At 71.9% G+C, this 56857-nt stretch carries 49 protein-coding genes (1 of these 49 cut by a window edge); 34 read left to right on the top strand and 15 right to left on the bottom strand.

The window, feature by feature from the left end:
- Window positions 1-29 precede the first annotated feature (29 nt).
- Complete coding sequence (locus AQI94_RS36725) at window positions 30-1010, top strand: ATP-binding cassette domain-containing protein (RefSeq protein ID WP_062230158.1); 981 nt, start codon at window positions 30-32, stop codon at window positions 1008-1010.
- On the top strand, window positions 1007-1792 hold the full coding sequence (locus AQI94_RS36730; RefSeq protein ID WP_031055360.1) for an ABC transporter permease: 786 nt from the start codon (window positions 1007-1009) through the stop codon (window positions 1790-1792). The genes AQI94_RS36725 and AQI94_RS36730 overlap by 4 nt, the downstream gene beginning before the upstream one ends.
- A gap of 65 nt (window positions 1793-1857) precedes the next feature.
- On the opposite strand, the gene AQI94_RS36735 is transcribed toward AQI94_RS36730, so the two are convergent.
- Entirely contained in the window at window positions 1858-2535 is a 678-nt protein-coding gene (locus AQI94_RS36735) for a GDSL-type esterase/lipase family protein (protein WP_031055357.1), read from the bottom strand.
- Between the two features lie 170 nt (window positions 2536-2705).
- On the opposite strand from AQI94_RS36735, the gene AQI94_RS36740 reads away from it, so the two are divergent.
- The 3 genes from AQI94_RS36740 to AQI94_RS36750 all read left to right on the top strand — a co-directional run bounded on the left by AQI94_RS36740 (window position 2706) and on the right by AQI94_RS36750 (window position 7154).
- Complete coding sequence (locus AQI94_RS36740) at window positions 2706-3698, top strand: WD40 repeat domain-containing protein (protein WP_031055354.1); 993 nt, start codon at window positions 2706-2708, stop codon at window positions 3696-3698.
- A gap of 160 nt (window positions 3699-3858) precedes the next feature.
- Window positions 3859-5373, top strand: coding sequence for a cellulase family glycosylhydrolase (locus AQI94_RS36745; RefSeq protein WP_031055352.1), 1515 nt, complete (start codon window positions 3859-3861; stop codon window positions 5371-5373).
- Window positions 5374-5540: 167 nt separating this feature from the next.
- Entirely contained in the window at window positions 5541-7154 is a 1614-nt protein-coding gene (locus AQI94_RS36750) for an alpha/beta hydrolase (RefSeq protein WP_031055350.1), read from the top strand.
- Window positions 7155-7224: 70 nt separating this feature from the next.
- Here AQI94_RS36750 and serC read toward each other — a convergent pair whose 3' ends face one another.
- On the bottom strand, window positions 7225-8343 hold the full coding sequence (gene serC, locus AQI94_RS36755) for a phosphoserine transaminase (protein ID WP_031055348.1): 1119 nt from the start codon (window positions 8341-8343) through the stop codon (window positions 7225-7227).
- 91 nt (window positions 8344-8434) lie between these two features.
- On the opposite strand from serC, the gene AQI94_RS36760 reads away from it, so the two are divergent.
- From AQI94_RS36760 to AQI94_RS36770, 3 genes are all read left to right on the top strand, one after another.
- Window positions 8435-11305 (top strand): FAD-binding and (Fe-S)-binding domain-containing protein, encoded by a 2871-nt coding sequence (locus AQI94_RS36760; RefSeq protein WP_031055346.1) that lies wholly within the window; start codon window positions 8435-8437, stop codon window positions 11303-11305.
- Window positions 11306-11389: 84 nt separating this feature from the next.
- Window positions 11390-11830, top strand: coding sequence for a GNAT family N-acetyltransferase (locus AQI94_RS36765; protein WP_031055344.1), 441 nt, complete (start codon window positions 11390-11392; stop codon window positions 11828-11830).
- Window positions 11831-11966: 136 nt separating this feature from the next.
- Window positions 11967-12896 carry an EamA family transporter gene (locus AQI94_RS36770; RefSeq protein ID WP_031055341.1) on the top strand — a complete coding sequence of 310 codons (930 nt, stop codon included), beginning with the start codon at window positions 11967-11969 and terminating at the stop codon, window positions 12894-12896.
- Between the two features lie 27 nt (window positions 12897-12923).
- On the opposite strand, the gene AQI94_RS36775 is transcribed toward AQI94_RS36770, so the two are convergent.
- Window positions 12924-13667 (bottom strand): class I SAM-dependent DNA methyltransferase, encoded by a 744-nt coding sequence (locus AQI94_RS36775; protein WP_031055337.1) that lies wholly within the window; start codon window positions 13665-13667, stop codon window positions 12924-12926.
- Between the two features lie 141 nt (window positions 13668-13808).
- Between AQI94_RS36775 and AQI94_RS36780 the strand changes: the two genes are divergently transcribed.
- From AQI94_RS36780 to AQI94_RS36815, 8 genes are all read left to right on the top strand, one after another.
- Window positions 13809-14603 (top strand): TIGR03084 family metal-binding protein, encoded by a 795-nt coding sequence (locus AQI94_RS36780; protein ID WP_031055335.1) that lies wholly within the window; start codon window positions 13809-13811, stop codon window positions 14601-14603.
- A 472-nt stretch (window positions 14604-15075) separates the two neighbouring features.
- Complete coding sequence (locus tag AQI94_RS36785; protein WP_031055332.1) at window positions 15076-16749, top strand: acyclic terpene utilization AtuA family protein; 1674 nt, start codon at window positions 15076-15078, stop codon at window positions 16747-16749.
- Window positions 16704-18344 carry an acyl-CoA carboxylase subunit beta gene (locus AQI94_RS36790; RefSeq protein WP_391272708.1) on the top strand — a complete coding sequence of 547 codons (1641 nt, stop codon included), beginning with the start codon at window positions 16704-16706 and terminating at the stop codon, window positions 18342-18344. The genes AQI94_RS36785 and AQI94_RS36790 overlap by 46 nt, the downstream gene beginning before the upstream one ends.
- Before the next feature lie 11 nt (window positions 18345-18355).
- Complete coding sequence (locus tag AQI94_RS36795) at window positions 18356-20197, top strand: acetyl/propionyl/methylcrotonyl-CoA carboxylase subunit alpha (RefSeq protein WP_031055326.1); 1842 nt, start codon at window positions 18356-18358, stop codon at window positions 20195-20197.
- A 68-nt stretch (window positions 20198-20265) separates the two neighbouring features.
- The gene (locus AQI94_RS36800; RefSeq protein WP_031055324.1) at window positions 20266-21402 is read left to right on the top strand and encodes an acyl-CoA dehydrogenase family protein; all 1137 of its coding nucleotides are present in this window, start codon (window positions 20266-20268) and stop codon (window positions 21400-21402) included.
- Window positions 21403-21435: 33 nt separating this feature from the next.
- Window positions 21436-23004 (top strand): 4-coumarate--CoA ligase family protein, encoded by a 1569-nt coding sequence (locus tag AQI94_RS36805; RefSeq protein ID WP_031055322.1) that lies wholly within the window; start codon window positions 21436-21438, stop codon window positions 23002-23004.
- Complete coding sequence (locus AQI94_RS36810; protein WP_031055319.1) at window positions 23001-23735, top strand: enoyl-CoA hydratase family protein; 735 nt, start codon at window positions 23001-23003, stop codon at window positions 23733-23735. Before AQI94_RS36805 ends, AQI94_RS36810 begins: the two co-directional genes overlap by 4 nt.
- A complete protein-coding gene (locus AQI94_RS36815; RefSeq protein WP_031055317.1) occupies window positions 23723-24337 on the top strand; it encodes a TetR/AcrR family transcriptional regulator in 615 nt (204 codons plus the stop codon). The genes AQI94_RS36810 and AQI94_RS36815 overlap by 13 nt, the downstream gene beginning before the upstream one ends.
- Window positions 24338-24414: 77 nt before the next feature.
- On the opposite strand, the gene AQI94_RS36820 is transcribed toward AQI94_RS36815, so the two are convergent.
- The gene (locus tag AQI94_RS36820; protein WP_031055312.1) at window positions 24415-25539 is read right to left on the bottom strand and encodes a citrate synthase 2; all 1125 of its coding nucleotides are present in this window, start codon (window positions 25537-25539) and stop codon (window positions 24415-24417) included.
- Window positions 25540-25708: 169 nt separating this feature from the next.
- Here AQI94_RS36820 and pdxH point away from each other — a divergent pair, with 169 nt between their 5' ends.
- From pdxH to AQI94_RS36835, 3 genes are all read left to right on the top strand, one after another.
- A complete protein-coding gene (pdxH, locus tag AQI94_RS36825) occupies window positions 25709-26338 on the top strand; it encodes a pyridoxamine 5'-phosphate oxidase (RefSeq protein WP_051832673.1) in 630 nt (209 codons plus the stop codon).
- Between the two features lie 354 nt (window positions 26339-26692).
- The gene (locus tag AQI94_RS36830; protein ID WP_031055307.1) at window positions 26693-27151 is read left to right on the top strand and encodes a GNAT family N-acetyltransferase; all 459 of its coding nucleotides are present in this window, start codon (window positions 26693-26695) and stop codon (window positions 27149-27151) included.
- A 121-nt stretch (window positions 27152-27272) separates the two neighbouring features.
- Window positions 27273-28682, top strand: coding sequence for a PAS domain-containing protein (locus tag AQI94_RS36835; RefSeq protein WP_031055302.1), 1410 nt, complete (start codon window positions 27273-27275; stop codon window positions 28680-28682).
- 52 nt (window positions 28683-28734) lie between these two features.
- On the opposite strand, the gene AQI94_RS36840 is transcribed toward AQI94_RS36835, so the two are convergent.
- A complete protein-coding gene (locus tag AQI94_RS36840) occupies window positions 28735-29511 on the bottom strand; it encodes an SIS domain-containing protein (protein ID WP_031055300.1) in 777 nt (258 codons plus the stop codon).
- 206 nt (window positions 29512-29717) lie between these two features.
- On the opposite strand from AQI94_RS36840, the gene AQI94_RS36845 reads away from it, so the two are divergent.
- The gene (locus tag AQI94_RS36845) at window positions 29718-30410 is read left to right on the top strand and encodes a metal-dependent transcriptional regulator (RefSeq protein ID WP_031055297.1); all 693 of its coding nucleotides are present in this window, start codon (window positions 29718-29720) and stop codon (window positions 30408-30410) included.
- Window positions 30411-30965: 555 nt separating this feature from the next.
- A complete protein-coding gene (locus AQI94_RS36850) occupies window positions 30966-31874 on the top strand; it encodes an alpha/beta fold hydrolase (protein ID WP_031055295.1) in 909 nt (302 codons plus the stop codon).
- A gap of 21 nt (window positions 31875-31895) precedes the next feature.
- Here the strand turns inward: AQI94_RS36850 and AQI94_RS36855 are convergent, their stop codons facing one another.
- From AQI94_RS36855 to AQI94_RS36865, 3 genes are read right to left on the bottom strand one after another with little or no spacing between them, the layout of a single operon-like run.
- Window positions 31896-33485 (bottom strand): hypothetical protein, encoded by a 1590-nt coding sequence (locus AQI94_RS36855; RefSeq protein ID WP_031055292.1) that lies wholly within the window; start codon window positions 33483-33485, stop codon window positions 31896-31898.
- A complete protein-coding gene (locus AQI94_RS36860; RefSeq protein WP_031055290.1) occupies window positions 33482-34252 on the bottom strand; it encodes an ABC transporter ATP-binding protein in 771 nt (256 codons plus the stop codon). Before AQI94_RS36860 ends, AQI94_RS36855 begins: the two co-directional genes overlap by 4 nt.
- A 36-nt stretch (window positions 34253-34288) precedes the next feature.
- The gene (locus AQI94_RS36865; protein WP_107064313.1) at window positions 34289-34951 is read right to left on the bottom strand and encodes a bifunctional DNA primase/polymerase; all 663 of its coding nucleotides are present in this window, start codon (window positions 34949-34951) and stop codon (window positions 34289-34291) included.
- Between the two features lie 294 nt (window positions 34952-35245).
- On the opposite strand from AQI94_RS36865, the gene AQI94_RS36870 reads away from it, so the two are divergent.
- Complete coding sequence (locus AQI94_RS36870) at window positions 35246-36631, top strand: tetratricopeptide repeat protein (protein ID WP_031055284.1); 1386 nt, start codon at window positions 35246-35248, stop codon at window positions 36629-36631.
- 170 nt (window positions 36632-36801) lie between these two features.
- Window positions 36802-38598 (top strand): hypothetical protein, encoded by a 1797-nt coding sequence (locus tag AQI94_RS36875; RefSeq protein WP_062230160.1) that lies wholly within the window; start codon window positions 36802-36804, stop codon window positions 38596-38598.
- Window positions 38599-38651: 53 nt separating this feature from the next.
- Here the strand turns inward: AQI94_RS36875 and AQI94_RS36880 are convergent, their stop codons facing one another.
- Window positions 38652-39989 (bottom strand): ABC transporter substrate-binding protein, encoded by a 1338-nt coding sequence (locus AQI94_RS36880; protein WP_031052445.1) that lies wholly within the window; start codon window positions 39987-39989, stop codon window positions 38652-38654.
- A 118-nt stretch (window positions 39990-40107) separates the two neighbouring features.
- Between AQI94_RS36880 and AQI94_RS36885 the strand changes: the two genes are divergently transcribed.
- Both AQI94_RS36885 and purU read left to right on the top strand, forming a co-directional pair.
- A complete protein-coding gene (locus AQI94_RS36885; RefSeq protein WP_078902850.1) occupies window positions 40108-40608 on the top strand; it encodes an SCO4402 family protein in 501 nt (166 codons plus the stop codon).
- A gap of 46 nt (window positions 40609-40654) precedes the next feature.
- Complete coding sequence (gene purU, locus AQI94_RS36890; protein WP_031052450.1) at window positions 40655-41524, top strand: formyltetrahydrofolate deformylase; 870 nt, start codon at window positions 40655-40657, stop codon at window positions 41522-41524.
- 166 nt (window positions 41525-41690) lie between these two features.
- Here the strand turns inward: purU and AQI94_RS36895 are convergent, their stop codons facing one another.
- Entirely contained in the window at window positions 41691-43091 is a 1401-nt protein-coding gene (locus AQI94_RS36895; RefSeq protein ID WP_031057482.1) for a zf-HC2 domain-containing protein, read from the bottom strand.
- Window positions 43088-43669 (bottom strand): sigma-70 family RNA polymerase sigma factor, encoded by a 582-nt coding sequence (locus AQI94_RS36900; RefSeq protein WP_031057485.1) that lies wholly within the window; start codon window positions 43667-43669, stop codon window positions 43088-43090. The genes AQI94_RS36895 and AQI94_RS36900 overlap by 4 nt, the downstream gene beginning before the upstream one ends.
- Before the next feature lie 314 nt (window positions 43670-43983).
- Between AQI94_RS36900 and AQI94_RS36905 the strand changes: the two genes are divergently transcribed.
- Together AQI94_RS36905 and AQI94_RS36910 are read left to right on the top strand one after the other, a co-directional pair.
- Window positions 43984-44364 (top strand): STAS domain-containing protein, encoded by a 381-nt coding sequence (locus tag AQI94_RS36905; protein WP_031057488.1) that lies wholly within the window; start codon window positions 43984-43986, stop codon window positions 44362-44364.
- A gap of 184 nt (window positions 44365-44548) precedes the next feature.
- The gene (locus AQI94_RS36910) at window positions 44549-45061 is read left to right on the top strand and encodes an EF-hand domain-containing protein (RefSeq protein WP_031057490.1); all 513 of its coding nucleotides are present in this window, start codon (window positions 44549-44551) and stop codon (window positions 45059-45061) included.
- Here AQI94_RS36910 and AQI94_RS36915 read toward each other — a convergent pair.
- Window positions 45040-46548: a class I adenylate-forming enzyme family protein gene (locus tag AQI94_RS36915; RefSeq protein ID WP_031057493.1), complete on the bottom strand. Its 1509-nt coding sequence runs from the start codon at window positions 46546-46548 to the stop codon at window positions 45040-45042. The two genes, AQI94_RS36910 and AQI94_RS36915, sit on opposite strands and share 22 nt — an antisense overlap.
- A 149-nt stretch (window positions 46549-46697) precedes the next feature.
- Between AQI94_RS36915 and AQI94_RS36920 the strand changes: the two genes are divergently transcribed.
- The 3 genes from AQI94_RS36920 (at window position 46698) to AQI94_RS36930 (ending at window position 49772) form a co-directional block, all read left to right on the top strand.
- On the top strand, window positions 46698-47831 hold the full coding sequence (locus AQI94_RS36920) for an acyl-CoA dehydrogenase family protein (protein WP_031057496.1): 1134 nt from the start codon (window positions 46698-46700) through the stop codon (window positions 47829-47831).
- Window positions 47832-47928: 97 nt separating this feature from the next.
- Entirely contained in the window at window positions 47929-48801 is an 873-nt protein-coding gene (locus AQI94_RS36925) for an acyl-CoA dehydrogenase family protein (protein ID WP_031057499.1), read from the top strand.
- Between the two features lie 509 nt (window positions 48802-49310).
- Window positions 49311-49772, top strand: coding sequence for an ATP-binding protein (locus AQI94_RS36930; protein ID WP_031057501.1), 462 nt, complete (start codon window positions 49311-49313; stop codon window positions 49770-49772).
- A 318-nt stretch (window positions 49773-50090) separates the two neighbouring features.
- On the opposite strand, the gene AQI94_RS36935 is transcribed toward AQI94_RS36930, so the two are convergent.
- Window positions 50091-51017, bottom strand: coding sequence for a cyclase family protein (locus AQI94_RS36935; RefSeq protein ID WP_031057503.1), 927 nt, complete (start codon window positions 51015-51017; stop codon window positions 50091-50093).
- 85 nt (window positions 51018-51102) lie between these two features.
- Here AQI94_RS36935 and AQI94_RS36940 point away from each other — a divergent pair, with 85 nt between their 5' ends.
- From AQI94_RS36940 to AQI94_RS36950, 3 genes are all read left to right on the top strand, one after another.
- A complete protein-coding gene (locus AQI94_RS36940) occupies window positions 51103-51969 on the top strand; it encodes an SDR family oxidoreductase (protein WP_031057507.1) in 867 nt (288 codons plus the stop codon).
- 109 nt (window positions 51970-52078) lie between these two features.
- Window positions 52079-53230 (top strand): acyl-CoA dehydrogenase family protein, encoded by a 1152-nt coding sequence (locus tag AQI94_RS36945; RefSeq protein WP_031057510.1) that lies wholly within the window; start codon window positions 52079-52081, stop codon window positions 53228-53230.
- On the top strand, window positions 53230-54279 hold the full coding sequence (locus AQI94_RS36950; protein WP_031057513.1) for a Zn-dependent alcohol dehydrogenase: 1050 nt from the start codon (window positions 53230-53232) through the stop codon (window positions 54277-54279). The genes AQI94_RS36945 and AQI94_RS36950 overlap by 1 nt, the downstream gene beginning before the upstream one ends.
- Before the next feature lie 70 nt (window positions 54280-54349).
- On the opposite strand, the gene AQI94_RS36955 is transcribed toward AQI94_RS36950, so the two are convergent.
- Entirely contained in the window at window positions 54350-55399 is a 1050-nt protein-coding gene (locus AQI94_RS36955) for a GlxA family transcriptional regulator (protein WP_051832821.1), read from the bottom strand.
- Window positions 55400-55470: 71 nt separating this feature from the next.
- On the opposite strand from AQI94_RS36955, the gene AQI94_RS36960 reads away from it, so the two are divergent.
- Window positions 55471-56775 carry an MFS transporter gene (locus tag AQI94_RS36960; protein ID WP_031057519.1) on the top strand — a complete coding sequence of 435 codons (1305 nt, stop codon included), beginning with the start codon at window positions 55471-55473 and terminating at the stop codon, window positions 56773-56775.
- Window positions 56776-56779: 4 nt separating this feature from the next.
- On the opposite strand, the gene AQI94_RS36965 is transcribed toward AQI94_RS36960, so the two are convergent.
- Window positions 56780-56857, bottom strand: partial view of a flavin reductase family protein gene (locus AQI94_RS36965; protein WP_031057522.1) — the 3' end only. Its footprint extends 510 nt past the window's final position; 78 of the gene's 588 nt are visible here — the last part of the coding sequence; its start codon lies off the right edge, out of view; the stop codon is at window positions 56780-56782.

Here is a 56857-nt window from a genome sequence, read left to right on the forward strand (position 1 = left end):
CCCGCAAGCCCTCACAAGGAGCACCCACCATGACCGACCTGGCCATCGCGGCGAACGGACTGCGCAAGGCCTACGGGGACAAGACCGTCCTCGACGGCATCGACATCCAGGTGCCGGCCGGCACGATCTTCGCCCTCCTCGGGCCGAACGGCGCCGGCAAGACGACCGCCGTGAAGATCCTCTCCACTCTGGTCTCCGCCGACGCGGGCACCGGTGCCGTCCACATCGGCGGCCACGACCTGGCCGCCGACCCGCAGGGCGTGCGGGCCTCGATCGGGGTCACCGGGCAGTTCTCCGCCGTGGACGGGCTGATCACCGGTGAGGAGAACATGCTGCTCATGGCGGACCTGCACCACCTGTCCAAGGGCGAGGGGCGGCGGGTCGCCGCCGAACTGCTGGAGCGCTTCGACCTCACCGAGGCGGCCAAGAGGCCCGCCTCGACCTACTCCGGCGGCATGAAGCGCCGCCTCGACATCGCCATGACCCTGGTCGGCGACCCGCGGATCATCTTCCTCGACGAACCGACCACCGGCCTCGACCCCCGTTCCCGGCGCACCATGTGGCAGATCATCAGGGAACTGGTAGCCGGCGGTGTCACGGTCTTCCTCACCACGCAGTACCTGGAGGAGGCCGACGAACTCGCCGACCGCATAGCCGTCCTGCACAACGGCACGATCGCCGCCGAGGGCAGTGCCGAGGAACTCAAGCGCCTGGTCCCCGGCGGACACGTCAGGCTCCGCTTCACCGACCCGGACGCCTACCGCGGCGCCGCCCGCGACCTGCGCGAGGTCACCCGGGACGACGAGTCGCTCACCCTGCAACTCCCCAACGGCGGCAGCCAGTCCGAGCTGCGCGCCCTGCTCGACCGGCTCGACGCGGCCGGAATCGAGGCCGACGAGCTGACCGTGCACACCCCCGATCTCGACGACGTGTTCTTCGCCCTGACCGGCGGCGCCGACGTCACCGACCAGACCGACCTCACCGACCAGACCAAGGAGACCGTCCGATGAGCACCCTCTCCCTCGCCGTGCGCGACTCGTCCACGATGCTGCGCCGCAACCTCCTGCACGCCCGGCGCTACCCCTCGCTCACCCTGAACCTGCTGCTCACACCGATCATGCTGTTGCTGCTCTTCGTCTACATCTTCGGCGACACCATGAGCGCGGGCATCGGCGGCGGCGACCGCTCCGACTACATCGCGTACCTGGTCCCCGGCCTGCTGCTGATGACGATCGGCTCCACCACGATCGGCACCGCGGTCTCCGTCTCCAACGACATGACCGAGGGCATCATCGCCCGCTTCCGGACCATGGCGATCCACCGCGGCTCGGTGCTCGTCGGACACGTCGTCGGCAGTGTGCTGCAGTCGGTCGTCAGCGTGGTCCTGGTCGGCGCGGTCGGCGTGGCCATCGGCTTCCGCTCCACCGACGCCACCGCCCTGGAGTGGCTCGCGGCCTTCGGACTGCTCGTGCTCTTCGCCACGGCGCTCACCTGGATCGCCGTCGGCATGGGCCTGATCAGCCCCAACGCCGAGGCCGCGAGCAACAACGCCATGCCGCTGATCTTCCTGCCGCTCATCTCCAGCACCTTCGTGCCGGTCGACGCGATGCCGGGCTGGTTCCAGCCGATCGCGGAGTACCAGCCCTTCACCCCGGCCATCGAGACCCTGCGCGGCCTGCTCCTCGGCACCGGGATCGGCAACAACGGCTGGATCGCGGTCGCCTGGTGCCTCGGCCTCGCGGTACTCGGCTACCGCTGGTCGACCGCGAAGTTCAACACCGACCCGAAGTGACCGTCAGGGCAGTGGGGCGCGGGTCAACTCCCGCGCCCCATCGGCACATTGATCGGCGGACCCTGTCAGCCGGCCCGGTAGGGCTCGCCGAGATCCCATGCCTGGTGCATCGCCGCCGCGAAGGCCGCCGCGAGCTTGTGCTCGCCGCTCGCGTTCGGATGGGTGCCGTCGTAGGTGTCGAGGCCGATGTCGTACGACGCCGGGGGCGACGCCGGCAGCAGGGGGGAGCGGGGCTCGTCCAGGTCGGCGATCACCTTGGCCAGCAACTCGTTGAAGCGGGTGACCTGTGTCGCGAAGGGCGCGTCCGACTCCGCCCGGACGTTGGGGATCACCGGGAGGACGGCCATACGGATGCGAGGGTTCGCCCGGCGGGCCTCGGCGACGAAGGCGCGGACGTTCTCCGCGGTCTGTTCCGCGTTCGTGTAGAAGCCCAGGTCGATCAGGCCCAGCGAGACCAGGAGCACATCCGCCCGGTGTGCGCGCACGGCCTCACCGATCAGCGGGGCCATGTGCAGCCAGCCCTCGCCCCAGCCGGCCAGGTGGGCCCTCGGGAAGTCGGGATCGGCGTACGCGTACGACGTCGGGGCGTCCGCCGCCTTGTCGTACAGCGTCTCGCGCGGGCCCACGAGGGCGAAGGGGCCGGCGTAGGTGTCGCGCAGGTGCTGCCACATCCGGTACCGCCAGGTGTGCTCGCCGGCGCTTCCGATCGTCATCGAGTCACCGACCGGCATGAATCTGAGCATCCGCTCATGATGGATCACCAACGCCCCGGATGACATGTGAGCCCGGCCACGCCGACCACTGTCCGGCGGCCCGGGCAGGCTTGCGCCTGCGTCCGCCGTCCAGGGCGCGCCTGCGCCACCCCCTCCCGGCCACCCCCGTCAAACGTCCGGCGGGATGGCAGGCTTGGGGTATGCGTCGACCCTTTGCCCTGCTCGCCGGGATCCTGCTCGTGGGTGCCTTCGCGCTGCCCGCCGCCGTGCCCGCCTCCGCTGCCGACGGGGACGGCAAGGGGGACCAGGGCTTCACCATCAGCGATCCCCGGATCACGGAGTCCAGCGGACTCGCCGCCTCGCGGCAGCACCCGGGGATCTACTGGACCCACAACGACCAGGACACCGGCGCGTACCTGTACGCCGTCGACAGCGCCACCGGCAAGACCGTCGCCAGGATCACCATGACCGGCGTGGGCACGCCCCGGGACGTCGAGGCCATCGCGATCGGGCCCGACAACCAGATCTGGGTCGGCGACATCGGCGACAACGACGGGGTCACCTGGCCCTATGTGTGGATCTACAAGCTGCCCGAGCCGAAGGTCCTCAAGGACCAGTCCGTCAAGGCCGCCCAGTACGTCGTGAAGTACACCGACGGCTCGCGCGACGCCGAGTCGATGGTCGTCCACCCCCGCACCGGTCGCGTCTACATCATCGACAAGCAGGAGGACGGCGGCCATCTCTACGAGGGGCCCACCACCCTGTCCTCCTCCGGGACGAACGTCTTCAAGCCCGTCAAGGCCGTCGACCTGTGGGCCACCGACGCCGCCTTCTCTCCGGACGGCCGGCAGCTCGTCGTACGCGGGTACTTCGGCGGTATCTGGTACGACTGGAACGGCGGCGACATCAAGCGGAAGGGGCGGATCAGCGTGCCCCTCGGGCAGGGGGAGTCCGTCTCCTACTCCCCGGATGGGACCAAGCTCCTGCTGGGCATGGAGGGCGCCGACAGCAAGGTGGAGGCCCAGGACGCGCCCGCCGGCGGCGGGTCCAAGTCGCCTTCCGGGAGCGGGAGTTCCTCGGCCTCCGAAGACGGCGGCAGCGGGACCTCCAGTGGCACCGTCAAGATCGGCGTCCTGGCCCTGGGAGCCGTCGCCGCCCTCTTCGGGCTCCGGCGGCTGTTCCGGCGCTCCTGAGCCCCCGACGGGGGTTCCGGAAGCGGGGCCCGTGACCTCGGACACACAAGGTGACGTCCAACATCTTGACGTGTTCATGTGACCTGACTTCCATGGGAGGTGCAGGGTGGTGGGAGCGCTCCCACCTCGTTCCGGGCCCGCGCCTCCCGAGAGGAAGCACATGTTCCGCAGCTTGCGAAGAGCGCTGTGCGCGGTGGCGGCGGCTCTCCTGGTGCCGCTGGGGACCGCTGGTCTTCAGACGGCCGACGCCGCCGAAGCGGCCGGTGCCGGCTACTGGCACACCAGCGGCCGCCAGATCCTGGACGCCTCCGGGCAGCCGGTCCGGATCGCCGGGATCAACTGGTTCGGCTTCGAGACCAGCAACCAGGTCGTGCACGGCCTCTGGTCCCGCGACTACAAGTCCATGATCGACCAGATGAAGTCGCTGGGCTACAACACCCTCCGCATCCCCTACAGCGACGACATCTTCAAGTCGGGGGCCGTCCCCAACAGCATCGACTTCTCCAGCGGCAAGAACGCCGACCTCCAGGGGCGCGACTCCCTCGGCGTCCTGGACAGACTCGTGTCGTACGCCGGTCAGGACGGCCTCAAGGTCATCCTCGACCGGCACCGCCCGGACTCCGGCGGCCAGTCGGCGCTCTGGTACACCGCCGCGGTCCCGGAGTCGACGTGGATCGCCAACCTCAAGGCGCTGGCGACGCGTTACAAGGGCCAGGACACCGTCGTAGGCATCGATCTGCACAACGAACCGCACGATCCCGCCTGTTGGGGCTGCGGGGACACCGCCACGGACTGGCGGCTGGCGGCCCAGCGGGCCGGGAACGCGGTGCTGTCGGTCAACCCCGACCTGCTGATCTTCGTCGAGGGCGTGCAGACCGTCAACGGCGTCTCCGGCTGGTGGGGCGGCAACCTGATGGGGGTCGCCCAGTACCCGGTGCAGCTGAACGTCGCGAACCGGGTCGTGTACTCCGCCCACGACTACGCCACCAGCGTGGCCCAGCAGAGCTGGTTCAGCGACCCGTCCTTCCCCGCCAACATGCCGGGGATCTGGGACAAGTACTGGGGTTACATCTTCAAGCAGAACATCGCCCCGGTGTGGGTGGGCGAGTTCGGCACCACCCTCCAGTCGACCGTGGACCAGAAGTGGCTGGCGGCGCTGGTGAGTTATCTGCGGCCGACGTCGACGTACGGCGCCGACTCCTTCCACTGGACCTTCTGGTCCTGGAACCCCAACTCCGGTGACACCGGCGGGATCCTGAAGGACGACTGGCAGACCGTGGACACCGTCAAGGACGGGTATCTGGCGAGCGTGAAGGCGCCGGGCTTCCCTTCGAGCGGCGATCCCGGGGACCCGGGTGACCCCGGCGGCTCCACGGCGGCCTGCACCGCCGCCTACACCGTCAGCAGCGACTGGGGCGGCGGCTTCAACGCCGAGGTGAAGGTGACCAATTCGGGATCGACGGCCCTGTCCTCCTGGAAGGTGACCTGGACCTGGCCGGGCTCGCAGAAGGTCACCTCCATGTGGAACGCCTCGTACACCCAGACCGGCTCGACCGTGACCGCGACGAACGCCTCGCACAACGGGGCGATCGCGGTGGGTGGTTCGGCGAGCTTCGGGTTCGGTGGCGCGCCCGGGGGCGGGGGTGTGCCGAGTGTGACGTGCGCGGCGGCGTGAGGCACGGGTGACGGGAGGCGCTCGGCGGGTGTCGAGTGCCTCCCGATCAAAGGAGTTTCAAATCTTTCGTTGAGCTGATTCTCATCTTTGCTTTTCTTCGGCAGGATTCGGTCCGGATCGTGAACTTTTCGGTCCGGACCCAACCCCCCATCGTTTGAGAGAACTTGATGAGAAGAAGCGCAGTCGCGCTGTGCGGCACGACCGTCGTCCTGGCCGGGGCGCTCACGGCCGTCCCCGCCGAGGCCGGCACGTCGTCCGCCACGGTCACCGCCCAGTCGGTGGCGAAGGTCAGCTGGAAGAAGTGCGGCACCGACGACACTCCGACCCTCCAGTGCGGGTCGGTCAAGGTACCGCTCGACTACGCCAAGCCGCAGGGGCGGAAGATAACCCTGGCCCTGTCCCGGGTCCCGCACACCGCGAAGAAGTACCAGGGCCCGCTGCTGGTCAACCCCGGCGGCCCCGGCGGCAGCGGACTCGGCCTCGCCGGGTTCGTCGCCTCCAACCTGCCCAAGGCGGTCGCGGCCCAGTACGACGTCATCGGCTTCGACCCGCGCGGGGTGGGCAAGAGCTCGCCCGCCCTCGACTGCAAGCCGGGCCACTTCAACCCGGTCCGCCCCGCGAGCGTCCCGAGCACGCCCGCGATCGAGAAGGCCAACCTGGAGCGCGCCAAGTCCTTCGCCGCCGCCTGCGGCCGCAAGTACGCGGACGTGCTCCCGTACATCAACACGATCAACGCCGTGAAGGACATGGACTCGATCCGCAAGTCCCTCGGCGCCAAGAAGATCAACTACTTCGGCTACTCGTACGGCACCTACCTGGGCCAGGTCTACGCGAAGCTCTTCCCGGGCCACGTGCGCCGCCTGGTGCTGGACTCGATCGTCGACCCCGACGGGGTCTGGTACGACGCCAACATCTCGCAGGACTACGCCTTCGACGCCCGCCAGAAGGCGCTCATGGCGTGGATCGCCAAGTACGACTCGACGTACAAGCTCGGCACGAACCCGGCCAGGATCGAGGCCAAGTGGTACGCCATGCAGGCCCAGCTGGCGAAGACGCCGGCCGGCGGCAAGGTGGGCGCCGCCGAGCTGGAGGACACCTTCATCCCGGGCGGCTACTACAACGGCTACTGGCCCACCCTGGCCAAGGCGTTCGCCGCGTACGTGAACGACAAGAACACCGCCCCGCTGGTCGAGGCCTATGACAACCTCGCCGCGATCGACGCCTCCGGCGACAACGGCTACAGCGTCTACACGGCCGTGCAGTGCCGTGACGCCTCCTGGCCGCGCGACTGGAAGCAGTGGCAGAAGGACAACTGGGCCGTGTACAAGAAGGCCCCGTTCATGGCGTGGAGCAACGCCTGGTACAACGCGCCGTGCGCGTTCTGGCCCACGAAGACACTGAAGCCGGTGAACGTCGCCAACTCCAAGCTCCCGCCGGTGCTGCTGTTCCAGGCGACGAACGACGCGGCCACCCCGTACCAGGGCGGCGTCACCGTCCACCGTCTGCTCAAGCACTCCAGCCTGGTCGTCGAGCAGGGCGGCGGCAACCACGGCATCTCGCTGAGCGGCAACGCCTGCCTCGACAAGTACCTGGCCAAGTACCTGACCGACGGCACGGTGCCGCGCGGCCACGGCACCGCCGACGCGGTCTGCCAGAAGCTGCCCGACCCGAAGCCGCAGGCGGCCACGTCGGCCCACGCGGCCCTGAGCGGCACGTCCGCCCCGGCGGCCACGCTGTCCGGCGGTGCCGGTCTGCACGGGCTGATCGGCATCCGCGGCTGAGTCCGGACAGTCACACAGAAGAGGGGCGCCCGGTGAACACCGGGCGCCCCTCACTGTCGTACCGGGATGATCAGAGCTTCTCGATCACGTAATCGACGCACTTGGTGAGCGCCTCGACGTCCGCCGGGTCGATCGCCGGGAACATCGCCACGCGCAGCTGGTTGCGGCCGAGCTTGCGGTAGGGCTCGGTGTCCACGATGCCGTTGGCGCGCAGCACCTTGGCGACCGCGGCCGCGTCGATCTCGTCCGAGAAGTCGATCGTGCCGATGACCTGGGAGCGCTTGGCCGGGTCGGTGACGAACGGGGTCGCGTGCTTGGACTCCTCCGCCCAGCCGTACAGACGCGTCGAGGAGTCCTTCGTACGGGCCGTCGACCACGCCAGACCGCCCTGGCCGTTGATCCACTCCAGCTGCTGGTTCAGCAGGAAGAGGGTGGCGAGGGCCGGGGTGTTGTACGTCTGGTTCTTGCGGGAGTTGTCGATCGCCGTCGGCAGCGAGAAGAACTCCGGGACGTGGCGGCCGGACGCGTGGATCCGCTCGGCGCGCTCGATCGCGGCCGGGGAGAACACGCCGATCCACAGGCCGCCGTCGGAGGCGAAGGACTTCTGCGGGGCGAAGTAGTAGACGTCCGTCTCCGCGATGTCGACCGGCAGTCCGCCGGCGCCGGAGGTGGCGTCCACCAGGACCAGCGCGCCCTCGTCCGCGCCGGCCACCCGCTTGACCGGGGCGGCGACACCGGTGGAGGTCTCGTTGTGGGTGAACGCGTACACGTCGACGCCGGCCTCGGCCCGCGGCTCCGGGTGGGTGCCCGGATCGCTGGAGATCACCGTGGGCTCGGCCAGCCAGGGGGCCAGCTTCGAGGCCTTGGCGAACTTCGAGCTGAACTCGCCGAACGTCAGGTGCTGCGACTTGTTCTCGATCAGGCCGTGCGTCGCGACGTCCCAGAACGCGGTGGAGCCGCCGTTGCCGAGGACGACCTCGTAGCCCTCGGGGAGCGAGAACAGCTCACTGATGCCCTCGCGCACCTTGCCGACCAGGTTCTTGACCGGGGCCTGGCGGTGGGAGGTGCCGAGAAGAGAGGTACCGGTTGCGGCCAGCGCGTCCAGCGCTTCCGTCCGCACCTTGGAGGGGCCCGCGCCGAATCGACCGTCGGCGGGCTTGATGTCAGCGGGAATCTGGATCTCAGCCACGAGGGGAGCGTAGCCGTTGCGGGAAACCTGGTCGAAACGCAGTCCGTCGGGTGAGACGCGGCGGTGTTGACCGGGCTGGTTTGCTGGAGTCATGACGGATCTTGAGGCCGATCTGCGCGAGGCCGTCCGGGGCGAGGTCGGTTTCGACGTCACCTCCCGGGCCCTGACCACCATGGACGCGTCCAACTACCGGCGCGTCCCCCTCGGGGTGGTCGCCCCGAAGGACGCCGACGACGTGGCCGCCGTGCTGGAGGTCTGCCGCGCCCATGGCGTCCCCGTCGTCCCCCGCGGCGGCGGCACCTCCATCGCCGGACAGGCCACCGGGACCGGAGTCGTCCTGGACTTCACCCGGCACATGAACAAGCTCCTGTCCGTCGACCCCGGGAGCCGTACCGCCCTTGTCCAGCCCGGCCTCGTGCTCGACCGGCTCCAGGATGCCGCCGCGCCGCACGGGCTGCGGTTCGGGCCCGACCCCTCCACCCACAGCCGGTGCACGCTCGGCGGGATGATCGGCAACAACTCCTGCGGCTCGCACTCGGTGGCGTGGGGGACCACCGCCGACAGCGTGGCGGAGCTGGCCGTCGTCACCGCGCGCGGGCAGCGGCTGCGGCTCGGGCAGGACTGGGCCGGGGCACCCGCGGGCCTGCGGGAGCTGGTCGACGGCGAGCTCGCACGGCTGCGCACCGGCTTCCCCGAGCTGCCCCGGCGGATCTCCGGGTACGCCCTGGACGCCCTGCTGCCGGAACACCGGGCCGACGTCGCCCGGTCCTTCTGCGGCAGCGAGGGCACCCTCGGCGTGCTCACCGAGGCCGTCGTCCGGCTGGTGGAGGCGCCACGCGCGCGTGCCCTCGCCGTCCTCGGGTACGCGGACGAAGGCGCGGCCGCCGAGGCCGCCGCCGGGCTGCTCGTGCACCGCCCCCTGACGGTGGAGGGCATGGCGGCCGACCTGGTGCCCTCGGTGGCCGCGCTGCCGCGGGGCGGAGCCTGGCTGTTCGTGGAGACGGGCGGCGCCAGCGAGAGCGAGGCACGCTCGCGTGCGGAGCGGATCGTGCGCGCGGCGGACGTCCTCGACGCGCACGTGGTGACCGACCCGGCCGGGCAGCGGGCGCTGTGGCGCGTCCGCGAGGACGCCAGCGGTACGGCGACCCGGATGCCGGACGGTACAGAGGCCTGGCCCGGCTGGGAGGACTGCGCGGTGCCGCCGCGGCGGCTCGGGGCGTACCTGCGGGACTTCCGCGGGCTGCTGGGAGCCCATGGGCTGCGCGGCACCCCGTACGGACACTTCGGCGACGGCTGCATCCACGTCCGTATCGACTTCGACCTGCTGACACCGGCGGGGATCGGGAGGTTCCGCCGTTTCTCCGAGGAGCTCGCCGAGCTCGTGGCGGCCCACGGCGGGTCCCTGTCCGGCGAGCACGGGGACGGACAGGCGCGGGCCGAACTGCTGCCGACGATGTACGGCCACGAGATGGTCGCCCTGTTCGAGCGGGCCAAGGCGGTGTGGGACCCGGACGACCTGCTCAACCCGGGCATGCTGGTCCGCCCGGCCCCCCTCGACACCAACCTCCGCTTCTCCGTCCTGCCCCGCGAACCGGTCGACGTCGCCTTCGGCTACCCGGCCGACGGCGGTGACTTCTCCGCCGCCGTACGCCGCTGCGTCGGGGTCGCGAAATGCCGTACGACACCGTCGTCCGGGGCCGCCGTCATGTGCCCGTCCTTCCGGGCCACCGGCGAGGAGGAGCACTCCACGCGCGGGCGTGCCCGGCTGCTGCACGAGATGCTGGCCGGGGAACTGGTCACCGACGGCTGGCGTTCAACGGAGGTCCGTGACGCGCTGGACCTGTGCCTGTCCTGCAAGGGCTGCCGGTCCGACTGCCCGGTCGGGGTCGACATGGCCACGTACAAGGCGGAGTTCCTGCACCACCACTACGCGGGGCGGCGGCGCCCGGCGTCCCACCACAGCATGGGCCGGCTGCCGGAATGGCTGCGCCGGGTGGACCGTGTGCGGGCGGCCGCCGTGGTCAACGCCCTCGCCTCGGTACGGCCGTTGGCGGCCCTCGCCAAGCGGCTGGGCGGGATCGCGCCGGAGCGGCGGATCCCCCGGGTGGCCACCCGGACGTTCAGCCGGTGGTGGGAGGGCCGGAACACCCGCGGCACCGGTGACCTGGTCGTCCTGTGGCCGGACACCTTCACCGAGCACCTCTCGCCGTCCGTGGGGCGGGCGGCCGTACGGGTGCTGGAGGCGGCGGGGCTGCGGGTGGCGCTGCCGCCCACCGTGCACCTGGAGAAGCCGCCGGTGGGCGACGGCAGGACGGTCGCCCTCGACCCGGTCTCCCTCCTGCGGGGCCGGGGCCGGGTCTGCTGCGGCCTGACGTACGTGTCGACCGGACAACTCGACCACGCCCGTGCGGTGTTGCGCCGCACCCTCGACCTGATGACCCCGGTGCTGGAGACCCCGGCCCCGGTCGTCGTCCTGGAACCGAGCTGCGCCGCCGCCCTGCGAACCGACCTGCCGGAACTGCTGCACGACGACCCAAGGGCGGCCCGTCTCGCCTCCCGGGTGCTGACCTTCGCGGAGGCCCTGGAGCGGCTCGCCCCCGACTGGCGGCCACCGGCCCTGAACCGCCCCGTCGTCGGCCAGACCCACTGCCACCAGCACGCGGTGCTGGGCGACACGGCCGACCGCCGGCTGCGCGAGGCCGCGGGACTCACCGGCGACCTGAGCGGCGGCTGCTGCGGACTCGCGGGCAACTTCGGCTTCGAGAAAGGGCACTTCGAGGTGTCCCGGGCCTGCGCGGAGGAGCAGCTGCTGCCGTCCGTCCGGCAGGCTCCGCGGGAAGCGGTGGTGCTGGCCGACGGATACTCCTGCCGCACGCAGTTGGAGCAGCTGGCGGGCGCGCGGGGGAGGCATCTGGCGGAGGTGCTGGCGGAAGCGCTCGAACCGGAGAGCCCCGAGTCCTGAGCCCTGAGCCCCGAGCCCCGAGCCCCGAGCCGGCAGGGTGCGGCCGGCCGGGATACTCGGGCCGTGGAAACGAACACTCGTCTCATGGACTGGACCCTGCGTCCCGCGACGCAGGCAGACGTCGAGGTCATAGCCGAACTGCGGGCCGTGGTCATGCGCCCCGACCTGGAGCGGCTGGGCCGGTTCGACGAGCACCGGGTGCGGCAGCGGTTCCGGGACGCCTTCGTCGAGCGGCACCTGTCGATCATCGTGGCCGAGGGCCGGCTCGCGGGCTGCGTCGCCCTGCGCCCGGCCGCGGACGGCCTCTGGCTGGAGCACTTCTTCATCGACCCCGGACTCCAGGGCCGCGGCCTCGGTTCGGCCGTTCTGCGCGGCCTGCTCGCCCGGACCGACGCCGACGGCGCACTCGTCCGTCTGAACGTCCTCCAGGGCAGCGCGGCCCGCCGTCTGTACGAGCGCCACGGCTTCGGCGTGGAGTCCGAGGACCCGGTCGACGTCTTCATGGTGCGCGCACCGCGCCGGTAGCTGTTCTCCCACGGGGGCGGTCGCCGAGTCGGCCGGGACAGTCGTATAACGGGTTTACGCACATGACCGAGTCCACTATCGTGAACCTGGTAGTGCAGCATGATGGACGAGCCCCGAGTCGACCCCTGGAAGCCCCGTGACCACCTCCAGCAGTGCCCCGACGTCGTCGCCGACCTCGGCGGCCACCCCGCCCCCGCACGGGCCCGGCCGCTTCGGCTCCCTCGGCCCCGTCGGGCTGGTGCTCGCCGGAGGCGTCTCCGTGCAGTTCGGCGCCGCGCTGGCCGTGACCCTGATGCCCAGGGCCGGTGCCCTCGGGGTCGTGACCCTGCGACTGCTGGTGGCCGCGGTCGTCCTGCTGGTCGTCTGCCGGCCCCGGCTGCGCGGGCACTCCCGCACCGACTGGGGCACGGTCGTCGTCTTCGGCCTCACCCTCGCCGCCATGAACGGCCTCTTCTACCAGGCCGTCGACCGCATCTCGCTCGGCGCCGCCGTGACCCTGGAGTTCCTGGGCCCCCTCGCCCTCTCGGTGCTCGCCTCCCGCCGCGCGGTCAACACCGTCTGGGCCGCGCTCGCGCTCGCCGGTGTCTTCCTCCTCGGCGGCGGGGACTTCGGCGACCTGGACCCGGCCGGTGTCCTGTTCGCACTGGGCGCGGGCGCCATGTGGGCGTCGTACATCGTCTTCAGCGCGCGCACCGGCCGCCGCTTCCCGCAGGCCGACGGACTCGCCCTGGCGATGGCGGTCGGCGCGCTGGCGTTCCTGCCGCTCGGCATCGCGGAGTCGGGCACCAGGCTTCTCGACCCGGTGACCGTGGCCCTGGGCGCGGCGGTGGCCCTGATGTCCTCCGTCCTGCCCTACACCCTCGAACTCCTCGCCCTGCGCAACCTGCCCGCCTCCGCCTTCGCGATCCTCATGAGCCTGGAGCCGGCCATGGCCGCCCTCGCCGGGTTCCTGATCCTCGACCAGGCCCTGTCGCCGCTCCAGGCCCTCGCCGTCGCCCTCGTGATCGCGGCGAGCATGGGAGCGGTGCGGACGCAGGTGGGGCGGGGCAAGGCGATGACTCCCTGAGGCTGCGCGGGCGGTGCGTGCCGTTGGTCAGTCCACGGCCTTCTCCCACACCGAGACGTGTGACTCGCTCTCGCTGGTGAAGGGCGCCCGGTTCCAGTCCGCCCATCGCTCCCGCAGCCGCATCCCGGCCAGCCGGGCCATCAGGTCGAGTTCGGCCGGCCAGACGTAACGGAAGGGGATGGACCGGAAGGAGCCCCGGCCGTCCTCCGTGACCCTGACGTGGTGGGAGGACATCGCCTGGGTCACGGTGTCGTAGGTGTCGAACCCGAGGCGGTCGGTGCCGACGTGGAACGGCACCGTGTTCTGCCCGGGAGGCAGCCTGCGCAGCCCGGGGACCATGACCTCGACGACGAAGGTCCCGCCCGGCTCCAGGTGAGCGGCGACATTGCGGAAGCAGTCCACCTGGGCGTCCTGGGTCGTCAGGTTCATGATCGTGTTGAAGACCAGGTAGGCGACCGAGAAGGTGCCGGGAGCGCGGGCCGTCGCGAAGTCCCCGATCGTCACCCCGACCGCCTCACCGCCGGGCTTGGCCCGCAACCGGTCCGCCATCGCCCGGGACAGCTCGATGCCGTGCACCCCGACCCCGCGCCGCGCCAGCGGCAACGCGATCCGCCCGGTCCCGACCCCCAGCTCCAGGGCCCGCCCCTCGCCGGCGAGCTCCGCCAGCACGGCCACGGCCGGCTCCACCGCCCCGGGCGCGAACATCGCCGCCGACGACTCGTCGTACGTCGCCGCGACGGACTCTCCGAAGTACCCGTCGTCATCGGTCACCGGGGGACGCTACTGCGGGGGCGCGGACGCGCGCCTCCGAATATCGGGTCCACAGTCGGGTCCACTATCGGATCCAATGTCGGATCGCAAATTAATGCAAGCATGCTTGCTTGTTTCTTGGGTCGCTGACATCCTCGCCCCATGGCAGACCCCACGCCCGTCATCGACGACCTGTGTGCGGAGAGCGAGGAACTCGACCTGTTGGTAGCCGAGTTGAGCCAGGAGCAGTGGTCCTTGCCGACCCCGGCCCCCGGCTGGACCGTCGCCCACCAGATCGCCCACCTCGCCTGGACCGACCACTCCTCCCTGCTCGCCGTCACCGACCAGAAGGCCTTCTCCCGCGAGGTCGAGAAGGCGCTGGCCGCGCCCGGGGACTTCGTGGACGAGGGTGCGGAGGAGGGGGCCCGCAAGCCCCCGTCCCGGCTGCTCGCCTACTGGCGGGCGGGCCGCGAGGACCTGGCCGAGGCCCTGCGCGCGGCGCCCGCGGGGGCCCGCTTCCCCTGGTACGGGCCGCCCATGTCCACCGCCTCCATGGCCACCGCCCGTCTCATGGAGACCTGGGCCCACGGCCTGGACGTGGCGGACGCGCTGGGGGTGACCCGGACGGCGACCGACCGGATCCGGCACATCGCCCGCCTCGGCGTCCGCACCCGCGACTTCGCCTTCGGCGTGCACGGACTGACCCCGCCGTTCGAGGAGTTCCGCGTCGAACTCACCGCACCTTCAGGGGAGGTGTGGACCTTCGGCCCCGAGAACGCCACCGACCGCGTCACCGGCCCCGCCCTCGACTTCTGCCTCCTGGTCACCCAGCGCGCACACCGCACCGACCTCACCCTGCGCGCGGAGGGCGAGGACGCCGACCAGTGGCTCGACATCGCCCAGGCCTTCGCCGGCCCGCCGGGGGCCGGGCGCGCGGCGAAGGGGGTGTCCGGGTGACCTTCGCTAGGGGGACGCGTGGACTGTCCGTGGTGAGTTCCCTCGGTAGGGGTGACGCGTGTGCTGCCCGTGGTGAGGGCTCTGGTCTCGGGATGGGTGCTGGGGGTGTGGATGCTGCTCGGTGGCTCGACGGCGCCCGGGCCTTCGCGGGCCCGCCGGGGGCTGGGCGATGCGGCGGAGGGGGTGCCCGGGTGACTTTCGGTAGGGGTGGCGCGTCAGCTGCCCGCGGTGAAGGCTCCGGTCTCGGGATGGGTGCCAGGGGTGGGCATGCTGCTCGGTGGCTCGACGGCGCCCGGGCCTTCGCGGGCCCGCCCGGGGCTGGGCGATGCGGGGAAGGGGGTGTCCGGGTGACTTTCGGTCGGGGTGGCGGGTCAGCTGCCTGTGGTGGGTCTCCCGGTAGGGGTGACGCGCGGGCTCTCCGTGGTGAGGGCTCCGGTCTCGGGCTGGGTGCCGAGGGTGCGGGGGCGGTCTCATGACCCTTCGTGTCGGCAACGCCTCCGGCTTCTACGGCGACCGTTTCGATGCCATGCGCGAGATGCTCACCGGCGGTGAACTCGACGTCCTCACCGGCGACTACCTCGCCGAGCTGACCATGCTGATCCTGGGCCGGGACCGGCTGAAGGACCCGGGGGCCGGGTACGCCCGTACGTTCCTGCGACAGCTGGAGGAGTGCCTGGGGCTGGCGCGGGAGCGGGGCGTCACCATCGTCGCCAACGCGGGTGGCCTGAATCCCGCCGGACTCGCCGCCCGCGTCCGGGAGTTGGCGGACCGTCTCGGTCTCCCGGTCCGTGTCACCCATGTCGAGGGCGACGACCTCACCCCCCTGCACCCGGGCAGCCTCGCCGCCCACGCCTACCTCGGCGGCTTCGGTGTCGCGGCCTGTCTCCGGGAGGGCGCGGACGTGGTCGTGACCGGCCGGGTGACCGACGCGGCCCTGGTCACCGGGCCCGCCGCCGCCCACTTCGGCTGGGACCCCGGGGACTACGACCGCCTCGCCGGAGCGGTGGTCGCCGGGCACGTCCTGGAGTGCGGGACGCAGGCGACCGGCGGGAACTACGCGTTCTTCGCCGAGGGGCAGCACGACCTGCGAAGGCCCGGCTTCCCCCTCGCCGAACTCCATGAGGACGGCACCGCCGTCATCACCAAGCACCCCGGCACCGGCGGCTTCGTGGACGTCGGCACGGTCACGGCCCAGCTGCTGTACGAGACCCAGGGCGCCCGGTACGCCGGCCCCGACGTCACCGCCCGCCTCGACACGGTCCGGCTCACCCAGGACGGCCCCGACCGCGTCCGGATCTCCGGCGTACGCGGCGAGGCCCCGCCCCCCACCCTCAAGGTCGGCCTCAACCGCCTCGGCGGCTTCCGCAACGAGGTCGCCTTCGTCCTGACCGGCCTCGACATCGAGGCCAAGGCCGCGCTGGTGCGGGAGCAGCTGGAGACTCACCTGGCCAAGGTCACCGACGTGCGCTGGGACCTGGTCCGCACGGACCGCCCGGACGCCGGGACGGAGGAGACCGCCAGCGCCCTGCTGAGGCTGGTCGTCCGGGACGCCGACCCGGAGGTCGTCGGACGGGCGCTCAGCGGGGCCGCCGTGGAGCTGGCCCTGGCGAGCTACCCCGGGTTCCATGTGCTGGCCCCACCGGGGAAGGGCTCGCCCTATGGGGTCTTCGAGGATGTGTACGTCCCCCATGAGGCCGTGGACCACAGGGCCGTCCTCCACGACGGGCGACGGATCCCGGTGGCGCCGGCCCAGGAGACCGCCGTACTGGAGAACCCGCCGGAACCGCCCCTGCCGGAGCCGCTGCCGCCCGGCCCGACCCGGCGGGCGCCCCTCGGTCTCGTCGCCGGTGCCCGCAGCGGGGACAAGGGCGGGAACGCCAACGTGGGGGTGTGGGCACGTACGGACGAGGGCTGGCGGTGGCTCGCCCACACGCTCACCGTCGAGCGCCTGCGTGAACTCCTTCCGGAGACCGCCGAGTTGCCGGTCGTCCGGCATGCCCTTCCCCGGCTGCGCGCCCTGAACTTCGTCGTCGAGGGAATCCTCGGCGAGGGCGTCGCCGCCCAGCACCGCTTCGACCCGCAGGCCAAGGCCCTCGGCGAATGGCTGCGCTCCCGCCACCTGGAGATACCGGAGGCCCTGCTGTGACGATCATCGACTCCGGTCTCGACCCGGCCGGTTCCGACCACCGTGCCCATCGCGACGCCATGCTCGCCAAGCTCGCCGAGCTGGACACCGAGCACGCCAAGGCGCTCGCGGGCGGCGGTGAGAAGTACGTCCGACGGCACCGCGAGCGCGGCAAGCTGCCGGCCCGGGAGCGGATCGAACTGCTTCTGGACCCCGACACGCCCTTCCTCGAACTGTCCCCGCTGGCCGGCTGGGGCAGCGAGTACACGGTCGGCGCCTCCCTCGTCACCGGGATCGGGACGGTGGCGGGCGTGGAGTGCCTGATCACCGCCAACGACCCGACCGTGCGCGGCGGGGCGAGCAATCCGTGGTCGCTGAGGAAGGCCCTGCGGGCCAACGACATCGCCCTCGCCAACCGGCTGCCCTGCATCAGCCTGGTGGAGTCCGGCGGCGCCGACCTGCCCTCGCAGAAGGAGATCTTCATCCCCGGCGGGGCGATCTTCCGGGACCTGACGAGGCTGTCGGCGGCCGGGATACCGACCCTCGCCGTCGTCTTCGGCAACTCGACGGCCGGCGGTGCCTACGTCCCCGGCATGTCCGACCACGTGATCATGGTCAAGGAGCGGGCCAAGGTGTTCCTCGGCGGCCCGCCCCTCGTCAAGATGGCGACCGGCGAGGAGAGCGACGACGAGTCCCTCGGCGGCGCCGAGATGCACGCGCGCGTGTCGGGTCTCGCGGACTACCTCGCCGTGGACGAGCGGGACGCGCTCCGCCAGGCCCGCCGGGTCGTGGCCCGCCTCAACCACCGCAAGGCGTACGGCGATCCGGGCCCCGCGGAGCCGCCCAAGTACCCGGCCGAGGAACTGCTCGGGATCGTCCCCGGCGACCTGCGCACCCCCTTCGACCCGCGCGAGGTGATCGCCCGGATCGTCGACGCCTCCGACTTCGACGAGTTCAAGCCGCTGTACGGGACGAGCCTGGTGACCGGGTGGGCGGCGCTCCACGGCTATCCGGTCGGCGTGCTGGCGAACGCCCAGGGGGTCCTGTTCTCCGAGGAGTCCCAGAAGGCGGCCCAGTTCATCCAGCTGGCCAACCAGCGCGACATCCCGCTGCTCTTCCTGCACAACACCACCGGCTACATGGTCGGCCGGGAGTACGAGCAGGGCGGCATCATCAAGCACGGCGCGATGATGATCAACGCGGTCAGCAACTCGAAGGTCCCGCACCTGTCCGTCCTGATGGGCGCCTCCTACGGGGCCGGCCACTACGGCATGTGCGGCCGCGCCTACGACCCCCGCTTCCTCTTCGCCTGGCCCAGCGCCAAGTCGGCCGTCATGGGCCCCCAGCAGCTCGCCGGCGTGCTCTCCATCGTCGCCCGCCAGTCGTCCGCGGCGAAGGGACTGCCGTACGACGAAGAGGGCGACGCGGCCCTGCGCGCCATGGTGGAGCAGCAGATCGAGTCCGAGTCGCTGCCCATGTTCCTGTCCGGGCGGCTCTACGACGACGGCGTCATCGACCCCCGCGACACCCGGACGGTCCTCGGCATGTGCCTGTCCGCGATCCACACCGCCCCCTACGAGGGCGCCCGCGGCGGCTTCGGCGTCTTCCGGATGTGAGGAACCCTTCAGTGATCACTTCTGTGCTCGTCGCCAACCGGGGCGAGATCGCCTGCCGGATCTTCCGCACCTGTGCTGAAGCGGGAATCCGGACCGTCGCGGTGCACTCGGACCCGGACGCGGACGCCCTCCACACGCGCGTGGCGGACGCGGCCGTACGACTCCCGGGCGCGGCCCCCGCCGACACCTATCTGCGCGCCGACCTGGTCGTGAAGGCGGCGATCGCCTCCGGCGCCGACGCCGTGCACCCCGGCTACGGCTTCCTCTCCGAGAACGCCGGCTTCGCGCGGGCCGTCCTGGACGCGGGCCTGGTCTGGATAGGGCCGCCGCCGTCCGCGATCGAGGCGATGGCGTCCAAGACGCGCGCCAAGGAACTGATGGGTCTCGCTCCCCTGGCGGAGGTGACACCGGCCGACCTGCCGGTGCTGGTGAAGGCGGCCGCGGGCGGCGGAGGCCGCGGCATGCGGATCGTCCGCCGCATGGAGGACCTGACGGCCGCCCTGGAGAGCGCTCGCGCCGAGGCCACCAGCGCCTTCGGCGACGGCGAGGTCTTCGTCGAGCCGTACGTCGAGGACGGCCGCCACGTCGAGGTCCAGATCCTCGCCGACACCCACGGCACGGTCTGGGCCCTGGGCACCCGCGACTGCTCCCTCCAGCGCCGCCACCAGAAGGTGATCGAGGAGGCCCCGGCCCCCGGACTGTCCGACGACCTCAGGGCACGACTGCACGAGCTGGCGGTACGCGCGGCGCGCGCGGTGGACTACGTGGGCGCGGGCACGGTCGAGTTCCTGGTCTCCGGCACCAAGGCGCACTTCCTGGAGATGAACACCCGCCTCCAGGTCGAACACCCGGTGACGGAGGCGGTGTTCGGCATCGACCTGGTGGCGGAGCAGATCCGCATCGCCGAAGGCGCCCCGCTGCCCGACGAGCCCCCACCCGCGCGGGGTCACGCCGTCGAGGCCCGTCTGTACGCCGAGGACCCGTCCCGGGACTGGGCCCCGCAGACCGGCACCCTGTACCGCCTGTCCGTCCCCGCCTCCGTCCGCCTGGACACGGGCTACGAGAGCGGCGACGACATGGGCGTCCACTACGACCCGATGCTCGCCAAGGTCGTCGCGTACGCCCCCACGCGCGCGGAAGCGGTCCGCAAACTCGCGGGCGCCCTGGAGAAGGCGACGATCCACGGCCCGACCACCAACCGGGACCTGCTGCTGAACTCCCTGCGCCACAAGGAGTTCACCACGGCCCGCATGGACACCGGCTTCTACGACCGTCACCTGCCCGACCTCACCGGTCCGGCCCCGGACCCGCTCGCCCCCCTCGCGGCGGCCCTCGCGGACGCGACCGGCCGCTCCCGCTTCGGCGGCTTCCGCAACCTCCCCTCCGCCCCGCAGACCAAGCGCTACGAGGTGGCGGGCGAGGAGCACGAGGTCCACTACCGCCACACCAGGGACGGCCTGGAGGCGGACGGGGTCCGGGTGCTCCACGCGGACGCGGGCAGGGTCGTACTCGAAGTGGACGGCGTACAGCGCAAGTTCGAGGTGTCGAGGTACGGCGACCAGGTCCACGTCGGTGGTGTGGCCCTGAAGTCCCTGCCCCGCTTCCCGGACCCGACCGCCCAGCACGCCCCGGGCTCACTGCTGGCCCATATGCCGGGAACGGTCGTACGGATCGCGGACGGCCTGGGCGAGGGTTCAGCCGTGGAGGCGGGCCAACCTCTCCTGTGGCTGGAGGCGATGAAGATGGAACACAAGATCACGGCGCCGGTGACAGGCACGCTGGCCGCACTGAATGCAGTACCCGGCCAACAGGTAACGGTCGGCTCTCTGCTGGCAGTAGTCGAACCCACCTAGGGGCGCGGGACCGTATCAATGTGCGGCTGCCGCCGCGCGGGCGCGACCAGCCCATACGAAGGAGCCACATGCCCACGATCGAAACCGACGAGCACAAAGCCCTCCGAACAGCCGTGTCCGCCCTCGGCAAACGCCACGGCCGCGACTACGACAGAGAAGCCCTGTGGTCCGAGGCGGCCAAACTCGGCTACCTCGGCGTCAACCTGCCGGAGGCGTACGGCGGCGGAGGCGGCGGCATCGCCGAACTCTCCATCGTCCTGGAAGAGCTGGGCGCGGCCGGCGCCCCCCTCCTGATGATGATCGTGTCCCCGGCGATCTGCGGCACGGTGATCGCCCGCTTCGGCACCGAGGCCCAGAAACAGGAGTGGCTCCCCGCACTCGCCGACGGCACCCGCACGATGGCTTTCGGCATCACGGAACCCGACGCCGGTTCCAACAGCCACCGCATCAGCACCACGGCCCGCCGCGACCCGGACACCGGGGACTGGCTGCTCACCGGCCGCAAGGTCTTCGTCTCCGGCGTTGACATAGCCGACGCCACCCTCATCGTCGGCCGCACGGAGGACTCCCGCACCGGCCGCCTCAAGCCCTGCCTCTTCATCGTCCCCCGCGACGCCCCCGGCTTCGGCAGGCGCCACATCGAGATGGAACTGACCGCCCAGGAGAAGCAGTTCGAGCTCACCCTCGACGACGTGCGCCTGCCCGCCGAAGCCCTCGTCGGGGACGAGGACGCGGGCCTGCTGCAGCTCTTCGCCGGCCTCAACCCCGAACGCATCATGACGGCCGCCTTCGCGATCGGCATGGGCCGCTACGCCCTCGCCCAGGCGATCACCTACGCCAAGGACCGCACGGTGTGGAACACCCCCATCGGCGCCCACCAGGCCATCGCCCACCCCCTGGCCCAGGCGCACATCGACCTCGAACTGGCCCGCCTGATGATGCAGAAGGCGGCCCACCTCTACGACGAGGGCGAGGACGTGGCCGCGGGAGAGGCCGCCAACATGGCCAAGTACGCCGCCGGGGAGGCCTGTGTGAAGGCCGTGGACCAGGCGGTCCACACCCTCGGCGGCAACGGCCTCACCCGGGAGTTCGGGATCGCCTCGCTGATAACGGCCGCGCGCGTGGCTCGTATCGCACCGGTCAGCAGGGAGATGATTCTCAACTACGTCTCCCACCAGACCCTGGGCCTGCCCAAGTCGTACTAGGCCGCCCTGGAATCAGGCCGTCTTGGAGGAACCGTGTTCCGCAGCGAGTACGCAGACGTCCGGCCCATAGAACTTCCCATCCACGAAGCGGTGTTGGGCCGCGCCGCCGAGTTCGGTGACGCGCCCGCCCTGATCGACGGCACCGACGGCACCACCCTCACCTACGGGCAGCTCGACCGGTTCCACCGCCGGGTCGCCGCGGCACTCGCGGAGGCGGGCGTCGCCCAGGGGGACGTGCTGGCGCTGCACAGCCCCAACACCATCGCCTTCCCGACCGCGTTCTACGCCGCCACGCGCGCGGGTGCCTCCGTCACGACCGTGCACCCGCTGGCCACGGCCGAGGAGTTCGCCAAGCAGCTCTCCGACTCGGGCGCCCGCTGGGTCGTCACCGTCTCCCCGCTCCTGCAGACCGCCCGCCGGGCCGCCGAACTCGCGGGCGGGATACGGGAGATCTTCGTCTGCGACAGCGCTCCCGGTCACCGCTCCCTGATCGACATGCTGGCCTCGACGGCCCCCGAGCCGGACATCGCCATCGACCCGGTGACGGACGTGGCGGCCCTGCCGTACTCCTCGGGCACCACCGGCACCCCCAAGGGCGTGATGCTCACGCACCGGCAGATCGCCACCAACCTCGCCCAGCTCGAACCGCTGATGTCGGCGGGCCCCGAGGACCGCATCCTCGCGGTCCTGCCCTTCTTCCACATCTACGGCCTCACCGCCCTGATGAACGCGCCCCTGCGCCAGGGCGCCTCCGTCGTCGTCCTGCCCCGCTTCGACCTGGAGACCTTCCTCGCCGCGATCCAGAACCACCGCATCACCGGCCTGTACGTGGCCCCGCCGATCGTCCTCGCCCTCGCCAAGCACCCGCTGGTCGAGCGCTACGACCTGTCGTCGCTGCGCTACATCGTCAGCGCCGCCGCCCCGCTGGACGCCCAACTCGCCGCCGCCTGCTCGGCCCGGCTCGGCCTTCCGCCCGTCGGCCAGGCGTACGGCATGACGGAACTGTCGCCCGGCACCCATGTCGTCCCCCTGTCCGCCATGCGCGAGGCGCCGCCCGGAACCGTCGGCAGGCTCATCGCCGGCACCGAGATGCGGATCGTCTCCCTCGACGACCCCGGCAAGGACCTCGACACCGGTGAGCCCGGCGAGATCCTCATCCGCGGCCCGCAGATCATGAAGGGCTACCTCGGCCGCCCCGACGACACCGCCGCGATGATCGACCCCGACGGCTGGCTGCACACCGGGGACGTCGGCCATGTCGACGCCGACGGCTGGCTGTTCGTCGTCGACCGGGTCAAGGAGCTCATCAAGTACAAGGGCTTCCAGGTGGCCCCCGCCGAACTGGAGGCCCTGCTGCTCACCCACCCCGGCATCGCCGACGCGGCCGTCATCGGCTCCTACAACGACCAGGGCAACGAGGTCCCGCACGCCTTCGTCGTCCGCCAGCCCGCCGCGCCCGACCTCTCCGAGAGCGAGGTCATGATGTACGTCGCCGAGCGCGTCGCCCCCTACAAGCGCGTCCGCCAGGTCACCTTCATCGACGCGGTGCCCCGGGCCGCCTCCGGCAAGATCCTCCGACGGCAGCTCAGGGAGCCCACATGACACTGATCGCCCGTACCCGCACGCGGGGCGTCGAGACCCTCGCCCTCGACTCCCCGCGCCGCCGCAACGCCCTGTCGGCCGCCCTGGTGGGGGAGCTGGCCGCCGCGCTGACGGACTGCGCCAAGGATCCGGACGTCCGCGCGATCGTCCTCACCCACACCGGCACCACCTTCTCCGCGGGCGCCGACCTGAAGGACCCCCCGGCCCCGGACGCCCTGACCGGGCTGCTGCGGCAGATCGTGGCGACGGACAAGCCGGTCGTCGGCCGCGTCACCGGGCACGTCCGCGCGGGCGGCCTCGGCCTCCTCGCCGCCTGCGACATCGCCGCCGCGTCCACGGAGTCGACGTTCGCCTTCACCGAGGTACGGATCGGGGTCGCCCCCGCGGTCATCTCGCTGACCCTGCTGCCCCGCACCGACCCCCGCGCCCTTGCCCGCCACTACCTCACCGGCGAGCGCTTCGACGCGGCCGAGGCGGCCCGCATCGGCCTGGTGACGGCGGCGGGCGACGACGTGGACGCCGTACTCGAACCGATCCTGGACGGTCTGCGCCGGGCCGCCCCCGAGGCCCTGGCCGAGACGAAACGGCTGCTCACCGCTAGGGTGCTGGAGACCTTCGACCGGGACGCGGCCGACCTGACCGCGCTCTCGGCCCGGCTGTTCGCCGCACCGCACGCGCGCGAGGGCATGACAGCCTTCCTGGAACGACGGGATCCCTCATGGGTGGTGTGACCACGATCGGCGACCGGGCCGACCGCGTACCCAAGCAGGACCGCAGCCGGGCCACCCGGCAGCGCCTGCTCGAAGCGGCCGTGGCCTGCCTTGCCGAACACGGCTGGGCCGGCTCCACGGTCACCGTCGTCGCCGAACGCGCCGGCGTCTCCCGAGGCGCCGCCCAGCACCACTTCCCGACCCGCGAGGCCCTCTTCACGGCGGCCGTCGAGTACGTGGCGGAGGAACGCTCCACGGCCCTGCGCGCCCTGTTCCCGCAGGGCGCCGCGGACGACCGGCGCGCGGTGATCTCCGCCCTGGTGGACCTCTACACCGGCCCCCTCTTCCGCGCCGCCCTCCACCTGTGGGTCGCCGCCTCCAACGAGGAGCAGCTGCGCCCCCAGGTCACCGAGCTGGAGGCCCGCGTCGGCCGCGAGACCCATCGCATCGCCGTGGAGCTGCTGGGTGCGGACGAGTCCCGCCCCGGCGTCCGCGAGACGGTCCAGGGCCTCCTGGACATGGCGAGGGGCCTGGGCCTGGCGAACCTGCTGACGGACGACAAGGGCCGCCGGGACAGAGTGGTGACTCAGTGGGCAGCACTACTGAACGAGGCCCTGTTGTAGGTCTTTTCGGGGGCGCGGGGAACTGCGCGACAAGCCACGGATCACCCGCAGTCACCCACGCTCCTCAAGCACCCCCGTCAGTGGGCGATGCTCCCGTACCCCTCGATGTCCTGAGGACTCCGGGTCGAGGGCCCCACATACCGCGCGGACGGCCGCACCAGCCGCCCCGTCCGCTTCTGCTCAAGAATGTGCGCCGACCACCCGGCAGTCCGCGCGCACGTGAACATCGACGTGAACATGTGCGCCGGCACCTCCGCGAAGTCGAGGACGATCGCCGCCCAGAACTCCACGTTGGTCGCGAGCACCCGGTCCGGCCGCCGCGCGTGCAGTTCCGCCAGCGCCGCCTTCTCCAGCGCCTCCGCGATCTCGAACCGCGGCGCCCCCAGCTCCCGGGCGGTCCGCCGCAGCACGCGCGCGCGGGGGTCCTCGGCCCGGTACACCCGGTGCCCGAACCCCATCAGCCGCTCACCGCGGTCCAGCGCCTGCTTGACGTACGCCTCGGCGTCCCCGGTCCGCTCGATCTCCTCGATCATCCCGAGCACACGGGAGGGCGCCCCGCCGTGCAGCGGCCCGGACATGGCACCCACGGCCCCGGACAGCGCGGCGGCGACATCCGCCCCCGTGGAGGCGATCACGCGCGCGGTGAACGTCGACGCGTTCATCCCGTGCTCCGCGGCCGAGGTCCAGTAGGCGTCCACGGCCGCCACGTGCTTCGGGTCCGGCTCCCCGCGCCAGCGGATCATGAACCGCTCGACCACGGACTGCGCCTTGTCGATCTCCCGCTGCGGCACCATCGGCAGCCCCTGCCCGCGCGCCGACTGGGCGACGTAGGAGAGGGCCATCACGGCGGCCCGCGCGAGGTCGGCACGCGCCTGCCCGGCATCGATGTCGAGCAGCGGTTTCAGCCCCCACACCGGGGCGAGCATGGCGAGCGCCGACTGGACGTCCACGCGGATGTCCCCGGAGTGCACCGGGATCGGGAACGGCTCGGCGGGCGGCAGACCGGGATTGAAGGCGCCGTCGACCAGCAGCCCCCACACGTTGCCGAACGAGACATGGCCGACCAGATCCTCGATGTCGACGCCCCGGTACCGCAGCGCGCCGCCCTCCTTGTCCGGTTCGGCGATCTCCGTCTCGAACGCGACGACTCCTTCGAGGCCAGGTACGAAACCGGGGTCAAAGCCGGGGTCGAGGTCGGACATCAGGCGGCTCCTCATGATGTGTACGACGGTTGACGCCACGATATCCCCGGGTGCCACCTTTGGGGAGGGCAAGCGGCACTCAGTGCCACCACCCGTGAGGACGCGATCCGTACGGCAAGATGACGACGTGACCGACGCAGCACACGCCGTCTTCCCGGACCCCGCCTCCATGCGCCAGCAGTACCGCGCGGAGGGTCTCGCCGAGAGCGACCTGGCCGCCACGCCCGTCGAACAGTTCGCCCGCTGGTTCAAGCAGGCGGCCACCGAGGCGCATCTCTTCGAGCCGAACGCCATGGTGGTCTCCACCGCGGACGCGGAGGGCCGCCCCAGCGCCCGCACGGTCCTGCTCAAACAGTTCGACGAAGAGGGGTTCGTCTTCTACACGAACTACGGCTCCCGCAAGGGGAGGGACCTCGCGCGGAACCCGTACGTCTCCCTGCTCTTCCCCTGGCACCCCATGGCCCGCCAGGTCATCGTCACCGGCCGCGCCCGCCGCACCGGCCGCGACGAGACCGCCGCCTACTTCCGCACCCGGCCGCACGGCTCCCAGCTCGGCGCCTGGGCCAGCGCGCAGTCCGCGGTGATCGAGAGCCGTGAGCAGGTCGACGACGCGTACGCCGAACTGGCCGCGCGCTATCCGGAGGGCGAACAGGTCCCGGTCCCGCCGCACTGGGGCGGCTTCCGGGTCGTGCCGGAGCGGGTCGAGTTCTGGCAGGGCCGCGAGAACCGCCTGCACGACCGGCTGCGCTACACCGCGGAGCCGGACGGGAGCTGGCGGGTGGAGCGGCTGAGCCCCTGAGAAGGGGCCCCGGAACGCAGGCGACCCGCGAGCTCTGGGTCCCTCCGCCCTGGGGCGGGGGAGCCGGCCGGACGTTACCGGCGAGCTCGCGGGTCGGGTGACTGCGTTGGATTGGCCGGCTGCGTGCATCTCGTACACGCTGGTCCGGCACCGCACTCGGTGGGTGACGGGCCGCTAGCCCGCAGCCACCTCTTCCGTCCGGTATGAATACATCTGCCGAACCACCTCCTCTCCGAAGTACCTGCACCCTAAAAAGACTCCCCCCTCCGGTTCAACCCCTTTTTTCGAGGGACGGGCACCGACGGTCCCCCAGGGCGATGGACGCGCCCGGAACGATCACCTAGCGTGCGGCCCATGACTGATCTGCGGATCGAACCCGTCGTAGGGGACGAGATGGCCGAGGAGTGGCGGCACGTGCACAACGTGATCGTTCCGCCCGCCGCCATGGGGCTCGATGACGTACGGGAGCGCAGTCGGCGGAACCGGCTGGAGAACGCCTATCTCGGGGACGTCCTGGTGGGCTGCTCGACCGTGCGGCCGCCGCAGGGGGAGGACGCCGTGGCGACCGTCATCGCGCGCGTGCTGCCCGATTACCGCCGACGGGGTTTCGGAACGGCTCTCTACGAGAAGGGTCTTGATCACGCGCGCGAGCTCGGCGCCAAGGTGATCGAGACATGCGTGCTGGCCGTCAACGGGGACGGGACGCGGTTCGCGCGGGCACGCGGGTTCGTCGAGGTCGACCGGTATGTGCTGGACGGCGAGAGCGACGAGTGGATCGACCTGCGGCTGGAGCAGGACCGGGAAGCCGTTTAAGGGGATTCGGGGCGTTTCCGGCGTACAACGATTCCCTCAATCTTGCGGGAACCCGGTGTGTGCTGCGTCACGTTCGAGTTCAATGATTGTTAGTGAGCGAAGCAGCCGGCAGGGGGTCCAGGTGAGTGCTTCCCGGCGTAGTGGGACCACCGACGAGCTGGGGCCGGACGAGCCCGGGCCGGACGGCCCGGAGGGCTCGGGCGGCTCGGACCTGCTCGCCGCCCTGCTGGACGGCATGGACGCGGCACTGTGTGCCTTCGACGCGGACGGTGTCGTCACCCACTGGAATCGTGAGGCCGAGCGCATCCTCGGCTGGACCGCGGCCGAGGCCGTGGGGCGGCACGGGTTCGCCGGGTGGGCGGTGCGGCGGGCCGACGCCGAGGAGGTCGAGGGGCGGCTGATGTCCGCCATGCAGGCGCCCGGGCGGCAGGTGCACGAGTTCGCGCTGCTGACCAAGGACGGCGGCCGGGTCCTCGTCCGCACCCAGTCCGCGGCCGTGCGCGGGCCCGACGGGAAGCCCGCCGGGGTGTACTGCGCCTTCAGCGAGGTGCACACACAGATCGACCTGGAGCGGTCGATCGCGCTCAGCGAGGCGCTGTTCGAGGACGCCTCGTGGGGAGTCGTGCTGGTCGACGCCGATCTGCGGCCCGCCGTGGTCAACGCGCACGCGGCCCGCTCGCTGGGCGTCGGGCGTACGTCCGTGCTGGGGCGGCCCCTCGGGGAGCTGCTCGTGCAGGGCGTGGAGGAGCTGGAGAGCGCGCTGACCCATGTGCTGGCCGAGGGCGCGCCACCGGCGCCGGCCGAGATCTGGGTCGGCTTGCGGACCCCGGACGGCGAGAAGCGGCGCTGCTGGCGCTGCGGGTTCGTGCGGCTGGCCTCGCCGCTCGCGGAGGAACCGGTGCCGCTGGGTGTCGGCTGGCTGTTCCAGGACGTCACCGAGGCCAAGCAGAGCGAGCAGGAGGCCTCGCTGCTGCGGTTCCGGACCAACCAGCTGCACCGGGCGGCCCGGGCCGCGGCGGAGTGCGAGGACCCGGCCGAGGCCGCCGTCGTCCACCTGGACTTCGCCCTCGCCGGATTCGCCGACCACGCGCTGATCGACCGGGTGGCCGGGGGCGCGGTGGCCGACGGGGAGGAGACCGGTCCGGTCCGGCTCGTACGGGTCGCCGCTACCCCCTCCGGGGCACCGGGGCCGAGCCTGCAGGCGTCGGGCGCGGCCGGGCTGCCCGTGCGGTACGGGGAGGGGCATCCGGCCCTGCAGTGCGTGGACCGGGCGGGATCGGTGAGGGCCGGCGTGGGGTCGGTGTCGGGAGACCGGGCCCGCGAGTGGGCCGAGGCCCGCCAGTGGCCCCCGGACGTGGTGCACGCCTTGTGCGCGGTGCTGCGCAGCCGGGGCCGCACCCTCGGGGTCGTGACGTTCCTGCGGGGCTCCGGGAGGGGCCAGTTCGAGCGGGGCGACGCGGTGTACGCGGAGGACGTGGCGGTACGGATCGCCGCGGCGCTGGACCTGGGCGGCGTGGTGGGGCGGGTGTAGGGCCTCGCTCAGCCCCGCGGACCGCGGCCGCCCGGCCTGCCCCCGAGCGCCGTCACTGCCGGTAGAAGATCCGGTCCCCGTACTCCTCGAAGACGCGCTCGTTCCACTCCAGCCCGCCGTCCACGTTCCCCGACCGCAGCAGCGGCGGGTCGATCCCCCGCTCCGCCAGCGCGCCCGCCGCCGTCGCCATCACGGACTGGAGCAGCGCCGAGGTCACGACCGTGGAGGCCGGGGCGAAGGGGGCCGGGACGGTGTCCAGGGTGAGCTCCGCGTCGCCCGGGGCGATCTTGGAGTCGAGGACCACGTCGCAGTGGTCCCTCAGGAAGGTGCCCGAGCTGTGGCGGGGCTTCGTCGAGGTCGTGTAGGCGACCGAGGTGACCCCGATGACCCGCACGCCGAGGGCGCGCGCACCCAGGGCCATCTCCACGGGGAGCGCGTTGCGGCCGGACAGGGAGATGATCACCAGGGCGTCTCCCGCGCGCAGTGGTGAGCAGTGCAGGACCGCGCCCGCGAGACCGTCGACCCGCTCCAGGGCGGAGCCCAGGGTCGCCGGCATGACGTCGACACCCACGACCCCCGGCACGGTCAGCAGGTTCATCAGGGCGAGGCCGCCGGCCCGGTAGACGAGGTCCTGCGCGGCGAGCGAGGAGTGTCCGGCGCCGAAGGCGAAGAGCCGGCCGCCGGAGCCGACGGTGTCGGCGAGGAGCTCACCGGCCGCCGCGATCGACTCGGCCTCCTCGTCGCGGACCCGTTGCAGCAGCCCGATCGCGGCGTCGAGGAACTGTCCGGACAGCTTGCCGTCAGCGCTCGCGGAGCCCGTCTCGCCCATGCGTCGTCCAACCCTTCGTCGCCGTGTCGCGGATCACCGTGCGGTCTGGACCAGTGGGATGTCAATACGGCCGCGCGCCTGCTCGTAACCGCCTGGTTTCAACGGCGCGGCACGCTTGTCAGTGGCATCCGGCAGAATTGAGGCCAGGGCCAGCGCACGAGCCGGGAAGCTGTCGTGCTTCCGGCGGATCTCATCAAGGGGCACGTATGTCCGGACTGATCGACACCACGGAGATGTATCTCCGCACCATCCTTGAGCTGGAGGAGGAAGGTGTGGTCCCCATGCGTGCCCGGATCGCCGAGCGGCTCGACCAGAGCGGGCCGACCGTCAGCCAGACGGTGGCGCGGATGGAGCGCGACGGACTGGTGTCCGTCGCCAGTGACCGGCACCTGGAGCTGACGGACGAGGGCCGGCGCCTGGCCACCCGTGTGATGCGCAAGCACCGGCTCGCCGAGTGCCTGCTCGTCGACGTGATCGGCCTGGAGTGGGAGCAGGTCCACGCGGAGGCGTGTCGCTGGGAGCACGTGATGAGCGAGGCGGTGGAGCGCCGGGTCCTGGAGCTGCTGCGCCACCCCACCGAGTCGCCGTACGGCAACCCGATCCCCGGTCTGGAGGAGCTGGGCGAGAAGGACGGCCCGCACCCCTTCCTGGACGAGGGCATGGTCTCGCTGGCCGAGCTGGACCCGGGTCTCGACGGCAAGACGGTCGTCGTACGCCGTATCGGCGAGCCGATCCAGACGGATGCGCAGCTGATGTACACGCTGCGTCGGGCGGGCGTGCAGCCCGGTTCGGTGGTGAGCGTGACCGAGTCGCCCGGCGGGGTGCTGGTGGGCAGCGGCGGCGAGGCCGCCGAGCTGGAGTCGGACATCGCCTCGCACGTGTTCGTCGCCAAGCGCTGAGGACGCCGGGAGGCCCAAGTGCCGGAGGCTGTGGGGCAGTTGTGGCTTTCCTGGGTCTCGTGCCCGGGCTCGGTCCGGGTCTCGTCGATCCAGGATTCACTGTGCGGAATCGCAGCGCTTCGACGCTTCCCGTGCGAGGCTGTCGCGTGAGGCATATGACCTGAGGGGGCGGGCGGATGTGCCGTAGACGTGGGGATGGCCCCGGCACCTTGCGATGCCGGGGCCGGTCCTCCCCTGTGCTGACCCGGAGCCCCGAGCTCCCAGGGTCATTCCCCTCGGACCGATTTCCCCGAGCGGTCCGCCTCCCGATGAAGATCTCCCCTCGGCTGCGGCGATCATTCCCTGAGCGTGGTCACTCGAACGAGGGGTGTTGCCGCCCGAAAGCCCATCTTCGAATGCGTATTCGATAGCCTGTGGGTGACGGGGCGCGGGGGGCGTGCGCTGCACAGATGTACGGCAGAGCAACGACGGACAGGACAGACACGGCGGTCAGGAACGGTTCACAGGGCGGCCCGAGCGGGAGCGGGCGGTCCGGGCGGAGCTAGGGGGGTGCCAATGGCGCGGCGCATCGACGTGACCGGAGCGGGCGGCGTACGTCTCGCGGCCTGGGAGTTCGGTGACCCTCCCAAGACCGACCCGACGGACCCGGCGAGGGAGACCTCGTCCGCCGCGGAGAAACGATCACCCGGGGTGCTGTTACTCCACGGCCTGATGGGCCGTGCCTCGCACTGGGCGTCCACCGCCCGCTGGCTCTCCGAGCGCTACCGGGCCGTCGCGCTGGACCAGCGCGGGCACGGCCGGAGCGACAAGCCCCCGCGGGCCGCCTTCACCCGTGACGCGTACGTCGAGGACGCCGAGGCCGCCCTCGAACAGCTCGGACTCGCCCCGACCGTCCTCATCGGCCATGCCATGGGCGCCCTGACCGCCTGGCAGCTCGCCGCCCGCCGCCCCGACCTGGTCCGCGGAGTGATCATCTGCGACATGCGGGCCTCCGCCCTCGGCGCCGCCTCGCAGCGGGAGTGGGGCGAGTGGTTCAAGGCCTGGCCCGTCCCCTTCGCCACGCTGGCCGACGTACGCAAGTGGTTCGGCGAGGACGACCCCTGGGTGGAGCGGCCCAACCCGGCGCGCGGCGAGTTCTACGCCGAGGTGATGGCCGAGTCCCCCGACGGCTGGCGCCCCGTCTTCGAGCCCGAGCAGATGCTGTCGTCCCGCGAGACCTGGGTCTACGACGCCCACTGGGAGGAACTCACCCAGGTCAGGTGCCCCGCCCTGGTCGTCCGCGGCCTCGACGGCGAACTGGGCCGCGCCGAGGCCCAGGAGATGGTCCGCGTCCTGCCCCGCGGCGAGTACGCCGAGGTCGCCGACGCCGGCCACCTCGTCCACTACGACCAGCCGGAGGCCTGGCGGGCCGCCATAGAGCCCTTCCTGGACGGCCTGGACAGCCAGGACGACGACAACAACTGAGCACCCGCCCGAGCCGGGGCGTCAGCCCTTGCTGACCGCCGTCAGGATCTCCGGCAGCCGGCCGGCCGTGCGCGGAGCCGCCAGTCGCAGGCCCGCCCAGGTGATCGCGGCCCCGTACACCGCGCCGACCGGCAGCAGCACCCAGCTCCACTCGTCGCCGTCCGCGCTGAGGTTGGCCCAGATCGTCAGGGCGATCACGGGGGCGCACAGCAGGGCCGCCGAGACCATCCCGCCCACGACGGCGGCCGCGGCGAGCCCGGACTGCCCCGGGGCCACGTTCTTGTAGCCCTCCTGCGGAATCGAGTAGGGGAAGCGCGCCGACGTCCACGCCCCGGTCGCCAGCATCGCCCCGAGCAGCGCGAAGGACACACCGAGCACCTCGGGCAGCTTCGGCCAGTCGCCGATCAGCGCGGTCGTGACGACGGTGACGACCGTGGCGTACGGCAAGGTGATCACCAGCAGTGCCAGCGCCCGCGCGCGCAGTTCGACGTAGGCGTCCCGCGGGGAGGAGATCGTCGTCGCGACCATCCAGAACGCCGAGGTGTCCTGCCCGAACTGGTTGTACATCTGCACGCCGAGCATGCCCGCGGCGAAGCACGCGAAGTAGATGGACCCGGTGCCCTGCAGCGCGTTGAACACCGGCACGATCAGCCCGATGGCCAGCGAGGTCACCCACGCGGCCTTGGTCTTGGGGTCGCGCCAGACATAGCGCAGGCTGCGTTCCATGACGGTGCCGGTGCGCCCGGCAGGCAGCAGCCGGGCGAGCCCCGTCGAGCCGCGCTCACGGGCGGCCCCCTGGGCGGAGGGGAGCGTGGAGCCGTCCGGGGAGGTCATGAGCCGGGTCAGATGACGGGACCAGAGGGCGAGCAGGCCCGCCAACGCGGCGGCGGAGAGCGCGAGCTGCAGGACAGCGACCCCGTACGACCCCTCGCTCGCCGAGTCGACCGCCCCGATCGCCGACGCGGGCGGCACCCACTTCAGCACGTCAGCGGGACCGTCCAGTTGCCCCAGGCCGCCCGAACCGAGCCGCTGCGCGCCGAAGTTCACGACCTGCGCGCCGACGGCGATGACGAGTCCGCTCAGCACCGCGAGATCGCGGCCCTTGCGGCTGGTCAGCAGCCGGATGTTGGCGACGGCGACGGCCCGCGCGAGCGCCACGCAGACCAGCAGCGCGAGCAGGACACCGAGCACCGAGAAGACGTACGCCGTCCCGCCGTGCGCGACCGAGACGACGGACCCGACCAGCAGGCACAGCGTGAACACCGGCCCGATGCCGATCAGTGAGGCCACCAGGAGCGCCCGCACCAGGGGCCGGGGCCGCAGCGGCAGCATCACCAGCCGGGTGGGGTCGAGGGTCTCGTCGCCGCCGGGGAAGAACAGCGGCATCACGGCCCAGCCGGCCGCCAGCACGGCCACCAGCGGGACGACCACGGAACCGGCGTGCTCGTCGCCCCGCAGGGCGATGAGACCGAGCAGCTGCAGGACGGAGAAGAGCAGTACGGCGACGGCCGAGGCGATGTAGGCGGCCCGCCGCCCGCCGGACTGCCGCAGGCCGTTCCTCAGCAGCGACAGCTTCAGCCGTACGACGACCGGGGTGAGGTCCGCGGTCACCGGGCTCCGCCGCCCAGCCAGTCGAGGTTCGTCCCGGTGTCCTGCCCCTGGGCGCCCACGAGTTCGAGGAAGGCGCGCTGCAGCGAGGGCGCGGCGCCGCGTACCTCGTCGAGCGGCCCGTGGGCGCGGATGCGGCCGGCGGCCATGACGGCCACCCAGTCGCACAGGGACTCCACCAGCTCCATCACGTGCGAGGAGAAGACGACGGTGGCGCCGGAAGCGGTGTACCGCTCAAGGACGCCCCGGATGATCTGCGCGGAGACCGGGTCCACGCCCTCGAACGGCTCGTCGAGAAAGAGCACTTCGGGATTGTGGAGCAGGGCGGCGGCCAGACCGATCTTCTTCCGCATCCCGGTCGAGTAGTCGACGACCAGCTTGTGCTGGGCCCCCGCCAGATCGAGCACGTCGAGCAGCTGAGCGGCCCGCCGGTCGACCTCGCCCCCGGGCAGCCCCCGCAACCGTCCCGTGTACCCGAGCAGTTCACGCCCCGAGAGACGCTCGAACAGCCGCAGCCCCTCGGGCAGGACGCCGATCCGGGACTTCACCTCGACGGGATCCCGCCACACGTCGTGCCCGGCCACCAGGACGGACCCCTGATCGGGCCGCAGCAGCCCGGTCACCATGGAGAGGGTGGTGGTCTTCCCGGCCCCGTTCGGACCGACCAGACCGATGAACTTCCCCGCGGGCAGCTCCAGATCGATGCCGGCGACGGCAACCTGCTGCCCGAACCGCTTCCAGAGCCCACGCACACTCACAGCCGACGTCATGAACGCCAACCCTAGGGGCGCGGAGAACCCGTCCTCTCACCGATCCCTGCCGCACGCGTAGGCGAGCGGCGAGATCAACTCCTCGGCGTCCGGCAGCCAGCGGTTCGCCGGTGTCGGACGGCAGGCCCACTGAACGGCACCGGACGACCCGTACCGCGTCGGGGGAGCCGCCACGTAGGCCCCCTCGCCCAGCGCGACCAGATCGAGCGACGAGGGCGTCCAGCCCAGCTTCCGCACCAGCTCCGGCACCTTCACCGACGCCCCCGGCAGCACGAAGAAGTGCATCCGGCGATCAGGTGTCAGCGTCACGGGGCCCAGCGTCAACTCCATGCGCTCCATGCGCGCGAGCGCGAGGAACCCGGCCGTCTCGGGGACGGAGATCGCGTCGAAGGTCCGCCCGGTGGGCAGCAGGATCGAGGCCGTCGGCTGCTTCTGCCACATCCGGCGCGCGACCGTCGCACTGCCCGTGGCCTGCGTCGCCCAGTCCTCCCGAGCGGGATGCGCCCCCGGCACGGCGCACGCGGTGTCACCGCAGGAGCACCGCTGCACCCCGTCGACGGCTTCCAGCCAGGTGCCGGGGAAGACGTCCCAGTGACGCTCCTCGGCGTATCGTACGGCTGTCTCCAGCAGCGATTCCCCGCGCTGCTTCGGAATCTGAGCGGCTTCGGTACCCGCGATCGTCTCTTCCACGCAGAGCACAACTCCCGCACCCACCTCGGGTTACGGCCGGGCCAGGACCTGCGCGCGCGGGGGCAGCGCATCGATTCCGCATCCGGGGCGCATGGATGCATGGGCGGGGGCGCAGAGGAGGAACCTCGGCGTGAGCTGGGTAACCACGTGTGGGGGTCGGTACGAGTCTTTACCCCGGCAATCCTCGCATGCCTCGCATTTTCGACACCTTGGCGGGGCATTGATCTTCACGGCCGGAACTTTTCGGTGGAAGACACGTCAACTCGGTGCGTGGGCAGGCACCGCAGCCACAGGGGGTACGCCATGGCCGCAAGGCCTCTCGTCGCGCGGCAGCCGAACGAACGGCTGCAGGCGCTCATCCAGGAGGCGGGGTGCTCGAACGCCGGGCTGGCCCGCCGGGTCAACATGTGCGGCGCCGAGCACGGCCTCGACCTGCGCTACGACAAGACGTCCGTGGCCCGTTGGCTGCGCGGACAGCAGCCGCGGGGCAGGGCGCCCGCGATCATCGCGGAGGCCCTCGGGCGCAAACTCGGCCGTACGGTCACGATCGACGAGATCGGCATGGCCAACGGCAAGAACCTCGCCTCCGGCGTCGGGCTGCAGTTCTCGCCGACGGTCCTGGGCGCCATCGAGCAGGTGTGTGAGCTGTGGCGCAGTGACGTGGGTCGCCGGGACTTCCTGTCCGGCTCCTCGGTCGCCGCGTCCGCGCTGGTCGAGCCGAGCCGCGACTGGCTGATCTCCTCGCCCGACTCGCAGGTGGCACGCCAGGCGGGCCCGCGCGTGGGGCAGTCCGACGTGGCGGCCGTGCGCGCGATGACCCAGGCGCTCGTGGACCTCGACCACCAGTACGGCAGCGGGCATGTGCGCCCGGTCGTCGTGCACTACCTCAACAGCGTGGTCTCCGGGCTGCTCGCGGGGTCCTACCGGGAGGCGACCGGGCGGGAACTGTTCGCCGCCGTCGCGCGGTTGACCGAACTCGCCGGGTACATGGCGATCGACACCGGTCAACCGGGCCTGGCCCAGCGGTACTACATCCAGGCGCTGCGGCTCGCACAGGCGGCGGGCGACCGCGGATACGGCGGCTATGTGCTCGCCGCGTCCATGAGCCACCTCGCCGCGCAGCTCGGGAACCCGCGCGAGATCGCCCAGTTGGCGCGGGCGGCGCAGGAAGGGGCGCGAGGGCGGGTGACACCGCGCGCGGAGGCGATGTTCCACGCGGCGGAGGCCCGCGGGCACGCGCTGATGGGCGATGTGCGGGCCACCCAGGCGGCGTCCGGGCGGGCCGTGCACGCCCTGGAGGCGGCGGACCCCTCCTCCGGCGACGACCCGGCGTGGATCGCGCACTTCGACGAGGCCTATCTGGCCGACGAGTTGGCCCACTGCCACCGCGACCTCGGCCAGGCCGACGCGGCGGCCCGGTGCGCGCAGGAGTCCCTGGACGGGCTCCCCGAGAACAAGGCGCGCCGACGGGCCATCGGGCTGGTCCTGCTCGCGTCCGCGCAGGTGCAGCAGCGCGAGGTCGAGCAGGCCTGCAACACGGGCCTGAAAGCGGTCGAGTTGCTGGAGACGCTGCGCTCCAACCGGGGCGCGGAGTACCTCGACGACTTCCAGCAGCGGCTGGAGCCGTTCCGGGACGAGCCCGTCGTCAGGGAGTTCGGAGCCCGGCTGGACCTTCAGGCGGCCGCGTAAAGGAGGACATATACAGCGGATACGAGCCCGGAATCGTCACGTGATCTCCCGGGATCTGTTACTGCGGTCACAGGGGCGCAGGTCACGTCCTGTGCTACGTGGCACCGGGCTCGGAGGACCCGGTAGCGTGAGCCGACGATTCCGAAGTTCCCCCATAAGTAGGAGTCCCGGTGACGCAGAGTGGACAGGGCGAGCAGCCCTCGGCGCGCGAAGCGCGCGAAGGCATCGTGCTGCCCTCCGACGGCGGGGAACCCCTGCTGCCGGGACAGACGGGTGGATACGGCAGTCCGCAGCCCGGATACGGCCCCCCGCAGCAGGGCGGCTACGGGGGCCCTCCGCAGGCGGGCCGGCCCGGTCCGGCCGCCGACGCGGGCTACGGCCAGCCGCCCGTCGGCCAGGCCTGGGGCACCCCGTGGGGTCCCGAACAGCAGCAGGACCAGGCGCAGCAGCAGGACCAGGCCCAGCACCAGGCCCAGCAGCAGCCGCAGGACCAGACCCAGCACTGGCCGCCCGCCCAGACCTGGGGCGCGCCCGAGCAGCCCGGCGGGATACCGCCGCAGTCCCCGGCCCAGCCCCAGCCCCAGCCCGCGCCGGGGTACGACACCAACGAGCCGACGTCCTACTACCTGCCGCCCGTGGGTCAGCCCACCCCCCAGTCCCAGCCGCTGCCCCCGCAGCAGGGCCAGGTCGCGCCCTACGAGGCTCCCGGCAGCGGTGCGCCGCAGCAGCAGGCCACGCCGGGCTACCGCGCCGACGAGCCCACGTCCTACTATCTGCCGCCCGTGGGCCAGCCCCTCCCGTCGGCCCCCGGCACCCCCGCCTCCGCGCCCCTGCCGCCGGCCGACGAGGGCGCCACCCAGTTCATCCCGCCGGTGGCGGCCGGCCCCGCGGCCCACGAGGGCGCCACCCAGTACCTCCCGCCCGTCCGCCCCGGCGAGCTGCCGCCCGAGGTGTCCGCGGAGGCGGCACGGTTCCCGGGCCAGTACCCGCAGGCCCCGTACGGTGCGCAGAACCCGGCGCCCGGACCGGCCGGCGGCCCCGACGCCGAGGCCACGCAGTTCATCGCGCCCGTGCCCGGACAGGCCCCCGGCGCGGCCTACGGCGGCGACCGGCAGCCGCCCTCCGACTTCGACAACCTCTTCCGCAGCGACCCGGGCGGTGACGGCGGGGCCGCGTCCACGCAGCAGATGCCGCGCTTCGCCCAGCCCGAGGCCGTACCGCCCGCCTACGGGGGCCAGCAGCCGCCGTACGGGGCCCAGCAGCCCTCGTACGGGTCCCAGCCGCCGTACGGTCCGCCGGGTGCCGAGCTCTACGACGACGGCGACCGAGGCGGCCGCAAGCGGTCGCGGGTGCCGGTCATCGCCGCCGTGGGCATCGGGATCGTGGTGCTCGGCATCGGCGCGGGCGCGCTGCTCGCCGGCGGCGGGGGCAGCGGCGACGGGGGCTACAAGAACCAGACCGTGTCGGCGACGGCCCCGGCGACCGACGGCTCCTCCTCGCCGGCCGCCGACCCGGCGAAGGCGCAGGCCGTCGAGCTGGACAAGCTGCTCGCCGACAGCGGCAACAGCCGTTCCTCGGTGATCAGCGCGGTGGCGAACGTGAAGTCCTGCAAGAACCTCGGCCAGGCGGCCCAGGACCTGCGGGACGCGGCGGCCCAGCGCACCGGCCTGGTGACCCGGCTCAAGACGCTCTCCGTCGACCGGCTGGCGAGCCACGCCGAGCTGACCGACGCCCTCACCAGGGCCTGGCAGGCGTCCGCGTCCGCCGACAACCACTACGCGGCCTGGGCCGACCAGTCCGCCGGCAAGAAGGGCTGCAAGAAGGGCCAGGCCCGCGCCACGGGTCAGACCCAGGCCGGCAACCGGGACAGCGGCACCGCCAGCACGGAGAAGGCCAAGGCGGCCCGGCTGTGGAACGCGATCGCCAGGAAGTACAGCCTGACCGAGCGCACGGCCACCCAGCTGTGAACGGTCCGCGGGAGGCGTCACGGCGCCTCCCGCGGAGCGGTCGACCTACCGGGTCAGTTGACGTCCGCGTTCTGCAGTGTCCGGGTCACGTCGGTGAAGCCCTTGCGCGCCGCCACGAGCTGGCCCCGGCGCACCACCTGGAACGTCACATGGGCGTTGACCATGCGCGGGAAGCCGACCACGGCGAGGTCGTCGGCGGAGCTCCAGGTGTCCCGGGTGGTCCACTGGAGGGTCGGCGTCAGACCGCCGGTCGAGATCTTGAGGCCGCCGTTGAGGGCGCCGCGCAGGCTGTCGGCGGACACCTCGCCGCCGCCCAGCGACTCGACGGCCTTCTCGAACACGGTGTAGGCGATCCAGGTGGTCTGCACCCCCGCGTCCGCCGAGTCGATGCGGTTGTCGCCGAAGGCCTCCGCGTTGATGACCTTCTTCATCGCGTCCCAGCGGGCGTCGCTCTCCACCGGGTACCAGCCGGTGATGTACGAGCCCTCGTAGGGCCCCGAGGCCCCGCCGGACGCGTCGATCTCCGTCTGGTCGACGCTGCCCATCGCCATGGCGGTGCGCACGCTCGGGTAGTCCTCGCGGACGCGCCGGAAGGAGTCCATGAAGGTGCTGGTGCGGTCGCCGAGCGCGGGCACCACACAGCCCTCCTTCGAGCCGGCGGCCGCGGCTGACGACGTCGAGCTGCCGAGCGCCTTCGTCGACTGCGCCGAGTACTCGGTGGCGTCGTCCGCCGCCCGCACGTCGCTCGCGGGCCGGTGCTTCCCGGTGGTCAGCCCGGAGTTCAGCAGGACCGGCAGCTCGTCGCCCGCGATGGTGTCGGGCCGTACGAGGGTCACGTTGCCGCAGGCCGCGGCGAGCTCCTTGCCGAGGCCGGCCAGAAGGGTGGGCTGGCCGCCGTTGACGGGGTAGGACAGCGGGCTGGTGAACTCGTCGTTGGTGATGCCGTAGCCGCCGATGTAGGGGATGCCCGCGCCCTCCAGCGGCGGGAAGAAGGAGTCGCCGTACTGGCTGTAGGAGCCGACGACCGCGACGACGTTCTCCTTGACCGCGCGCCGGGCGCACTTGGCCGCGGACACGCCGTCGTTGTGGTCGTTGCAGGTCAGGACGGTGAGCTTACGGCCGTGGATGCCACCCCTGGAGTTGATCCAGCGGGCGTAGGCCCGGGCGAAGGCGGGCATGCCGGGCTTGTTGGTCGCCTTGGTGTCCGAGGGGGCCCAGGTCATCACCTTGATCGGGTCGTCCCCGGAACCCCCCGCGGTACCGGGGACGACCCCGCAACCGGCGACGAGGGAGGCACACGCCGCCAGGGCTCCCGCCGCGAGGGCGGTGGCTCTGACGGGCCGGTGGTGCCGGGGGAGGAAGGTGCTGCGGATGCGTCGCCTGCCGGTCATGGGCACACACGCTTCCGCCACATCGCCAACTCGGAAGTGACCCTCGGTCAACGAAGGGTGACGTAAAGGTGAACAGCGAGGGCTCGTGCGGCACGTATGGGGGAAGAACGTACGATCGGTGACCGTGCAAGGTTCGGAGAACTCTTCCCGTCGCGGCCGTCGCTCCTCCACCATGGGCGGCATGCCACTGAACGACATGCCGTGGTGGCGCTGGCGCAGCAATGTGCGCTCCGCGCTGCACATGCTCTCCGACCCCGCCTTCCAGCAGAACGTCTGGCTGGCCGGCGTCGAGGGGTACGGGGACGTCACCGACGCCGTGTACCGCCTCGTCGAGGACACCTGGCTGGACAACTGGTCCGCCGAGAAATACGTCGGCACGATCTTCCGGGACTCCCAGGAGGCGGCCCTCGTCGACACCGCCGTGCTGCGGGTGCTGCGGATCATGCACCAGGCCGGGCCGGACGCCCCCGTCTCCGTGTACATGGAGAACCCGGGGTGGCCGGACGCGGTGCGGGCGGCGCGGGACGCGCACGTGCGGATGGCGACGGCCGACGGGGAGGACCCCGACGCGCCGCCGCGCACGCTCCAGGTGCTGCAGATCATGACCCGGTCCGCGTGACGGACGCGGTGTCCGGCGCGGCGGCCGATATGCGACCCTGTCCTGCATGAACGAGCAGTCCGCCCCCGCCGACCAGTACGTCCTGACCCTGTCCTGCCCCGACAAGCAGGGCATCGTGCACGCCGTGTCGAGCTACCTCTTCATGACCGGCTGCAACATCGAGGACAGCCAGCAGTTCGGCGACCACGACACGGGTCTGTTCTTCATGCGCGTCCACTTCTCCGCCGAGGCTCCGGTGACGGTGGACAAGCTGCGGGCGTCGTTCGCGGCGATCGGCGACGCCTTCCACATGGACTGGCAGATCAACCGGGCCGAGGACAAGATGCGGGTCGTGCTGATGGTCAGCAGGTTCGGGCACTGCCTGAACGACCTGCTCTTCCGCGCACGCATCGGTGCGCTGCCGGTCGAGATCGCCGCCGTGGTCTCCAACCACACCGACTTCGCCGAGCTCGTGGGGTCGTACAACATCCCCTTCCACCACATTCCGGTGACGCGGGAGAACAAGGCCCAGGCGGAGGCGCAGCTGCTTGAGCTGGTGCGGGAACAGGGCGTCGAGCTCGTCGTGCTCGCCCGGTACATGCAGGTGCTCTCCGACGACCTGTGCAAGCAGCTCAGCGGCAGGATCATCAACATCCACCACTCGTTCCTGCCGAGCTTCAAGGGCGCGAAGCCCTATCACCAGGCTCATGCGCGGGGCGTGAAGCTGATCGGGGCCACCGCGCACTACGTGACCGCGGACCTCGACGAGGGGCCGATCATCGAGCAGGAGGTCGAGCGGGTGGGCCACGACGTCACTCCGGACCAGCTCGTCGCGATCGGGCGGGACGTGGAGTGCCAGGCGCTGGCGCGGGCCGTGAAGTGGCATGCGGAGCGGCGGATTCTGCTCAATGGCCGACGGACGGTCGTGTTCGCCTAGGAGCTCGGGGCGGTCTGTCGTCGGGCGGCTGCGGGTGGTGGGTGGTTGCTCGCGCAGTTCCCCGCGCCCCTTGAGTAGGTGCAGTGGACGTGCCTTCAAGGGGCGCGGGGAACTGCGCGACCAGCCCCCACCGGGCCGCAGCCGCCTACGAGACCGCGCCCCGCTCCTACAGCCGGCTCATGCTCGCCGCCGCGTACAGAACGTCCCTGATCGCCTCACGGTCGCCCACCTGCCCCGCCGCAGCCTCCGCAGGAGACACGTGGCCGGCCGCCAACTGGCAGAACTCCACGCCGTCCAGCGCCACATGCGCCACCTCGTGCTCCGCCGAACCCACCGCCGCCGGTGAGTCGAGCGGGATCAGCCACTCGCCGCCGCCCAGCCCCTCGATCTCCAGTCGCAGGGTGCGGCCGGGGCCTCCGGCGCTCACGAGATGCCGGCCGTGCGCCGGTGACGTCAGCCCCTTCTGCCGCCGTTGCGCCAGCACCGCGGGCAGCATCCGGGCCGCCAGGTCGATCATGCGGTTGAGGTGGCGGGGGGACGGGGGGTCGTAGGGGTAGTCGACCGCCTCCGCGATGTCCTCCGCGTGGACCCAGCACTCGAAGGCGCGGTCCAGCATCGCGTCGTGGAGGGGGAGCGCGAAGTCGCCGTAGGCCACCTCCAGCTTGCCCGCGGTGCCGCCGGTGAAGGAGACCGTGCGGACGAGGTCGTGGCTCTGCTCGCGCCAGGGGGTCCGCACGGAGCGGGTCGGCGGGAAGTGCGAGCCCCGCCAGTACGCCTCGGTACGGCCCGACGGCGTCGGCTCGTCGGCGCGGGCCTCGCCCAGCGGGTCGTCCAGGCCCAGGGCGAGCGCGACGAGGCCGTCGACCGACATCAGGTGGGCTATGACCCCGGCGACCGTCGTACGGCGGCTCGTGGGCTCGTCGGCGTCGAACCAGCGCAGCCTGACCGGGGCGTGCCACTCGGAGTCGCCGAAGTCCTGCAGCAGGGCGTCGAGACGGGCGGTCTCGGCGTCGTACGGCATGGCCCAGACGGGGATCGGGATGCGCGGCGGACGCCGGTCGAGGCAGCCGTCCAGGACGCGGGTGCGCAGGCCGGGGTCCAGGTCGAGGCTCTCCGGCCGCTGGAGCAGGCCCACCGCGCCGCGCAGCCGCAGCGCCTCGTCGGCGCAGGAGCCGCACTCGCCGAGGTGGTCCTCCACGGCGGCCGTCTCCTCCGCGGAGCACGCGGCCAGCGCCCACGCCCCGAGCAGCGACTTCAGCACGCGGTGCTCCAGTACCGGGACGGCGGGCGGGGCGGGTTCGTCCAGCGCGGGCAGCGGCCGGCCGGTGTCCTCCACGGAGGCGCGCGGCAGGGGTATGCGGGGCGGGCCCACCGGATCGCCCGGATCGCCCGGTCCGTTCGTGCCGTCGCCGCCCTTGCCGCCGCTTGTGCCGCCGCCACCCTCGTCGTGCCCGGGGCGGCCCGTGCTCCCGGTGTCCCCGGGGCCCTTCGCGCTCTCGGGGCCCGTCCCGTGATCGTCGGGGCCGTCCTGGTCGTCGTACGCCTCGAAACCGCCTGTTCCGCTCACGCCGCGCCCCCGTATCCCGGCGGGGCGCCGGGCGCTCCGGTGTCGAGGGCCGTGGACAGGAGCTGCAGGCCCAGGCGCAGGCGGCGGCGGGCCTCGTCCTCGGTGATGCTGAGGTCGGCGGCCGCCTGGCGGTAGTCGCGGCGCTGGAAGTAGGCCAGCTCCAGGGCGGCCCGCAGCGGGGTGGGCATGGACTGGACGATGTAGTCGGCGCGGGCGGCGACCGAGGCGTGGCGCACCTTGCGCTCCAGTTCCTCGGCGGAGCCCTCGCCGGCCCGGGTGAGCGCGGCGGTCTCGGTGGCCCGCAGCCGCTGCACGGCCAGGCGGTGGGTCAGGCCCGCGACCCAGGAGCGCAGCGGGCCCTGTTTGGGGTCGTAGGACTCGGGGTGCTCCCAGACATGCGCGAAGACGTCCCGGGTGATGCCGTCGGCGGCGCGCTCGTCTCCGAGCACCCGGTGGGCGAGTCCGTGCACGAGTGAAGCGAAACGGTCGTAGAGCTCACCGAGGGCGGCCGCCTCACCGCGTGCGAGCCGCTGCTGCATCTTGCGGTCCCAGCGGGGCGGTGCGTCCTTCTTCGCCATGTGGCCCCCTGACCCCTGGAAGTGTCCGGTCAAGCCTGCGCCGACCGTCTCCTCGAATGTAGTCGGCACCTCGGACAGCGCACGCCCCTTTGTTCCAATGCACGCCCCCCGAGGGGCCTCAGGTGGTAGTGGACCTTCCTCTACCCGTTCGCTCATTGATCAGACCCGATCGAACAGGATCGAAGCCGACTAAAACAAGCCTCTTCCGAACGATTTCCGTTTCTCGCTCCGTGTTTCAGGGAACGGCCGCTGGGCAGCCACGCTGCAAGGAAGCGTAAGAAAGGCTTCCGTTTGCTTTCCGGCGAATGAAGGGCATGGTGGTGGCGTTCAATGTGACCGGCGGCGAGCAGGGCGACTGGACTGTGATCAGTGTGTCGGGCGAGCTGGACCTGGTGACCTCACCGGCGCTCCGCGCCCGGGTGCACGACGCGGTGGCCGAGGGCCGCCACTGTCTCGTCCTCGACCTCTCCGAGGTCTACTTCTGTGATTCCAGCGGTGTCGGCGTCCTCATCGCCTCCCGCCGTCTGATCCGTTCCTGCCGGGGCGACCTGCGTCTGATCCTCCCGGCCCAGGGTGCCGCCGACGGCTCCCACGTCAACCGCGTCCTCGGCGCGCTGGGCGTCCGGCGCCTGTTCGAGGTCCACCCCGACCTGGACTCGGCGACCGACGAGGAGGCGGGACCCCTGTCCGCCTGAGCGGTGGACCCGTAAGCCCTTTCGTACGCACGGCTGTGACCTGGGGCACCTCGACTGCCACGCCGTTGTCCCGAAATTCCCCCGGTCCTGGCACAAGCGCCGCCTTCCGGTCCCCCGGGCGCCGCTCGCGTCGTACGCTCCGTGCGAGATGCACCCGATGTGATGTGAGGCGGTCCGAACAGACATGGTCAGCAGCGAGTACGAGCGCAGGATCGCCGGCCGGTTCGCCACCTTCGACCAGGACGGCAACGGCTACATCGACCGCGAGGACTTCAACGTGGCGGCCAAGGCGCTGCTCGCGGAGTTCGGTACGGCGGCCCGCTCCGACAAGGGACAGGCGCTGTACCTCGGCGCGGAGGCGTTCTGGCAGGGCATGGCCGGGATCGCCGACCGGGACGGCGACCAGCGGATCACCCGCGACGAGTTCGTCAACGGCGCGCTCAAGCGGCTGCGCGACAACCCGGACCGGTTCGCCGAGATCGCGCGCCCCTTCCTGCACGCGGCGATCGCCGTCGCCGACCAGGACGGCGACGGCCGCGCCACCGTCGAGGACACCGCGCGCGTGCTGCGCATCCTGGGCGTCGGCGAGGACATCGCGCAGGCGGCCGCGGCCACCCTGGACACCGACGGCGACGGCAAGGTCGGCGAGGCGGAGATCGTGCCCGCCTTCGCGCGTTACTTCACCGTCCCCGAATAGCGCTCCCTGAGCTTGTACTTCAGGACCTTGCGCAGGGTCTCGTTGCGGGGAAGGGCGTCCACCACCTCCAGCTGCTCCGGCAGCTTGTGCGGCGACAGCCCTTCCGTGCGCAGATGGGCGGTCACGGCCTCCAGGGTCAACTTCTCGGCTCCTTCGGGCTGTTCCACCACGGCACACACGCGTTCCCCGCGCTCGGTGTCCGGCAGCCCGATCACCGCCACGTCCCCGACGGCCGGATGCGCGGCCAGCAGGTCCTCGATCTCCTTCGCCGAGATGTTCTCGCCCTTGCGGATGATCACGTCCTTGAGCCGTCCGGTGAGCACCAGGTGGCCGGTGGCCGTGACGTGTCCGAGGTCACCGGTGCGCAGATAGCCGTCCGGGTCGAAGGCCTGCGCCGTCTGGGAAGGGTCGAGGTACCCCTGGCACACCGCCTCCCCCTTCAGCCGCACCTCCCCGTCCACGATCCGCACGGACATGCCCTCCGGGGGCCGTCCCTCGGTCGTCGCCAGGTTCTCCACCGTGTCGTCGGGATCGCCCATGGTGATCATCGGCACCTCGGTCATGCCGTACCCGTGGGTCAGCTGCACCCCCAGCTCCCGTACGACGGCGTGGTAGACCTCCGGCGGCTTGGGTGCCCCGCCGCCGGCGAGCAGGCGCAGGGTCGGGATGATCCGCTCGCCGGGCCGCCTGCGCTGCTCGGTGAGGAACATCGAGTAGAACGCCGTGGAACCGCCCGCCACCGTCACCCCGTGCCTGCGGTAGCCGGCCAGCGCGTCCGGCAGCGCGAACTGCTCGAACAGCACCGCCGGGAAGCCGTACAGCAGCAGCATCACGGTGTAGTCCGGGCCCGCGATGTGCGCGTACGGGAAGGCCATCGAGCCCACGTCGTCCGGGGTGAGACGCAGCGCGTGCGCGAGGCAGGAGCCGCCCGCGATCAGTGAACGGTCCGTGTGGAGCACGCCCTTGGGGTCGGAGGTGGTTCCCGAGGTCCAGTAGATCCACCGGACGCGGGTGCCGTCGGCCGGTGGGGCGGGGAGGACGGCCGGGTCGCCGTCCGGGAGGTCGTCGTACGCCTCGAAGATCCCCCGGGCGCCCAGCCGCCGGGCCATCTCCGTGTGGTCGAAGCCGCGCCACAGGCCCGGTACCGCGAAGAACTCCGCCTTCGACTCCCTGAGGGCGAAGCCGACCTCGCGGTCCCGGTAGAAGGGGATGACGGGCGACTGCACGGCACCCAGGCGGGCCAGGGCGAAGGAGAGCAGGGCCGTCTCGATACGGGTGGGCAGCTGCCAGGCGACGACCGTGCCCGGGCGTACGCCCATGTCGTACAGGCCGGCCGCCACCCGCTCGGCCCGCGCGCACAGGTCGCCGAAGGTGAGCGTGCGGTCGTCCTGGAGGAGGACCGGGCGGTCGGGGGTCAGGTCGGCGCGGCGGGCGGCCAGCTCCCAGAGGGTGCGGGACGCGCTGAGCGCGTGGGCGGTGTCGGTCACGGCGGCCCCCTCGATGCGACAGCAGAGCTGACGGATCGTCAGATCGTGGGCAGAGCGTAGGGCTCGACGCCTTGTCGGTCCAGGGGTGTGCGACCTAGCCTTCGTGCACGAGCTGTATCTGACGGGTTATCAGATATGGAGTGCCGCCCATGGATCTCGCGTACACGCCGGAGGAGGAGGAGTTCCGGGCGCGGCTGCGGGAGTGGCTCGCCACGGTGCTCCCCACGCTGCCGCCGAAGCCGTCCCCGCAGGACTGGCCCGCGCGCAGGGCGTACGACCTCGGCTGGCAGCGCACGCTGTACGACGCCGGGTACGCGCAGGTGCACTGGGACGCGTCGCCCACCACGCGGCTGATCTTCCTGGAGGAGACGGAGGCCGCGGGCGCGCCCTATGTCGGCGCCGGGTTCGTCGGACTGCTCCACGCGGGACCCACGATCGCCGCCGAGGGGACGCCCGCACAGCGGGACCGCTGGCTGCCGCCGATCCTGCGCGGCGAGGAGGTCTGGTGCCAGGGCTTCAGCGAACCGGACGCCGGGAGCGACCTCGCGGCGCTGCGCACCCGCGCCCGCAGGGACGGCGACGACTATGTGGTGACCGGGTCCAAGATCTGGACCTCGCACGCCGAGATCGCCGACTGGTGCGAGCTGTTGGTGCGGACCGGCCCGGCGGCCCCGAAGCACCGGGGCATCACCTGGCTGGCGATGCCGATGTCCGCACCCGGTGTCGTGGTACGCCCCCTGCGCACGCTCGCCGGGTCCGCCGAGTTCGCCGAGGTGTTCCTCGACGAGGTGCGGGTGCCGGTGGCCAACCGGGTGGGCGAGGAGAACGACGGCTGGCGCGTGACCATGGTGACGCTGTCCTTCGAGCGTGGCACGGCCTTCGTGGGCGAGGTCGTCGCCTGTCGGCGGGTGCTGGGCGAACTCGCGCGTACGGCACGGGAGAACGGGCGCTGGGACGATCCGGTGCTGCGGCGCCGGCTGGGGCGGACGAACGCCGAGTTCCGGGCGCTGTGGCGGCTGACCCAGTGGAACGTGAGCGAGGCGGAGGCGAGTGGCGGGGTGCCGGGGGTGGGGGGTTCCGTGTTCAAGCTCCGGTACTCGCACGCGCGGCAGGAGCTGTACGACGTGGCGGCCGAGGTGCTGGGCGTGGAGTCGCTGGATCTCGAACAGCCCTGGGTGCTCGACCGGTTGTCCTCGTTGTCGTACACGATCGCGGCCGGGACCTCGCAGATACAGCGGAACATCGTGGCCGAGCGGATTCTCGGGCTGCCGAAGGGGCGGTAGCGGATGAGTGCCGGGTGCGGGCTCGTTGTGGCTGGTCGCGCGGTTCCCCGCGCCCCTGGGCGGGTTACGGCAGACCTCGTCAGGAGGGGGGCGTGACATGCGGTTCCGACTGAGCGGCGATCAGGCGGCTTTGCGGGCCGGGGTGCGGGAGTTGCTCGCGCGCCGGTTCGATGGTGAGGCGCTGCGTGCCGCCGTGGACGTTTCCGGGCTGGACCGCGAGCTGTGGCGGGAGCTCGGGGCCGCCGGGTTCTTCGCGCTGCGGGTGCCGGAGGCGGACGGCGGGGTCGGACTAGGGCTGCCGGAGGCCGTGTTGGTCTTCGAGGAGGCCGGGCGGGTCCTGTTGCCGGGACCTCTCGTGGCCACCCACCTCGCGGCCGGTGCGGTGGACGGGGCCGCCGAGGGGGAGGTCGTCGTGGCCGGCGTCGACCGGGGCGGACTCGTGGAGTGGCTGGACGAGGCCGATGTCGTACGGGGGGACGCCGCCGGGGCCGTGGCGCTGCGTTCGGTGGATCCGCTGACGCCCTTGCACCGGGTGCCCGGAGCGCTTCCGCGTGCCGTCGACCCCGTCGCCGTGCTCCTCACCGCCGCCGAGCAGCTGGGCACGGCGACGCGCGCGGGTGAGCTGGCGGTGCAACACGCGCGGACGCGGGAGCAGTTCGGTCAGCCGATCGGGGCCTTCCAGGCGGTCAAGCATCTGTGCGCACAGATGCTGGTGCGGGCGGAGACGGCCCGGGCCGCGGTGTACGCGGCCGCCGTGACCGCGGACCCGGTGGACATCGCCGCGGCCCGGCTGCTGGCCGACGAGGCGGCCGAGCGGGGCGCCCGGGACTGTCTCCAGGTGCATGGCGGGATGGGCTTCACCTGGGAGTGCGAGGTGCAGCTGCTTCTGAAGCGGGCCTGGGTGCGGGCCCGGCGGGGCGGCGGCGGTGCGGAGAGTGAGGAGTTGCTCGCCGTCGATCTGTTGGCCTGAGGCGGTCGTGGTCTGCCCGCTCTCCGGCGCCTCCGCAGCGGATGTCGCGGATTGTGGCATACCGGAATCACGGAGCGTTGATATCGGGTTGTGTCCTATGTGTGACTCGTCACGTCCTGGAGTCGGCGCCCCGCTCCGGTACCTTGTGTGAGATGCGAGTGGTTCCGAGCATGAGCCATGCCGGTGTTGCCGATGGGGCGGCCCCGGACCCGGCGATGCGCGCCGCTGCTCGCAGGGCGGTCGGGCCTGTGTCCAGCGCCTGTTCGACTCCCCGCGGCGAGCGTCGCACAGTATCCCGCACGGGTACTCCTTCGCGCTGGAATATGCCCGAAGCGCTTGTTGGCGTGACTGTACGTCAACCATGCTGTCCCGTAAGGGATTCACGTTCTGTGACCCCGGCTTTGGTCATTGTTCTGGTCATGCAAAAAATGGCTACGATCGTGGCCCTCGTGAGGCGCGAGGCCATGTGCCCGCCGGTTCGGATGGTGTGAGCGGTGCAGGTGCTTCAAGTGCAGCTGGAGATCCGGCCCGACCCCGCAGAGGTGGGACGAGCCCGGAGGTGGGCCCGGTCGAGGCTCGCCGGGTCCGGGATAGGGATCGACGAACCGCTCGCCGAGACCCTGATCCTGCTCGTGTCCGAGCTGGTCACCAACGCCGTGGTGCACACCGGCCGTCCGGCTGTCCTGCGGCTGTCCCTGCCGGGCGTCGAGGTGGAGTCGGCCACCGTCCGCCTGGAGGTCGCCGACCGCAGCGGCCGGGCCCCGGTGCCGCGCTGCGTGGACGGTGACGCGACCGGTGGCCGCGGTCTGGCCCTCGTCGACGGCCTCGCGGACCGCTGGGGCTGGAGCCCCGAGGGCGCGGGCAAGAGCATCTGGTGCGAACTCGACCGCTGCGAGCGGCCGCGGAAGGTCATGGAGAGCTACGGCATCGATGCCTCGGCCTACGAGGGGCTGGCGTTCGAGGCGGTGTGACGGCGCACGGTGGCAGGCGCCGCCGCCACCCCTTCTCGCCGCGGAGGCGGTGCGCCGGGACGTGCACCCGTGCGCGGTCGTGACAAATGGGTCGTAAGCAACAAATCCCCGTACGGGTGTTGACGCACCGTGTTCGATTGATGACGCTGGTGGTCAGCGATTCGCCGCGAGGGGACGCCGAGGGTTTCGGTGACGGGAACCCCCGGCGAGTGCGGATCGTGACGCGGTGTCGATTTCCTCGGGGCGGAAGGAAGTCGATGACGGCGGCGCGCGATGCCGTGCTCGGGGCGGACCTGCGCGCGCCGCCGGCCGATCCCCTCACAGAACGGCCACCGGGGCCACGGGTGTTCCGGTGCCGCCGACGAACGGCTCGGGCATCGCGGACAGCAGAAACGCGTACCGGCCGAGTTCTCCACAGGCTGTGGACAACTTTTCCAGATTCCAGTTCTGGCCCTGGAGCATCCCCATCTCCACCAGGTCCAGCGCGTGCACCGGCAGCCACAGGTCCTCGATCTCGGGCGGGAAGATCTCGAAGGTGAGCGTGTCGTTGGCGACCGCGGCCACATCGCGCGCGTGGAACCACTCGGGGGTGCGCACCGACAGCCCCGGCGACGGATAGGCGTACGCCTCCCTGTCCCCGGCGAGGTACACCTGGATCTGCCCGGTCCGTACGAGCACGATGTCCCCGGACCGCACCCGGGTGCCCGCGAGTTCCTCGGCGGCCTCCAGGTCTTCGGGTGTCACGGCGTGGGATCCGTGGAGCCGCTCCACGCCCCGTGCGCGGGCCACGTCCAGCAGCACCCCGCGCGACAGCACGTACCGGGCCTTGTCGATACCGCTGAACTCGGCGCCCCCGTGCGGGGTGATGGTGCCGGCCGGGCGGCCGTTGTAGAGCAGGCCGGAGTGCGAGACATGGGTGAGCGCGTCCCAGTGGGTGGCCGCCTGAAGGCCCATGGTCACCGCGTCGTCGCTGCACGCGACCGTGCCCGGACCGAAGATCTCCTGGTTGATCTGCACCATCGCGTGCAGCGGGTTGACCCGGCCCGGCATCATCCCGGTCTGCACGCCGTCCTGCCGGAGCGGGAGCGCGAGGGGGATGCGGCGCCCGGTGCGGACGGTCGCGACCGCCTCGCGGACGACCTCGTCGGTGATCAGGTTCAGAGTGCCGATCTCGTCGTCGGCTCCCCAACGCCCCCAGTTGTTCACGCGCTTGGCGATGTCGTGGAACGCGGCCGGAAGTGACATCGGGCCCTCCCCGGGGCTTGTGTCCGCACATCTGACGGGGCATAAAATCTAACGGTCCGTCAGAAACCGCGGGAAGGGGCCGGGCGTGGGGAACTTCTTGGCAGGCAGGGTCGTCGCCGTGACGGGCGCGGGACGGGGGATCGGGCGGGCGGTCGCGGTGGCCGCGGCGGCGGAGGGCGCGCGGGTCGTCGTCAACGACTACGGCGTCTCGGTCGACGGGGCGTCCCCGGCGAGCGAGATCGCCTCGGGGGTGGTGAAGGAGATCGAGGCGGCCGGCGGTGAGGCCGTCGCGGTGGCCGACGACATCTCGACGATGGCCGGCGGGCAGCGGGTCGTCGACACCGCGCTGTCGTCCTACGGGCGGCTCGACGGTGCCGTCTGCGTGGCCGGGATCCTGCGCGAGCGGATGCTGTTCAACATGTCCGAGCAGGAGTGGGACCCGGTTCTCGCGACCCATCTGAAGGGGACGTTCACGGTCTTCCGGGCGGCCGCCGCGGTGATGCGGCAGCAGCGGGCGGGGACGCTGATCGGGTTCACCAGCGGGAATCACCAGGGCTCCTTCTCGCAGGCGAACTACAGCGCGGCGAAGGGCGGGATCATCTCGCTGGTGCGCAGTGCGGCGCTCGGGATGCACAAGTACGGGGTGACCGCGAACGCGGTGGCGCCGGTCGCGCGTACGCGGATGTCGGCGAACGTTCCCTTCGACCTGACGGAGATCGGGGAGCCGGAGGACGTGGCCGCCATGGTGGTCTATCTGCTGTCCGAGCGGGCCCGGGAGATCACCGGGCAGGTGTACACCGTGGCGGGGCCGAAGATCGCGGTGTGGGCGCAGCCCCGGGAACTGCGCGCCGCGTATGCCTCCGGCGGGTGGACGCCGGAATCGATCGCGGAGTTCCTGCCGGGGTCGGTCGGGGTGGATCCGATGCCGTTGCTCCCGGGGCCGGGCGCCTAGTGGGTCGGGGGCGGTTGTTGTCCGGCGGGTGCGGGCGCGTTGTGGCTGGTAGCGCAGTTCCCCGCGCCCCTAGGTCGTTCACCTTGACCGGTGTGGAGAGGAGAGCTCTGTGGACTTCGGGTTTGCCGGTGAGGACGAGGCGTTCCGGGGGGAAGTGCGGGAATGGCTTGCTGTCCATGCCGACGGGTCCCAGGACCGTCGTACCTGGGAACGCACCCTCGGCAAGTCCGGGTGGATCGGGCTCGGTTGGCCCGAGTCCGGCTACGGCAACCGGACCGCCACGCTGACGCAACAGGTCGTGTGGGCCGAGGAGTACGCGCGGTCCGGGGCGCCCGCGCGCTCCGGGCACATCGGGGAGAAGCTGCTGGCGCCCACGCTCCTCGCGCACGGCAGCGAGGAGCAGAAGGCGCGCTTTCTTCCGCCCGTCGCCGCCGGGGAGGAGCTGTGGTGCCAGGGGTACAGCGAACCCGGGGCGGGCTCCGACCTCGCCGGGGTGCGGACCAGGGCCACACGTGCCGAGGACGGGACGTACCGGATCAGCGGACAGAAGATCTGGACCTCCCTCGCTCACGAGGCCGACTGGTGTTTCGTCCTCGCCCGGACCGATCCGCAGTCGCGCCGCCATCACGGGCTGACGTTTCTGCTCGTCGCCATGGACCAGCCGGGCCGCGTCGAGGTGCGGCCCATTCGCCAGCTGACCGGGACCAGTGAGTTCAACGAGGTCTTCTTCGACGGGGCGCACGCGCGTGCCGAGCATGTCGTCGGCGGCGAGGGGCAGGGCTGGCGGGTGGCGATGAGTCTGCTGGGGTTCGAGCGCGGGGTGTCCACGCTCGCCCAGCAGGTCGGGTTCGCCCAGGAGCTGACCGGGGTGGTGCGGGCAGCCGTGCGTACGGGCGCGGTCGCCGACCCGGTCGTACGCGCTCTGCTCGTGCGGCAGTGGGCCGAGTTGCGGACCATGCGGTGGAACGCGCTGCGGACGCTGGGCAGTTCGGGGGACGGCGGGGCCCCCAGTGTGGCCAAGTTGCTGTGGGCGGGCTGGCATCAGCGGCTCGGGGAGCTGGCGATGCTCGTGCGCGGGGCGCAGGCCACGGTCGGCCCGCAGGAGTGGAGCCCGTCGTCCCCGTACGAACTCGACGCGCTGCAGCACCTGTTCCTGTTCTCGCGGGCCGACACCCTCTACGGCGGCTCGGACCAGATCCAGCGCACCATCATCGCCGAGCGGGTGCTCGGTCTGCCCAGGGAACCCAAGGGGGTCGTCTGATGCGCGGCGTGCTGTTCGACGGGAGGCAGGTCCAGGTCGTCGACGATCTGGAGGTACGGGATCCGGGGCCGGGCGAGGTACAGGTCGCGATCTCGGCGGCCGGGCTGTGCCACAGCGACCTGTCCGTGGTGGACGGGACCATTCCGTTCCCGGTGCCGGTGGTGCTCGGGCATGAGGGTGCCGGTGTGGTGGAGGCGGTGGGGGCGGGGGTCACGCATGTTGGGCCCGGTGACCATGTGGCGCTGTCCACGCTGGCCAACTGCGGTGCCTGCGCCGACTGCGACCGGGGACGGCCGACCATGTGCCGCAAGGCCATCGGACGGCCGCAGAGGCCCTTCTCGCGGGGCGGGGAGCGGGTGTTCCAGTTCGCGTGCAACTCCGCCTTCGCGGAACGGACCGTGGTGAAGGCCGTGCAGGCGGTCCGGATCCCGAAGGACATCCCGCTGCCGTCCGCCGCGCTCATCGGGTGCGGAGTGCTGACCGGGGTGGGAGCCGTGCTCAACCGGGCCCAGGTGGACCGTGGGGAGAGCGTCCTGGTGATCGGGACCGGGGGGATCGGGCTCAACGTCATCCAGGGCGCCCGGATCGCGGGGGCGTCGCGGATCGTGGCGGTGGACGCCAACCCGGCCAAGGAGGCGGCGGCCCGGCTGTTCGGGGCGACGGACTTCCTGACCTCGACCCGGGACGTACGGGAACTGCTGCCGCACGGGGTGGACCACGCCTTCGAATGCGTCGGCCGGGTCGAACTCGTGCGGGCCGCCGTCGACCTGCTGGACCGGCATGGGCAGGCGATCCTGCTCGGGGTGCCGGCGGCGGACGCGGAGGCGTCCTTCGTCGTCTCCTCGATGTTCCTGGACAAGGCCGTCCTCGGCTGCCGCTACGGCTCCTCGCGGCCCCAGCGGGACATCCCGCTGTACGCCGGCCTCTACCGGCAGGGCCGGCTCCTCCTCGACGAACTGGTCACGCAGACCTACCCGATCGAGGACTTCGAGAAGGCGGTGGGGGACGCGGAGGCGGGCCGGGTGGCGCGCGGGGTGCTGACCTTCTAGGCGGCGGGTACGGGGTCTTCCACAGGCCGGGTACAGCCGGTGGGGGCGTTGTCGGCGCCGGGCAGGCGGCTCAGCGCGGGGTGCCGACGCCTTCCTGGCGCCGGGAAGGAACGTCGAGGCCGGCGCTCCCGGCCCGGAACGTGCGCCGGTACGCGGTCGGGGTGACGCCGAGGGCCGCCTGCAGGTGCTGGCGCATCGACTGGGCGGTGCCGAAGCCCGCGTCGTGGGCCACCTGGTCGACGGAGCGGTCGGTGGACTCCAGGAGGTGGCGGGCGCGCTCCACGCGCTGCTGGGTGAGCCACTGGCCGGGGCTGACGCCGACCTCCTCGCGGAAGCGGCGGGTGAAGGTGCGTACCGACATGGCCTCCTGCTCGGCCATGTCCCGCAGCTGGATCGGCTCGTGCAGGCGGCCGAGCGCCCAGGCGCGGGCCGAGGTCGTGGTCGACTGCTGGGGGTCGGGCACCGGCCGGTGGATGTACTGCGCCTGACCGCCGTCGCGGTGCGGCGGTACGACGGTGCGGCGGGCCACTTCGGTGGCGATCGCGGTGCCGTGGTCGTGGCGCACCATGTGCAGGCACAGGTCGATGCCGGCGGCGACGCCCGCGGAGGTCAGGACGTCCCCGTCGTCGATGAACAGGACGTCCGGGTCGACCCTGATCTGCGGGAAGAGCCGCTGGAGGCGGTCGGAGTCGGCCCAGTGCGTGGTGGCGGGGCGGCCGTCGAGGTACCCGGCGGCGGCCAGGACGTAGACGCCGGTGCAGATGGAGGCGAGCCGGGTGCCGGGGCGGATGTGGGCGAGGGCGGCGGCCAGTTCGTCGGTCAGCACGCCCTGCTCGAAGACCGGGCCCAGTTCGTACGACGCCGGGACGATCACGGTGTCGGCGCCGGCCAGGGCCTCCGGGCCGTGCTCGACCTGGACGGCGAAGTCGGCGTCCGTCCGCACCGGCCCCGGCGGGCGGATCGAGCAGGTGACGACCTCGTACAGCTGACGCCCCTCGGTGTCCCGGGGGCGGCCGAAGATCCGGTGCGGGATGCCCAGCTCGAACGGCAGGACACCGTCCATGGCGAGGACCACCACGCGGTGCGGGCGGAACTCCGGGTCACCAGGGCCTCGACTCATGGCCCGATCCTAACGAATGCTGTCCTTCGGGCCAATGGCTCGGGGAAGGCACAGGCCGCACGCTCTATGTCGTGACCCAGACAACCGAAGCCGCCGTCCAGTCACCCGGGACGGAAAAGCAGCCCGCACGCATCCACCGCGCCTGGTTCGTCGCCGCCGTCACCTTCGTGACGATCATCGGCGCGGCCGCCTTCCGCTCCCTGCCGGGCCTGCTCATCGACCCGCTGCACCAGGACTTCGGCTGGTCGCGCGGCACCATCGGCGCGGCCGTCTCCGTCAACCTCGCGCTGTACGGCCTGACCGCGCCCTTCGCGGCGGCGCTGATGGACCGCTTCGGCATCCGCCGGGTCGTCGCGGTCGCGCTGACCGTGATCGCGGTCGGCTCGGGCCTGACCGTGTGGATGACGGCCGCCTGGCAGCTGATGCTCTACTGGGGCCTGCTCGTCGGCCTCGGCAGCGGCTCGATGGCCCTGGCCTTCGCCGCGACCGTCACCAACCGCTGGTTCACCGAACGGCGCGGCCTGGTCACCGGCATCCTGACCGCCGCCTCCGCCTCAGGGCAGCTGATCTTCCTGCCGGTGCTGTCCTGGATGGTGGAGCGGCACGACTGGCGCCCGGCGGCCGTCACGGTCGCCCTCGCCGCCCTCGCGGTGGTCCCCTTCGTCTGGCTGCTGCTGCGCGACCACCCGGCCGACGTGGGCCTGAAGCCGTACGGTGCCACCGAGTTCGTGCCGAAGCCCGCTCCGGTGCCGGGTGCCGCCCGGCGGACGGTCAAGGTCCTCTTCTCGGCCGCCCGCACCGGACCCTTCTGGCTGCTCGCCGGGACCTTCGCGATCTGCGGCGCCTCCACCAACGGCCTGGTCCAGACCCACTTCGTGCCCGCCGCCCACGACCACGGCATGCCCGTCACGGCCGCCGCCTCGCTGCTCGCGGTGATCGGCGTGTTCGACGTAGTCGGCACGGTCGCCTCCGGCTGGTTCACCGACCGCTTCGAACCGCGCCGCCTGCTCGCCGTCTACTACGCCCTGCGCGGCGTCTCGCTCCTGTTCCTGCCCATGCTCCTGGCCCCGTCGGTCCACCCGCCGATGCTCTTCTTCATCGTGTTCTACGGCCTCGACTGGGTCGCGACCGTCCCGCCCACCGTCGCCCTGTGCCGTGAGCACTACGGCGAGGACAGCGCGATCGTCTTCGGCTGGGTCCTCGCCTCGCACCAGGTCGGTGCCGCGCTGATCGCCTTCCTCGGCGGCGTGGCCCGGGACGTGTTCGGCACCTACGACATGATCTGGTACGCGTCGGGCGCGCTGTGCGCGGCGGCGGCGCTGATGGCACTGGTGATCCGGCGCCGCCCGGCGGCCACCGTACTCGCGGCGGCCTGAGGGCCTAGAGGAACCGGCCCCGGTGGAACAGCAGCGGCGCCTCGCCCGAGCCCGTCCCCAGCGCGTCCACCCGTCCCACCAC

The sequence above is a fragment of the Streptomyces pseudovenezuelae genome (assembly GCF_001513955.1).
Taxonomy (GTDB): Bacteria; Actinomycetota; Actinomycetes; order Streptomycetales; family Streptomycetaceae; genus Streptomyces; species Streptomyces pseudovenezuelae.

What these genes read in the sequence shown, in the direction of transcription:
- AQI94_RS36725 (WP_062230158.1), top strand. Translation starts at nt 30, where the DNA reads ATGACCGACCTGGCCATCGCGGCGAACGGACTGCGCAAGGCCTACGGG.
- AQI94_RS36730 (WP_031055360.1), top strand. Translation starts at nt 1,007, where the DNA reads ATGAGCACCCTCTCCCTCGCCGTGCGCGACTCGTCCACGATGCTGCGC.
- AQI94_RS36735 (WP_031055357.1), bottom strand. Translation starts at nt 2,535, where the DNA reads ATGCTCAGATTCATGCCGGTCGGTGACTCGATGACGATCGGAAGCGCC.
- AQI94_RS36740 (WP_031055354.1), top strand. Translation starts at nt 2,706, where the DNA reads ATGCGTCGACCCTTTGCCCTGCTCGCCGGGATCCTGCTCGTGGGTGCC.
- AQI94_RS36745 (WP_031055352.1), top strand. Translation starts at nt 3,859, where the DNA reads ATGTTCCGCAGCTTGCGAAGAGCGCTGTGCGCGGTGGCGGCGGCTCTC.
- AQI94_RS36750 (WP_031055350.1), top strand. Translation starts at nt 5,541, where the DNA reads ATGAGAAGAAGCGCAGTCGCGCTGTGCGGCACGACCGTCGTCCTGGCC.
- AQI94_RS36760 (WP_031055346.1), top strand. Translation starts at nt 8,435, where the DNA reads ATGACGGATCTTGAGGCCGATCTGCGCGAGGCCGTCCGGGGCGAGGTC.
- AQI94_RS36765 (WP_031055344.1), top strand. Translation starts at nt 11,390, where the DNA reads ATGGACTGGACCCTGCGTCCCGCGACGCAGGCAGACGTCGAGGTCATA.
- AQI94_RS36780 (WP_031055335.1), top strand. Translation starts at nt 13,809, where the DNA reads ATGGCAGACCCCACGCCCGTCATCGACGACCTGTGTGCGGAGAGCGAG.
- AQI94_RS36785 (WP_031055332.1), top strand. Translation starts at nt 15,076, where the DNA reads ATGACCCTTCGTGTCGGCAACGCCTCCGGCTTCTACGGCGACCGTTTC.
- AQI94_RS36790 (WP_391272708.1), top strand. Translation starts at nt 16,704, where the DNA reads ATGGCTGCGCTCCCGCCACCTGGAGATACCGGAGGCCCTGCTGTGACG.
- AQI94_RS36800 (WP_031055324.1), top strand. Translation starts at nt 20,266, where the DNA reads ATGCCCACGATCGAAACCGACGAGCACAAAGCCCTCCGAACAGCCGTG.
- AQI94_RS36810 (WP_031055319.1), top strand. Translation starts at nt 23,001, where the DNA reads ATGACACTGATCGCCCGTACCCGCACGCGGGGCGTCGAGACCCTCGCC.
- AQI94_RS36815 (WP_031055317.1), top strand. Translation starts at nt 23,723, where the DNA reads ATGGGTGGTGTGACCACGATCGGCGACCGGGCCGACCGCGTACCCAAG.
- AQI94_RS36820 (WP_031055312.1), bottom strand. Translation starts at nt 25,539, where the DNA reads ATGTCCGACCTCGACCCCGGCTTTGACCCCGGTTTCGTACCTGGCCTC.
- pdxH (WP_051832673.1), top strand. Translation starts at nt 25,709, where the DNA reads ATGCGCCAGCAGTACCGCGCGGAGGGTCTCGCCGAGAGCGACCTGGCC.
- AQI94_RS36830 (WP_031055307.1), top strand. Translation starts at nt 26,693, where the DNA reads ATGACTGATCTGCGGATCGAACCCGTCGTAGGGGACGAGATGGCCGAG.
- AQI94_RS36840 (WP_031055300.1), bottom strand. Translation starts at nt 29,511, where the DNA reads ATGGGCGAGACGGGCTCCGCGAGCGCTGACGGCAAGCTGTCCGGACAG.
- AQI94_RS36845 (WP_031055297.1), top strand. Translation starts at nt 29,718, where the DNA reads ATGTCCGGACTGATCGACACCACGGAGATGTATCTCCGCACCATCCTT.
- AQI94_RS36850 (WP_031055295.1), top strand. Translation starts at nt 30,966, where the DNA reads ATGGCGCGGCGCATCGACGTGACCGGAGCGGGCGGCGTACGTCTCGCG.
- AQI94_RS36860 (WP_031055290.1), bottom strand. Translation starts at nt 34,252, where the DNA reads ATGACGTCGGCTGTGAGTGTGCGTGGGCTCTGGAAGCGGTTCGGGCAG.
- AQI94_RS36870 (WP_031055284.1), top strand. Translation starts at nt 35,246, where the DNA reads ATGGCCGCAAGGCCTCTCGTCGCGCGGCAGCCGAACGAACGGCTGCAG.
- AQI94_RS36880 (WP_031052445.1), bottom strand. Translation starts at nt 39,989, where the DNA reads ATGACCGGCAGGCGACGCATCCGCAGCACCTTCCTCCCCCGGCACCAC.
- purU (WP_031052450.1), top strand. Translation starts at nt 40,655, where the DNA reads ATGAACGAGCAGTCCGCCCCCGCCGACCAGTACGTCCTGACCCTGTCC.
- AQI94_RS36900 (WP_031057485.1), bottom strand. Translation starts at nt 43,669, where the DNA reads ATGGCGAAGAAGGACGCACCGCCCCGCTGGGACCGCAAGATGCAGCAG.
- AQI94_RS36905 (WP_031057488.1), top strand. Translation starts at nt 43,984, where the DNA reads ATGGTGGTGGCGTTCAATGTGACCGGCGGCGAGCAGGGCGACTGGACT.
- AQI94_RS36910 (WP_031057490.1), top strand. Translation starts at nt 44,549, where the DNA reads ATGGTCAGCAGCGAGTACGAGCGCAGGATCGCCGGCCGGTTCGCCACC.
- AQI94_RS36920 (WP_031057496.1), top strand. Translation starts at nt 46,698, where the DNA reads ATGGATCTCGCGTACACGCCGGAGGAGGAGGAGTTCCGGGCGCGGCTG.
- AQI94_RS36925 (WP_031057499.1), top strand. Translation starts at nt 47,929, where the DNA reads ATGCGGTTCCGACTGAGCGGCGATCAGGCGGCTTTGCGGGCCGGGGTG.
- AQI94_RS36935 (WP_031057503.1), bottom strand. Translation starts at nt 51,017, where the DNA reads ATGTCACTTCCGGCCGCGTTCCACGACATCGCCAAGCGCGTGAACAAC.
- AQI94_RS36950 (WP_031057513.1), top strand. Translation starts at nt 53,230, where the DNA reads ATGCGCGGCGTGCTGTTCGACGGGAGGCAGGTCCAGGTCGTCGACGAT.
- AQI94_RS36955 (WP_051832821.1), bottom strand. Translation starts at nt 55,399, where the DNA reads ATGAGTCGAGGCCCTGGTGACCCGGAGTTCCGCCCGCACCGCGTGGTG.